Origin of the sequence: Sphingobacterium sp. UBA5639 (assembly GCF_002421245.1) — a bacterium.
In the GTDB taxonomy this organism is placed as follows: Bacteria; Bacteroidota; Bacteroidia; order Sphingobacteriales; family Sphingobacteriaceae; genus Sphingobacterium; species Sphingobacterium multivorum.
Genome location: NZ_DIJR01000024.1, coordinates 1 through 57,671, shown reverse-complemented (window position 1 = coordinate 57,671; position 57,671 = coordinate 1). Strand labels below are relative to the sequence as shown.

55 protein-coding genes (1 of these 55 running past the window's edge) are annotated in these 57,671 nt (G+C 36.5%); 18 read left to right on the top strand and 37 right to left on the bottom strand.

Annotated elements, in window-relative coordinates; translation table 11 throughout:
- From hemF to B4Z90_RS14045, 3 genes are all read right to left on the bottom strand, one after another.
- Positions 1 to 101: the beginning of an oxygen-dependent coproporphyrinogen oxidase gene (gene hemF / locus B4Z90_RS14055; protein ID WP_070560847.1), read on the bottom strand. 796 nt of this gene lie to the left of the window's left edge; only the first 101 of its 897 coding nucleotides appear in the window; it begins with the start codon at positions 99 to 101; its stop codon lies off the left edge, out of view.
- A gap of 19 nt (positions 102 to 120) precedes the next feature.
- Entirely contained in the window at positions 121 to 1,125 is a 1,005-nt protein-coding gene (locus tag B4Z90_RS14050; protein ID WP_070560849.1) for an NAD(P)H-dependent glycerol-3-phosphate dehydrogenase, read from the bottom strand.
- An 88-nt stretch (positions 1,126 to 1,213) separates the two neighbouring features.
- On the bottom strand, positions 1,214 to 1,549 hold the full coding sequence (locus tag B4Z90_RS14045; RefSeq protein WP_070560851.1) for a Rieske (2Fe-2S) protein: 336 nt from the start codon (positions 1,547 to 1,549) through the stop codon (positions 1,214 to 1,216).
- A 68-nt stretch (positions 1,550 to 1,617) separates the two neighbouring features.
- Here B4Z90_RS14045 and ychF point away from each other — a divergent pair, with 68 nt between their 5' ends.
- Positions 1,618 to 2,718 carry a redox-regulated ATPase YchF gene (ychF, locus tag B4Z90_RS14040; RefSeq protein WP_070560853.1) on the top strand — a complete coding sequence of 367 codons (1,101 nt, stop codon included), beginning with the start codon at positions 1,618 to 1,620 and terminating at the stop codon, positions 2,716 to 2,718.
- Between the two features lie 77 nt (positions 2,719 to 2,795).
- Here the strand turns inward: ychF and B4Z90_RS14035 are convergent, their stop codons facing one another.
- Complete coding sequence (locus B4Z90_RS14035) at positions 2,796 to 3,092, bottom strand: YgaP family membrane protein (RefSeq protein WP_046676248.1); 297 nt, start codon at positions 3,090 to 3,092, stop codon at positions 2,796 to 2,798.
- 135 nt (positions 3,093 to 3,227) lie between these two features.
- On the opposite strand from B4Z90_RS14035, the gene B4Z90_RS14030 reads away from it, so the two are divergent.
- Positions 3,228 to 4,073 carry an ATP cone domain-containing protein gene (locus B4Z90_RS14030; RefSeq protein ID WP_286802562.1) on the top strand — a complete coding sequence of 282 codons (846 nt, stop codon included), beginning with the start codon at positions 3,228 to 3,230 and terminating at the stop codon, positions 4,071 to 4,073.
- A gap of 74 nt (positions 4,074 to 4,147) precedes the next feature.
- Here B4Z90_RS14030 and ispE read toward each other — a convergent pair whose 3' ends face one another.
- The 5 genes from ispE to B4Z90_RS14005 all read right to left on the bottom strand — a co-directional run bounded on the left by ispE (position 4,148) and on the right by B4Z90_RS14005 (position 9,283).
- Positions 4,148 to 4,963, bottom strand: a complete 816-nt coding sequence (gene ispE / locus B4Z90_RS14025) for a 4-(cytidine 5'-diphospho)-2-C-methyl-D-erythritol kinase (protein WP_286802561.1) — start codon at positions 4,961 to 4,963, stop codon at positions 4,148 to 4,150.
- Positions 4,964 to 4,993: 30 nt separating this feature from the next.
- A complete protein-coding gene (locus B4Z90_RS14020) occupies positions 4,994 to 5,521 on the bottom strand; it encodes an adenine phosphoribosyltransferase (protein ID WP_046676245.1) in 528 nt (175 codons plus the stop codon).
- Positions 5,508 to 6,470 carry a helix-hairpin-helix domain-containing protein gene (locus tag B4Z90_RS14015; RefSeq protein ID WP_070560859.1) on the bottom strand — a complete coding sequence of 321 codons (963 nt, stop codon included), beginning with the start codon at positions 6,468 to 6,470 and terminating at the stop codon, positions 5,508 to 5,510. The genes B4Z90_RS14020 and B4Z90_RS14015 overlap by 14 nt, the downstream gene beginning before the upstream one ends.
- Positions 6,471 to 6,576: 106 nt before the next feature.
- The gene (locus tag B4Z90_RS14010) at positions 6,577 to 7,881 is read right to left on the bottom strand and encodes an efflux RND transporter periplasmic adaptor subunit (protein ID WP_070560902.1); all 1,305 of its coding nucleotides are present in this window, start codon (positions 7,879 to 7,881) and stop codon (positions 6,577 to 6,579) included.
- Between the two features lie 22 nt (positions 7,882 to 7,903).
- Positions 7,904 to 9,283 (bottom strand): TolC family protein, encoded by a 1,380-nt coding sequence (locus B4Z90_RS14005; RefSeq protein WP_159332923.1) that lies wholly within the window; start codon positions 9,281 to 9,283, stop codon positions 7,904 to 7,906.
- A gap of 114 nt (positions 9,284 to 9,397) precedes the next feature.
- Here B4Z90_RS14005 and B4Z90_RS14000 point away from each other — a divergent pair, with 114 nt between their 5' ends.
- The gene (locus B4Z90_RS14000; protein ID WP_376746068.1) at positions 9,398 to 9,949 is read left to right on the top strand and encodes a polysaccharide deacetylase family protein; all 552 of its coding nucleotides are present in this window, start codon (positions 9,398 to 9,400) and stop codon (positions 9,947 to 9,949) included.
- Here the strand turns inward: B4Z90_RS14000 and B4Z90_RS13995 are convergent.
- From B4Z90_RS13995 to B4Z90_RS13980, 4 genes are all read right to left on the bottom strand, one after another.
- A complete protein-coding gene (locus B4Z90_RS13995) occupies positions 9,946 to 10,743 on the bottom strand; it encodes a DUF4249 family protein (RefSeq protein WP_112374687.1) in 798 nt (265 codons plus the stop codon). The two genes, B4Z90_RS14000 and B4Z90_RS13995, sit on opposite strands and share 4 nt — an antisense overlap.
- Positions 10,744 to 10,749: 6 nt before the next feature.
- The gene (locus tag B4Z90_RS13990; protein WP_070560867.1) at positions 10,750 to 13,074 is read right to left on the bottom strand and encodes a TonB-dependent receptor; all 2,325 of its coding nucleotides are present in this window, start codon (positions 13,072 to 13,074) and stop codon (positions 10,750 to 10,752) included.
- 136 nt (positions 13,075 to 13,210) lie between these two features.
- A complete protein-coding gene (locus B4Z90_RS13985) occupies positions 13,211 to 14,137 on the bottom strand; it encodes an alpha/beta hydrolase (protein ID WP_312194605.1) in 927 nt (308 codons plus the stop codon).
- Positions 14,124 to 15,023, bottom strand: a complete 900-nt coding sequence (locus B4Z90_RS13980) for a hypothetical protein (protein WP_115048521.1) — start codon at positions 15,021 to 15,023, stop codon at positions 14,124 to 14,126. Before B4Z90_RS13980 ends, B4Z90_RS13985 begins: the two co-directional genes overlap by 14 nt.
- A 39-nt stretch (positions 15,024 to 15,062) precedes the next feature.
- Here B4Z90_RS13980 and B4Z90_RS13975 point away from each other — a divergent pair, with 39 nt between their 5' ends.
- The gene (locus B4Z90_RS13975) at positions 15,063 to 15,956 is read left to right on the top strand and encodes a DUF4377 domain-containing protein (RefSeq protein WP_070560871.1); all 894 of its coding nucleotides are present in this window, start codon (positions 15,063 to 15,065) and stop codon (positions 15,954 to 15,956) included.
- 254 nt (positions 15,957 to 16,210) lie between these two features.
- Positions 16,211 to 17,164: a glycoside hydrolase family 43 protein gene (locus B4Z90_RS13970; protein WP_139144861.1), complete on the top strand. Its 954-nt coding sequence runs from the start codon at positions 16,211 to 16,213 to the stop codon at positions 17,162 to 17,164.
- An 82-nt stretch (positions 17,165 to 17,246) separates the two neighbouring features.
- On the opposite strand, the gene B4Z90_RS13965 is transcribed toward B4Z90_RS13970, so the two are convergent.
- A complete protein-coding gene (locus B4Z90_RS13965; RefSeq protein ID WP_046676239.1) occupies positions 17,247 to 19,466 on the bottom strand; it encodes an NADP-dependent isocitrate dehydrogenase in 2,220 nt (739 codons plus the stop codon).
- A gap of 273 nt (positions 19,467 to 19,739) precedes the next feature.
- Between B4Z90_RS13965 and B4Z90_RS13960 the strand changes: the two genes are divergently transcribed.
- The 4 genes from B4Z90_RS13960 to B4Z90_RS13945 all read left to right on the top strand — a co-directional run bounded on the left by B4Z90_RS13960 (position 19,740) and on the right by B4Z90_RS13945 (position 23,771).
- Positions 19,740 to 20,579 carry an aldo/keto reductase gene (locus B4Z90_RS13960; protein WP_286802560.1) on the top strand — a complete coding sequence of 280 codons (840 nt, stop codon included), beginning with the start codon at positions 19,740 to 19,742 and terminating at the stop codon, positions 20,577 to 20,579.
- 175 nt (positions 20,580 to 20,754) lie between these two features.
- Positions 20,755 to 21,603, top strand: a complete 849-nt coding sequence (locus tag B4Z90_RS13955; protein ID WP_204991171.1) for a helix-turn-helix domain-containing protein — start codon at positions 20,755 to 20,757, stop codon at positions 21,601 to 21,603.
- An 84-nt stretch (positions 21,604 to 21,687) separates the two neighbouring features.
- Positions 21,688 to 23,028 (top strand): TolC family protein, encoded by a 1,341-nt coding sequence (locus B4Z90_RS13950; RefSeq protein ID WP_286802559.1) that lies wholly within the window; start codon positions 21,688 to 21,690, stop codon positions 23,026 to 23,028.
- A gap of 107 nt (positions 23,029 to 23,135) precedes the next feature.
- Positions 23,136 to 23,771, top strand: a complete 636-nt coding sequence (locus B4Z90_RS13945) for an HdeD family acid-resistance protein (protein WP_286802557.1) — start codon at positions 23,136 to 23,138, stop codon at positions 23,769 to 23,771.
- Positions 23,772 to 23,822: 51 nt separating this feature from the next.
- On the opposite strand, the gene B4Z90_RS13940 is transcribed toward B4Z90_RS13945, so the two are convergent.
- Positions 23,823 to 24,464, bottom strand: coding sequence for a peptidylprolyl isomerase (locus B4Z90_RS13940; RefSeq protein ID WP_286802555.1), 642 nt, complete (start codon positions 24,462 to 24,464; stop codon positions 23,823 to 23,825).
- Between the two features lie 219 nt (positions 24,465 to 24,683).
- Between B4Z90_RS13940 and mgrA the strand changes: the two genes are divergently transcribed.
- Positions 24,684 to 25,715, top strand: coding sequence for an L-glyceraldehyde 3-phosphate reductase (mgrA, locus tag B4Z90_RS13935; protein ID WP_286802554.1), 1,032 nt, complete (start codon positions 24,684 to 24,686; stop codon positions 25,713 to 25,715).
- A gap of 101 nt (positions 25,716 to 25,816) precedes the next feature.
- Here the strand turns inward: mgrA and B4Z90_RS13930 are convergent, their stop codons facing one another.
- The 17 genes from B4Z90_RS13930 to mobC form a co-directional block, all read right to left on the bottom strand.
- Positions 25,817 to 26,344 carry a DUF1697 domain-containing protein gene (locus tag B4Z90_RS13930; RefSeq protein ID WP_115048504.1) on the bottom strand — a complete coding sequence of 176 codons (528 nt, stop codon included), beginning with the start codon at positions 26,342 to 26,344 and terminating at the stop codon, positions 25,817 to 25,819.
- 9 nt (positions 26,345 to 26,353) lie between these two features.
- A complete protein-coding gene (locus tag B4Z90_RS13925; protein ID WP_115048502.1) occupies positions 26,354 to 26,656 on the bottom strand; it encodes an MGMT family protein in 303 nt (100 codons plus the stop codon).
- A gap of 134 nt (positions 26,657 to 26,790) precedes the next feature.
- Positions 26,791 to 27,336, bottom strand: coding sequence for a hypothetical protein (locus B4Z90_RS13920; protein ID WP_115048500.1), 546 nt, complete (start codon positions 27,334 to 27,336; stop codon positions 26,791 to 26,793).
- Between the two features lie 772 nt (positions 27,337 to 28,108).
- Positions 28,109 to 28,444, bottom strand: coding sequence for a hypothetical protein (locus B4Z90_RS13915; protein WP_115048498.1), 336 nt, complete (start codon positions 28,442 to 28,444; stop codon positions 28,109 to 28,111).
- 491 nt (positions 28,445 to 28,935) lie between these two features.
- Positions 28,936 to 29,952, bottom strand: coding sequence for a 5'-methylthioadenosine/S-adenosylhomocysteine nucleosidase (locus tag B4Z90_RS13910; RefSeq protein WP_286802553.1), 1,017 nt, complete (start codon positions 29,950 to 29,952; stop codon positions 28,936 to 28,938).
- Positions 29,949 to 32,492: an effector-associated domain EAD1-containing protein gene (locus tag B4Z90_RS13905; protein ID WP_286802552.1), complete on the bottom strand. Its 2,544-nt coding sequence runs from the start codon at positions 32,490 to 32,492 to the stop codon at positions 29,949 to 29,951. Before B4Z90_RS13905 ends, B4Z90_RS13910 begins: the two co-directional genes overlap by 4 nt.
- On the bottom strand, positions 32,485 to 33,333 hold the full coding sequence (locus tag B4Z90_RS13900; RefSeq protein ID WP_286802551.1) for a hypothetical protein: 849 nt from the start codon (positions 33,331 to 33,333) through the stop codon (positions 32,485 to 32,487). Before B4Z90_RS13900 ends, B4Z90_RS13905 begins: the two co-directional genes overlap by 8 nt.
- Positions 33,333 to 34,298: a TRAFAC clade GTPase domain-containing protein gene (locus B4Z90_RS13895; protein WP_286802550.1), complete on the bottom strand. Its 966-nt coding sequence runs from the start codon at positions 34,296 to 34,298 to the stop codon at positions 33,333 to 33,335. The genes B4Z90_RS13900 and B4Z90_RS13895 overlap by 1 nt, the downstream gene beginning before the upstream one ends.
- A gap of 4 nt (positions 34,299 to 34,302) precedes the next feature.
- The gene (locus B4Z90_RS13890; protein ID WP_286802549.1) at positions 34,303 to 35,574 is read right to left on the bottom strand and encodes a GTPase-associated system all-helical protein GASH; all 1,272 of its coding nucleotides are present in this window, start codon (positions 35,572 to 35,574) and stop codon (positions 34,303 to 34,305) included.
- A gap of 496 nt (positions 35,575 to 36,070) precedes the next feature.
- Positions 36,071 to 36,964: a hypothetical protein gene (locus tag B4Z90_RS13885; RefSeq protein ID WP_286802548.1), complete on the bottom strand. Its 894-nt coding sequence runs from the start codon at positions 36,962 to 36,964 to the stop codon at positions 36,071 to 36,073.
- A 114-nt stretch (positions 36,965 to 37,078) separates the two neighbouring features.
- On the bottom strand, positions 37,079 to 37,342 hold the full coding sequence (locus tag B4Z90_RS13880) for a hypothetical protein (RefSeq protein WP_286802547.1): 264 nt from the start codon (positions 37,340 to 37,342) through the stop codon (positions 37,079 to 37,081).
- Entirely contained in the window at positions 37,342 to 37,614 is a 273-nt protein-coding gene (locus B4Z90_RS13875) for a helix-turn-helix domain-containing protein (RefSeq protein WP_286802545.1), read from the bottom strand. The genes B4Z90_RS13880 and B4Z90_RS13875 overlap by 1 nt, the downstream gene beginning before the upstream one ends.
- Positions 37,615 to 37,711: 97 nt before the next feature.
- Positions 37,712 to 39,790 carry a type IA DNA topoisomerase gene (locus B4Z90_RS13870; RefSeq protein ID WP_286802543.1) on the bottom strand — a complete coding sequence of 693 codons (2,079 nt, stop codon included), beginning with the start codon at positions 39,788 to 39,790 and terminating at the stop codon, positions 37,712 to 37,714.
- Between the two features lie 19 nt (positions 39,791 to 39,809).
- Entirely contained in the window at positions 39,810 to 41,231 is a 1,422-nt protein-coding gene (locus B4Z90_RS13865) for a DUF3945 domain-containing protein (protein WP_286802541.1), read from the bottom strand.
- A 74-nt stretch (positions 41,232 to 41,305) separates the two neighbouring features.
- Positions 41,306 to 41,623: a helix-turn-helix domain-containing protein gene (locus B4Z90_RS13860; protein WP_286802539.1), complete on the bottom strand. Its 318-nt coding sequence runs from the start codon at positions 41,621 to 41,623 to the stop codon at positions 41,306 to 41,308.
- Between the two features lie 193 nt (positions 41,624 to 41,816).
- Positions 41,817 to 42,668 (bottom strand): RteC domain-containing protein, encoded by an 852-nt coding sequence (locus tag B4Z90_RS13855; protein ID WP_286802538.1) that lies wholly within the window; start codon positions 42,666 to 42,668, stop codon positions 41,817 to 41,819.
- Positions 42,669 to 43,063: 395 nt separating this feature from the next.
- Positions 43,064 to 45,058, bottom strand: coding sequence for a conjugal transfer protein MobC (gene mobC, locus B4Z90_RS13850; protein ID WP_286802536.1), 1,995 nt, complete (start codon positions 45,056 to 45,058; stop codon positions 43,064 to 43,066).
- 265 nt (positions 45,059 to 45,323) lie between these two features.
- Here mobC and B4Z90_RS13845 point away from each other — a divergent pair, with 265 nt between their 5' ends.
- Positions 45,324 to 46,217, top strand: coding sequence for a hypothetical protein (locus tag B4Z90_RS13845; protein ID WP_286802534.1), 894 nt, complete (start codon positions 45,324 to 45,326; stop codon positions 46,215 to 46,217).
- 27 nt (positions 46,218 to 46,244) lie between these two features.
- On the opposite strand, the gene mobB is transcribed toward B4Z90_RS13845, so the two are convergent.
- Both mobB and mobA read right to left on the bottom strand, forming a co-directional pair.
- Positions 46,245 to 47,534: a conjugal transfer protein MobB gene (mobB, locus tag B4Z90_RS13840; RefSeq protein ID WP_286802532.1), complete on the bottom strand. Its 1,290-nt coding sequence runs from the start codon at positions 47,532 to 47,534 to the stop codon at positions 46,245 to 46,247.
- 6 nt (positions 47,535 to 47,540) lie between these two features.
- Positions 47,541 to 47,972, bottom strand: a complete 432-nt coding sequence (mobA, locus tag B4Z90_RS13835; RefSeq protein ID WP_286802530.1) for a conjugal transfer protein MobA — start codon at positions 47,970 to 47,972, stop codon at positions 47,541 to 47,543.
- 640 nt (positions 47,973 to 48,612) lie between these two features.
- Between mobA and B4Z90_RS13830 the strand changes: the two genes are divergently transcribed.
- The 3 genes from B4Z90_RS13830 to B4Z90_RS13820 are packed head-to-tail and all read left to right on the top strand — an operon-like array spanning position 48,613 to position 50,416.
- Positions 48,613 to 49,380, top strand: coding sequence for a ParA family protein (locus tag B4Z90_RS13830; protein WP_286802529.1), 768 nt, complete (start codon positions 48,613 to 48,615; stop codon positions 49,378 to 49,380).
- Positions 49,381 to 49,385: 5 nt separating this feature from the next.
- Entirely contained in the window at positions 49,386 to 49,796 is a 411-nt protein-coding gene (locus B4Z90_RS13825; protein ID WP_286802528.1) for a DUF3408 domain-containing protein, read from the top strand.
- A 2-nt stretch (positions 49,797 to 49,798) separates the two neighbouring features.
- A complete protein-coding gene (locus B4Z90_RS13820) occupies positions 49,799 to 50,416 on the top strand; it encodes a conjugal transfer protein TraD (RefSeq protein ID WP_286802527.1) in 618 nt (205 codons plus the stop codon).
- Positions 50,417 to 50,434: 18 nt separating this feature from the next.
- Here B4Z90_RS13820 and B4Z90_RS13815 read toward each other — a convergent pair whose 3' ends face one another.
- Genes B4Z90_RS13815 through B4Z90_RS13805 form a run of 3 tightly spaced genes read right to left on the bottom strand, consistent with a single transcriptional unit; the run spans position 50,435 to position 53,718 of the window.
- Complete coding sequence (locus tag B4Z90_RS13815; protein ID WP_286802526.1) at positions 50,435 to 51,220, bottom strand: hypothetical protein; 786 nt, start codon at positions 51,218 to 51,220, stop codon at positions 50,435 to 50,437.
- Positions 51,210 to 52,361, bottom strand: a complete 1,152-nt coding sequence (locus B4Z90_RS13810; protein ID WP_286802525.1) for an AAA family ATPase — start codon at positions 52,359 to 52,361, stop codon at positions 51,210 to 51,212. Before B4Z90_RS13810 ends, B4Z90_RS13815 begins: the two co-directional genes overlap by 11 nt.
- On the bottom strand, positions 52,348 to 53,718 hold the full coding sequence (locus B4Z90_RS13805; protein ID WP_286802524.1) for a DUF262 domain-containing protein: 1,371 nt from the start codon (positions 53,716 to 53,718) through the stop codon (positions 52,348 to 52,350). Before B4Z90_RS13805 ends, B4Z90_RS13810 begins: the two co-directional genes overlap by 14 nt.
- Before the next feature lie 355 nt (positions 53,719 to 54,073).
- On the opposite strand from B4Z90_RS13805, the gene B4Z90_RS13800 reads away from it, so the two are divergent.
- From B4Z90_RS13800 to B4Z90_RS13785, 4 genes are all read left to right on the top strand, one after another.
- The gene (locus B4Z90_RS13800) at positions 54,074 to 54,889 is read left to right on the top strand and encodes a hypothetical protein (RefSeq protein ID WP_286802522.1); all 816 of its coding nucleotides are present in this window, start codon (positions 54,074 to 54,076) and stop codon (positions 54,887 to 54,889) included.
- A 196-nt stretch (positions 54,890 to 55,085) separates the two neighbouring features.
- Positions 55,086 to 55,394, top strand: a complete 309-nt coding sequence (locus B4Z90_RS13795) for a DUF4134 domain-containing protein (protein WP_286802521.1) — start codon at positions 55,086 to 55,088, stop codon at positions 55,392 to 55,394.
- A gap of 16 nt (positions 55,395 to 55,410) precedes the next feature.
- On the top strand, positions 55,411 to 55,749 hold the full coding sequence (locus tag B4Z90_RS13790) for a DUF4133 domain-containing protein (RefSeq protein WP_286802520.1): 339 nt from the start codon (positions 55,411 to 55,413) through the stop codon (positions 55,747 to 55,749).
- Positions 55,739 to 57,671, top strand: a 1,933-nt coding sequence (locus B4Z90_RS13785; protein WP_286802519.1) for a TraG family conjugative transposon ATPase, incomplete at its 3' end; no start/stop codon positions are given. The genes B4Z90_RS13790 and B4Z90_RS13785, both read left to right, overlap by 11 nt.

The window sequence follows — 57,671 nt, the reverse complement described above, 5'->3', positions numbered from 1 at the left end:
TCTTCTTCAAAGCGTGCCGATCCGTCTAATTTCTCCAGCGCCTGACATATTTCGTCCTGAATTTCTTTATAAGCTAAAGCAATCGCTTCTTTTGTTATCATCTACTCTATTGCTACTTTATTATGTTAATTTTTCGCTCAATGCTTGAATAATTTTAGATGCAGGGAGGTGTTCATACAAAATTTGATGCACGGCATCGCATATTGGCAATTCCACCGCATATTTTTTCGCATACTCTTGAATACATGCCGATGCGTAATACCCTTCAGCCACCATATTCATTTCCAACTGCGCAGATTGTACACTGTAGCCCTTTCCGATCATATTACCAAAGGTTCTATTTCGGCTAAATTGGGAATAGGCTGTTACCAAAAGATCCCCTAAATAAGCCGAAGTATTCACATCCCTTGACGTATCACCATCTACTTTACCTACAAAACGACGCATTTCGCGAATTGCATTGGAGACCAGCACAGCCTGAAAATTATCACCGTAACCTAAGCCGTGACAGATACCTCCAGCTAACGCATAGATGTTTTTCAATACTGCACCAAATTCTATTCCGAGTACATCTTCCGAAAGAATCGTCTTGATAACCCTTGACGACAGAAAGGAAGCAACCAATGCTGCACTATCCAGGTTCTTACAGCCGAAAGTTAAATACGACAATTTGCCTAAGGCAACTTCCTCCGCATGGCAGGGACCACCAACCACACAGATCTGTTCAATATCGACCTCATAGCGTTGCTCCAAAAACTCACCGATAATCAAATTATCTTTGGGAATAATCCCCTTGATGGCTGAAACAACAATTTTATTTCTAAAATCTTCCTTCGTCACATTGGCCAGTGCATCCTTCAAATAGGCCGCAGGCGTATTTAAAATGACAATATCTGAATTAGTAATTACATTTTTAGCATCGGTATCAATCGTCGTAATACTAAGATCAACCGAAACACTGCTCAGGTAAGTCGGGTTATGTTTGAATTTTTGAATATATTCTGCATCCTCTTCCTTTCTTACCCACCAAAAAATATGCTTGTCTTGGTCATTTTCACATAGCATCTTGATCATAGCAGTAGCCCAACTTCCGCTACCAATTATACCAATCTTTTTCCCCTGCATGTCTTTAATTTGTTTTCGACAGCAAATATACTTATTTACTAACGAGATATACGATTCACGCGGTGAGATATGATACTTTCGTTACTTTTTAAGCAAATAAACGCTCCCAGAAGCCTAATTCCAAGCCAACATAATAATCGTTGTTTTCGAATTTTATGGGGTAAACGCGAATAAAATCATGCTGTTCGGGATTACCTCTTCCCGACACCAGATCGAATTCATGGCGATGAAAAGGACAGATTACTTTGCCACGTTCACACCAGCCATTTTTCAATGGTGCCCCAGCATGTGGACATTTAGGCGAGAAAGCATAGAGTTGGTCTTCGTACCAGGTAATACAAATAATTTTTCCACCAAATTTATGTTCGCTGATGCCCTGATTTTTAAGAAAATCGGCATGTTCAATTTTGTACCAATGAACCATTCGACAAGATAGCTAAAAATTACAGTGAATTTTCTATCTTTGTGCAATTTCAAAAATTTGCACTATATATGGCTTTACAATGCGGTATCGTAGGTTTACCAAACGTCGGTAAATCAACATTATTTAACTGTTTGTCGAACGCGAAAGCGCAAGCGGCTAACTTTCCATTTTGTACAATTGAACCAAATGTTGGGGTAATTACCGTACCGGATGCCCGTCTCAATAAATTAGCTGAATTAGTCAACCCGCAACGAATTGTTCCAAACACCATCGAGATTGTCGACATCGCCGGTCTTGTGAAAGGAGCTTCAAAAGGTGAAGGCTTAGGCAATCAATTCTTAGGAAATATTCGTACAACAAATGCTATTATTCACGTTTTAAGATGTTTTGACGATGGGAACGTGATCCACGTAGATGGTTCGGTAGACCCAATCAGAGATAAAGAAATCATTGACACCGAATTGCAGCTTAAAGATTTGGACACTGTAGTAAAACGTATCCAGAAGGTAGAAAAAATGGCTAAAACAGGCGGCGATAAAGATGCAAAAAGAACGTTTGACATCCTATCAATCGTCAAAGATCATCTTGAAGCTGGAAAATCCGCCCGTACAGCAGCAATAGAAGCGGAAGATTTTGAGTTTATCCAGGATTTAGCCTTGTTAACGGCTAAACCTGTACTTTATGTATGTAATGTAGATGAAGGTTCTGTTAATACAGGTAACGCTTACGTAGAACGTGTTAAGGAAGCTGTAAAGGATGAAAAAGCCGAGGTATTGATTATCTCAGCACAGATCGAATCTGAAATCGCACAACTGGAAAGCTACGAAGAACGAAAGATGTTTTTAGACGACTTGGGTCTTGAAGAATCTGGCGTACATAAGCTCATCCGCGCTGCATATTCGCTTTTAAATTTGGCGACTTATTTTACCGCTGGTGTACAGGAAGTTCGCGCCTGGACGATTGAGAACGGATTTACAGCCCCTCAGGCTGCAGGTGTAATCCACACAGATTTCGAAAAAGGGTTTATCCGCGCTGAAGTAATCAAGTATGACGATTTTGTCTCACTTGGCTCCGAAAATGCAGTAAAAGAAGCTGGAAAATTATCAGTGGAAGGAAAAACATATATTGTCCAAGATGGCGATATCATGCACTTCCGTTTTAATGTATAATCATTCCCACCTGTTCAAACAGATAAATACAAAAAAGAGACCAGTACATTTCATGTACTGGCCTCTTTTTTTTTGTGTTATTTAACAAAATAGCGGTGTTCAATCACCTCTACTTTTTTGATATCCTTATCTTCCAGCACTTTCTTAACATCACAATGACCAGTTACGCCGCGATAGATCAGCGCTCCGCCAAGGGTCAATCCTGATAATCCAGTCAGTGGTGATTTAAAAAGTTTTTTAACACCCAAGCCCAATATGAATCCGCCGGCAATCACCGACAGAACACGCTCAGAGGTGCCAATATTTTCTTCGATACAATCGTCTTCGATCTTTGTTTTTATCTTATCAAATGCAAAGTTTAGTAGGTTACTCATAATTATCTCCATTTTATTTATCGTACATGTTATAAACAAATGGTGTCCTAAAAAAGTTTAGGAATAGAATAATAGTTTTTTATGTTGTTTCTCCGACGACATCTCTTATATTCGTATTTAACAAATTAGAGATACATGCAAATCAAAAAATATTCTGGTGAATTGGTACCCTTTAATGGTGAATCGCTACGTCATTCGCTTTCTCGTTCCGGTGCCAATGCTGACCAGGTCAATCAGGTCTACGATAAGGTACTCAACGAAATATATGATGGGATTTCAACAAGAGAACTCTATCAGCTGGCCTTTGATACGTTAAAAACTGTGCGAAATTCTTACGCCGCTCGCTACAGCCTTAAGAAAGCCCTGCGTGAACTTGGCCCCGAAGGTTTCTACTTCGAAAAATACATTGCCCACCTTCTGCGATCCATCGGATATGAAAGCACCACCGGACAGACCGTACAGGGACATGCCGTTTCCCATGAATTGGATGTTGTAGCCTATAAGGACGGTAAACTGATCACCGCCGAATGCAAATTTCGAAACGATATTGACGCAAAAATATCCGTAACGACGCCCATGTATTATCTTTCAAGATTCAAAGATATCAGCAATATCAATTATCAGTTTTTTGGAAAACAGCTGCAGTTTCAAGAAGGCTGGCTGATTACCAATGCATACTTCACCTCCGACTCGATTGATTTTGCCAAATACTATCATATCAACTTGCTTTCTTGGGATTATCCAAAAGAAAATAGCATTAAAAAAAGAGTAGACAAAGCTGTTTTCTATCCGGTCACTTGTCTCACAACTCTTTCCGACCTTGAGGAACAGCAACTGCTCAAAAATCAACTTATTTTGGTAAAAGATATCGTGAGTAATCCCGAGAAATTGGATCTCCTAAACTTAACAAAAGAACGGAAAGAAAAGGTCTTAAACGAGGCTCGCGAACTCATCGACTATCAGGTGGAAGAAGAATATTAATTATAAAAAAAGGTGTTATGTATACCTGTTTGGACAGCTATACATAACACCTTTTTCAGTAGTCGATATTACTTCTAAAGCTTGGTCGGATGATAGATCTTGCCATATTTCGCAAGTTCGCTTAAATCTGTCTTTTCCCAAAATATACCATAAATGGCTGCTCCGGACCCTGACATAGAAGCGTAAATTGCTCCTTTTTGATATAAAGTTTCTTTGATTTCTTTCAACAAGGGGTAACTTTCGAAAATACCATCCTCAAAATCATTTCGAATATGAAACTTCCACTCTTGGATGGGCAAACGAATCGCTTCTTCCAAATTAACTTCGGGTGCCTTAGGTTGCACAGCAGCAAAAGCCTCAGCCGTAGAAATATGAATATTAGGCATAATTACCACAAGATGGTAGCCATCCAGATTTAGATTTAAGTCTTTAAAATCTGTCCCAATACCTGTTGCAAAAACAGGATTATTTGCGATAAAAAAAGGACAATCGGCACCTAGCTTTGCGGCGTATCCCGCCAGCTGCTCTTCAGTAAGATTCAATTGAAAGAGCGTATTGAGTCCTTTCAAAACAAAAGACGCGTCTGCAGAACCGCCGCCTAATCCTGCTCCAATCGGAATTTGTTTGACCAAATCAATGGAAACGGATGGAATGCCATAATCTTTTTTCAACAATTCAAAAGCTCTTATACAAAGGTTATCATGGAGATTCCCTGGGATACGTTCCCCTTGAATGTTTAGTGTTGTCTCCGCAGCAGTCGTTTCCAATAATTCGATAATATCGTAAATCGGAAGTGGATAGAAAACGCTATTCAGTTCATGATAACCATCCGTACGCTTGGCAATGACTTGCAGCCCAATATTTAGTTTAGCGTTTGCAAAAAGTATCATGTGAATTGCTCTAAATCGTATATTTCAAAATTAATAACTTACCAATGAAAAGATATTATCACTGAACCTAGATAACCGTCCTTTCGCTTTAAGGAAATCCAAAGAGATAATAAAACTGTAGGCGACAATCTCCCCACCAAGTCGTTCAATAAGTTTACTGGCGGCAACGACGGTACCCCCTGTCGCTAAAAGGTCGTCGTGAACCAATATACGGCTTCCTTTTTCAAAAGCATCTTCATGGATTTCAATGGTTGCCTGGCCGTATTCCAGTGCATAGGATTCAGATACGGTTTTAAAAGGCAATTTACCTTGTTTTCGGATTGGAATAAAAGGCAAGCCCAGCCTATTGGCAAGTAAAAATCCAAATAGAAAACCCCGACTCTCAATTCCAGCAATAGCATCTATCTCTATGCCTTGCAATTGATCAATAATCGCATCAACCATTTCGCTACACAATGCCGCATCTTTCAACAAAGGGGTAATATCTTTAAAGACAATACCAGGTTTAGGAAAATCCACAATATCCCGGATTTCCAGTTTCAATTTATCTTGAATCATTCTCAAATATTAAATAAGGCGCAATCTTCGCAATCGCAAGATCTGAAAGTGTTCCTATTTTTGTCAAGTCCTCAATATTGACATAACTTCCATGCTGATCCCTATAATTGACGATTAGTTTCGCATCTTTAGGGCTAAGATACGGATGTTTGGCCAATGAATTTGCATCAAGCTTATTAATATTGATTTTTTTGATTCCATCTAAATTGGCTACAACAATATAGTCTTTAATCTGGTCATAGGTCTCCGCTGTAACTCCATAAACCTCCTTTAATTGTTCTATGCGGTAGAACCCACCAAGAACCTCTTTATATTTCAAAATGCGTTTGGATAGAACCGAACCTATCCCTTTAAGACTGATTAATGCTGTGGTATCACAGGTATTAATATCGATAAGCTCGGCTTTATTTCTTTCAAACTTATCGTAAAGCAAAGGCGCTTTATTTTGTTGTTTTGTTCGCGCTGAATCAGGCATTGTTTTGATTTGAATGTAGGGCTCTAATCTGTTGTAAAGTCGGCCATTGATCGAGTAAATTTTCTTCAGATCAGTTTTTACCCTAAACCTTCCACCTTTTTTTTCATAGTTTTTCAGGACCGCAATCTGTTTATCAGAAAGCCCCAACTTATGCCAATCAGCGTGTGGTAAATTGTTTGGATCAAAATAGAATAGTTTGGTCTCTTCCAAAACCGAATGTTCAGATATTGCCCCCGCACTTTTGTCTTTAGTCGAATAGGTTGCCTCGACCTCCTGTTTGTTTACCGGACCAGAGACCTCAAGAGAGTCATGAAAGGATTGTTCAAATAATTTGGCCTGATTGGGAATTGGATCGCGCGTATTGCTTTTAATCAAAGCATAGATCGTCACAAACAACACAATGATTACCAAAATAATGAAAAACCCATTTTGTTCTGTTTTATTAAATTTAAAATAAGCCAATAGCCTCTTCATAAGCCGCTAAAAATTGGGATATCTAAATTTAATAAATTATAAGGAAAATAAAAAGGGAATTATTAAAAACAATTCCCTTTTTATTAATTATTATCTACAAAGAGATTTATAACTTTGACTTGTCCACTTTTTCAACTTGGCTACCATCCTTTAAAGTTTTTGAAATAGCATCAAATGGCCGAGAGACCACTTCATCCCCTTTTTTCAGCCCTGAGGTAACGATGATATTTTTATCATCCTGAATACCGGTCTTTACCAACACCTGCTTAACAGTTTTATCTTTTAGGACAAATACATACTCCTCCACTTTCTTATTTGTATTGGTAGAATCTTTATCATCAGAACGCACAGTTACCGATTGAATCGGAACAACCAGCCCTTTATCATGTTTTGTAAATATCTGAACGGTTGCTGAAAGCCCCGGCTTAAATGGCGATGCAACGTTCTCTTTCATCAAGTCCTGATACGATTCTGCACTGATGCGCACTTTTACATTAAAATTTGTTACCTGATCTGTCGATGATGTCGTCGTCGTTGTTGTTGCTATATTTTTAGACGAGCTAGCAATTTCCGTCACAACACCTTTAAACTTCCTATCCTTAAAAGCATCGACTTCGATCTCAGCTTGATTCCCTACCCTTACATTATTAATATCATTTTCATTTACATCGACATTAACCTCCATCGAGCTCATATTGGCTATACGCATAATTTCTGTACCTGCCATCTGCGCCGTTCCAACAACACGCTCTCCCTTTTCGATAGACAAGAGCGAGATGATACCGTCTGAGGGCGCATAGATTGTCGTCCGATTCAAATTATCCTGTGCTTCTTTTACTGACGCTTGTGATTGGTCAATGCCATATTTTGTCGAACGTACCGTTTCCCTTTGTGCTTGGATAGAAGCCTGTGCAGCAAAATATTCGGCAGAACTTTTATCCATTTCTGAAGCAGAAATAACACGTTTTTCGAAAAGCTCCTGATTCCGTTTATAGGTAGCGGCAACATTTTTGAAGTTTTCTTCTTGTTGTTTTAATTGCTGTTGTGCAGCTGCGAGATTGGCCCGCTGTGAATTCATTGCCGCAACCGAACGATCATAACCAGACTGCAAAATATCAGGTTTGATGCGACAGAGCACCTGTCCTTTTTTAACAAAATCACCTTCTTTAATGTTAAGCTCAACAACCTCTCCAGATACCTCCGAACTCAACTTAACCTCCACCTCAGGCTGAATCTTCCCACTCGCAGAAACTAATTCATCGACATCGGCCTCCTTTACGACATCCACAGCGACTTTAGTAATCTCTCCCTTTCCAAACCAGCCAGCTTTAAAACCTATGAAGCCAAGGACCACCAAGAGCACTACGATGATCAGTATAATTTTTCCAATGCTACGTTTTTTCTTTGCCATTTCTTTTGTTAGTTCAAATAGATTAATTGTTATCAAATTGAATTGGATTTCCAAGGTAATAATCGATGATCTTCGATCTGAATATTACGTTATATTTTGCTTGAATAAGGTCAAATTCGGCCTTATTTCGTTCTGTTTGAGCTGTAAACAATTCCAGTGAATTCGCCATACCAATATCATAACGCTCCTTTGTTGCCTTGAATGCTGTTTCAGCACTTTCAAATGCTACAGTAGCCGAGCTATAGCGTTGTTTGGCCGCATTCACATCCAATACAGCCTGATTAACGGCCTTGTTTAAGTTATTTTTTGCCAACTGCTCGGATGCCTCCGCCTGTTTCAAACCAATCTTTGCCTTGGCCACATTCACTTTATTCTGATTTCTCGAAAAAATAGGAATAGCAAGAGATAAACCTGTGAAAAATGACTTATTATCCGATACTTGCTGGCCAAAGGGCACTCTAAAAAGAGTTGCAGGATCTAAGGGATCGGTTTGTCTTGTCGTTGCAGAGGAGTAATTCGTTCCATAACTCACATTCAGATTGAGTGTAGGATAATAGCCTCCCTTCGCGATATCGATTTGTTTCAATGCCACCTCTTTATCCAATGCAGATTTGTGAATATCGGGCTGTAAGGTGAGCGCTTTTTGGTAAACATCCACGGCATTCTTATCCACTGCATGAACCAATATGGCTTCCAGACTCGGGCGTTCCAAAGAAATAACGGTTTCAGGAGGCATTTCCATCAACTGCTTCAAGGTCAACAAAGACATTTCGTATGAATTTTTTAGATTAACTTTGTTCAGTTCATTTGTGGCAACCTGATTTTTTGACTTAGCAAGATCGGCAATTGTTTTATTACCAACTGCAAATTGGATGGAGTCCAAAGAAAATTGTTGCTTTGATAAAGCAATCTGATCTTCACTGGCAACCATCATCTCATGATTGGTTATTGCTTCCAAATAATTCACCAACACATTGAGCACGAGATCATTCTTGATCTTATCTACCTGAGTCGCTGTAGACTCCAGTTGCAATTTATTCGCTTTGATCTGATTGACCTGCTGAAAACCCTGAAATAAGTTGACACTAGATCCCACGGAGCCACTGGTTCCTTTTGTCCAAGTGTTATTAACGATTCGTCCAGAAGTTAAATCGAAACCAAAACCATAACGGAAACTTTGATCCACAGTAGCACTCAGGTTTGGCAACAAATTACTTTTTGCCTGAAACAGGTCCTGCTCAGCAAGATCTTTGTTCAGGGCCGCTTGCTTTATCTGTACGTTCCGTTCCAATGTCATACGAATGGCCTCGGCCACCCCCACAACCTGTTGGGCTTGAACTAAAACATTAGTTCCAAGAAATAACCCAGTAAATACTACTGCAGAATAATAAAATCTTTTCATGTCCATATGTAGAACCATACATTTTTTTTTAGATTTGAACTTCATTTATCGGTTATGTATTTTGTCAAATCTCCATTTTTCCTTAGATGGCTATATCCCAAATCAATATGGAACATGCCACGTCATGAAAAAAAAGTCTATCTTACTTTTGACGATGGTCCAATTCCTGAAATTACACCTTTTATACTCGATATCCTAAAAAAATATCAGGTGAAGGCAACATTTTTTTGTGTTGGTGAAAATATTAAAAAAAATCCACATTTGTTTCAACGAATTTTAGCGGAAGGACATCAGGTGGGCAACCATACTTACAATCACCTCAAAGGCTGGGAGACAAATGATGAGCAGTATTTGGCAAATGTTGCAAAATGCCAGGAACTGACCCAAACCGATCTTTTTCGCCCGCCTTATGCCCGAGCAACAAAATCCCAACTCCGTCAACTCTATAAAAAATACCGTGTGATCATGTGGGATATTATGTCGGGTGATTTTGATCCGAATTTAAGTCCCCAGAAATGCCTCGAAAACGTTTTGCCCAACATTAAAAATGGCTCTGTTATTATTTTTCATGATAATATCAAAGCCATTCCCCGTGTCGAATATGTTCTCCCTAAAACAATAGAATTTCTATTAAAAAATAACTATCAGCTTTCGAGAATAGATTAAGGTTTACTTCTAGCAAACGTCACCTCAGATTCATAATATTTACCTACACTGACACTGAAATACCCCAATGCATTGTTGCTTAAATTTGAAATCGGATTAGATGGCGAAGCCGAACCAGGATTAATCATTTGAAAACTATTCCAGTAATTGTAGGCGCCTACATCGATACATTGACGTAGGATACGCACACGATCACCAACTTTCAAATCTCTATCGCGGTCGACAATATCATGCTGCACCTCTAAGCCATTGTTATACTTATCGTTAAAGACATCAATAAAACGTAGTTTACCTCCATTCACCGACATCTTATACTTATAATAATTCCCTTTTTCCGGGGGGTCAACAAATACGAGAGTTGGATAATAAATGGTATCAGTAAAAATAATGCGCTGTGAAAGCCCTATAGAATCCACATCCACATAGCTGGGAACCTTTGATACCCCTTGGATCTCCCTTCCATCAGCGGTCTTTACCTGCAACTGGTAAGTGACCTTCTCCTGTAACCGTAATGTCTTATTGGTATACAGCCCGTCAGCCCCCGCTTGAAACGTATAAGTGCGATTATTTTGCATATTCTTAACGATCACTTCTGCATCTGTTATCGGAGAAAACAGCGAGTCTTTAATACTTACAACCTGCTGTATACTAATCTCATGCTGTTGATCCGAAACCATCAAATCTGCGGTGATAACCAATTGACCTGTATTTTCGGGCAGTTCCAAATCTATTTTGTCTTCGCAGCTCCCTAAAGTAAATAATGCAACAGCTATAACTCCTAATATCTTCTTCATACTTTGCTAAAATTTAAAATTCCACGTAATCGATGGTATCGCTCCAAATAATGCTATCCGATAAATCTCGGTGACATTGGATTGTCCTTCTTTTTCTCTAAAGTCGATCAAATAGGCATTTTTTCGGTTATAGGCATTGTAGAGACCAAACGACAAGCTCGAGTAGCTATTCTTTGTTCGCTTAATATCATAAGTTGCTGCCAAATCCAGGCGGTGATAAGCTGGCATCCGCTGCCCATTTCTTTTATCGTAATAGAAGATCGTACGATCGTCAACAAAATATTTCCCCGCGGGCATCGTTACGGCGTCACCTGTATAGTAGACAAAATTGGCGCTCAAATTCCACTTCGGATTTAACTGATACTGCGCCACAATGGCTATATTATGGGTTTTATCCTGCCGCGCACTAAACCACGCACCATCATTGATCTGTTCAAATTGGCGCTCACTTTTGGATAAAGTATAACTCAGCCAGCCGCTAAATCGCCCCAGTCTCTTTTTCAGAAACCATTCAATGCCGTACGCTCTACCTTTTCCAAACAGCAATTCCCCTTCCAGCAATTCATTTGCCTGTAGATCGGCGCCATTCCTATAGTCAATCTGGTTCTTTAAATCTCGATAATAACCTTCAACAGAGAATTCATATCTGTTGGATGCAAAATTCCGAAAGTAACCCAGCGAATACTGATTGGATAACTGCGGCTTAATTGTATTATTGCTCAGTACATATTGATCGGTAGGAAGGCTGCTGGTCGTATTACTCAGTTGATGCAAATACTGAACATTGGTATTAAACGAAGCCTTTACCGTTGTCAAATCATTGATCGCGTAGTTTAAGGAAATGCGAGGCTCCAGATAGACGTACTTTTTACCCAACTTGCCATTTCCTACATAGGTAGAATCCACGGCCTCGCCAGCAGGATCGAAAGTATAAAATGTTCCCGGTCCCAATGCTGCGTAAGCGGATGCTCTCAGTCCAAAGTTTAATTTTAAACGGTCGGTAACTGACCAGTCATCGGTTAGATATGCAGCAACATCAACACCCTTACGATGTTGAATTTGCAATGAATTCACCTTCGAATCTTCCCCCGCTTCGATACTTGCCGGTCGGATTTCCTGCAGGGCTGCCTGCAATCCAAATTTTAGATTGTGACGGTCCGAAAGATTGTACTGAAAATCTTGCTTAAAATTGTAATTAAAGATATCTGAGCGGATCTTAAAGTTATTATCATCCTCAATCTTAACCTGATAATTGAATTTACTAAAAATTAACGTTGTATTGCTAAACAACCTATTGCTCCAGACATGGTTCCAACGCATGGTTCCAGTCGCATTTCCCCAATTGAAATCAAACAAATCATGATAAGCCATTGCATCCTTACCGAAATATCCAGACAAGTAAAGTGTATTCTTATCATTGATGCGATAATTAAACTTTGCATTGAGGTCATAAAAAAAGAGCGCACTCTTCTTAATATTCTCATCACTTGAAAGTTTTAAGAAAAGATCCGCATAAGTACGTCTGCCGGAGATCATAAATGAGCTCTTGCCTTTTTGAATAGGTCCTTCCAATTTAAGACGCGAGGCGATAAGTCCCAAGCCACCTTCTACGTTGAAGTGCTGATTGTTTCCATCCAAGGTGGTTATTTCCATAACCGACGAAATTTTACCCCCATATTGAGCCGGAACCCCACCCTTGTAGAAATTAACGTCTTTGATCGCATCGGAATTAAAGGTCGAGAAAAAACCGAACAGATGGGAACTGTTATAGACAGGAGCCTCATCCAGCAAAATCAGGTTTTGGTCGCCACCACCACCACGCACATAAAAATTGCTGCTTCCTTCCCCACCACTGGTTACTCCTGGAAATAGCTGTATGGTCTTGAGAATATCTTTTTCTCCAAATAGTACAGGGACTTTTTCGATTTCTTTAGGGCTAAACTGCGTAAGCCCAGGCGTTAGATCCTTTATTGATTTGCGCCTATTTCCGGTCACGGTAACCTCGGCGAGCTGATTTTCCTCAGGTACCAACTGAATAATATAAGTGGAGTCCTTATCCAGATAAACAGAGAATCCTTTTGTTCGATAGCCTACCGACGATACTTCTATCCCTTTGCTGCCATCACGGACAGACAAGCTAAAAAAACCATATTTATTTGACGCAGTGGATTTTTCCTCCGCATCGTTTCGTATCACGGCACCAATAATATTCTCACCGCTGATACTGTCCCTAACAAACCCCGAAATAGATTTAGACTGTTGACTATACGCTTGCTGCGCGCAGAACAAAATGGAAGAAAGACAAAAAACAACCTTTATAGGTTTAAACATAATCAAGTGAAGTCAAAATTTTGCTGAAAATAATAAAAAAGCCTTACAATTTGTAAGGCTTAATAATAAGTTTATAATTTGTTAGTTAAGGTCTCTGTTTAACAAAAATAGCATTTTATTCATTTATGCCAAATATTTATCCATTTTTCTTTTCACTTTTCTTCGCTTGATCAAAATATCCCTTAAAAAAAGCCATTTGATAAACAATTGACCGAGACCAGTACTCCCAATTGTGTCCACCTTCACTTGTAACAAAGGTATGATTTATATTATGGTACATCAATTTATCATGCAGCGCAACATTCACCGTGTAGAAAAAATCTTCCTTACCGCAATCGATGATTAAGCGAAGTTTATTATTGATTAATTTGGGAACCATATTCATAACAACACGATTATCCCATTCTTGCGATACATCAGCATAATTCCCTATGCGATCTTTAATTTCCCAATTTAGGGGGAAAGGTCTAAAATCTACCCCACCGGCCGTACTTCCTGCAGCGCCATAGCTATCCTGATGTTTTATGGCCAGCGAGAGCGCGCCATGCCCGCCCATACTTAAACCCGTAATAGCCCTTCCGCTCCGATCTTTGATCGTTGAATAATGCTGATCTACATAATCGATCAGCTCTTTGGACACAAAGGTTTCATATTGGTAGTTTTTATCGTTCGCGATGTCCCAATACCAGCTTCCAAAACCGCCATCGGGACAAACCACCATATAACCATACTGATCTGCCAATGCGCTTACACTTGAATTTTTAACCCAATTGCTATAATTACCGGAATAACCATGCAATAGGTAAAGGACGGGATAATTGATTTTGCTCGAGTAATTTTGCGGAAGAATTACGACTGTCTTAATTGCTTTACCCATGGACGGGCTCTGAATGGAAAGAGTATCCACTTTTGCAGCGTAGGAGTTCGTGAGTGTGCATAAAAATAAAGTGAATGCAATTAACAGCTGTCTAATACCGGCCAGACAAAATAGGCCGCTTTTGATAGGATCGGTTTGATGAAAATTATGCATCGAATAACTGAAAATAGGTCTAGTGTTTATCATAAATGTATTGATTTCTTTCAAAGAAATAAAGATAGGATTTTAAACCAAATGGACGCTCGCTAATTGTATAAAATCCAGTTCCATTGCTATCGAAAGCTATTGCTTCCCCCTGCGGCTCTACCTGATAAGGCAGAATAGCTGGCTTTCGTTGCAATACCTGCTTCCAGGATTCACTTCGGTTTCTCTGCCAATAGAAAATATGGGTAATATTCTTTACAAGCAGTTGTGTACCTGTCTGATCTATAGCAGAAGCCGTAGCAAAAGTAAATGGCAGCTCTGCTATCCTATTTAAGGTGAAATATTGCTGTTTAACATTTGTAAATACTTCGGCGCCATAAACAGTCGATCGAAATTCACGTTTAGATATAACATACAACATGTTGTCAATTGGATCAATCATAATCGATTCGGCATCTAACCGTTGCTGGCCAGGAAATTTAAGAAAGATAGCCCGAATGGACTTCTTCGGAATAAGCCCAGGATCATCGGCCTGAGGCTCAGGAAATACATACAGGCATGTCCAGGTTCTTTTCCCGGCGTTGTTTCCGATGTCCGCGAGGACGAGAAAATAGGTATCTCCAATTTTCACCCGATCGATATCCTCACAGTCGACGACAGAGACTCCTTCAAGTGAAAATTTTTTCAGTAGTTTGGCCTGACGATCAATTAAATAAATAGTTGCACCGTCACCACTATCATTGTGTACCCAAAAATTACCCTCCTGATATGCCGGTGTAATACCCGACACTTCCTTCAATTGTGGATCAGTCAGTTCCCCAAGAGCAATTTGCGTTTTAAAATAATCCTTCCTATTTTGGCTGTACACCTGCAAACTTAACAGCGAAAATGTAAACAGCAGGCACAGATTCAATCGTGCAATATTCATGTTTAAAGATACGTTTTTATTGATATTTACATTCCAATTATGAAGAAGCTTTCCACATACAGTTCATTACTCCTTCTTTTAACACTCTTATTTCCTTGTCACAGCCTACTCGCGCAGAATTCTTCATTTCGTGTAAAAGTAAAATCAGGTCTTCGACAAACACCCCCCTATCTTGTCAAGTACTACAACAGCAAAGATTGGGAGAAATTCAATACCGAGATACGCCAATTTGATTATGATCCCAAATTTGAATATGACATCAAGATCCTCAAACGTCAAAACGGTTCACGTCCAACATACAGCTTAGCCAAAACGATCACAAAATCATTATCGGAAGAGACGGCCGTAGACACATGGGAAGTTGGAGAAAACTACGTAAATGCTCAGAACCTTGGTAAATTGAAGTGTCTGCAGATAAAATCTGATAAAAAAAATAAATGGGAATACCTCGCTGCAACCATTCAAGGTTTCGATTACCAAGAGGGCTACCGTTACCGCATTCGGGTAAAACAAACGAAACAAAAAGATACAGACACCATCAGATACAGCTTAATTGAAGTTGTCTCAAAAGAACGTACAAATGAACTGCCCAGTGTGGCCGCATTTCTGGCTCGTTTTAAATGGAATTTACTTCAGTTAAATGGAAAGGATGTCACCGACAGCAAAGCAAGCATCGGGTTCGATGCCCGAAATGGCACGATTACCGGAACAACGGGATGCAACAATTTTTGGGGAAATTTCACTATTAAAGGGGACAAAATCAGCTTTATACACCTAGCAAGCACCATGCGTGCCTGCAATGGCCAAAATATCGAAAATGACTTTTTCCAAATTTTTGAACAAAAACAAATTCAATTTGACATAGCCGAACAAACCTTAAATTTATACAACGACAGAAAACTAGTCATGATTTTTGGGTTAGAGCGGGAATAAAAAAACACCCAAAGTCTGGGAGACTTTGGGTATCTTAGCCATATTATTAACCTATTTTATGAAAAGTATTTATGCCATTTGGAAATGACATAAACAAATATGTGAAATAAATCGGAAACAATCGAAAGCACAATAATATTTTAACAAAATTTTAACATTTCAAAAAATAATGAGATAAATGAGCATAAAAATGATTCATTTTGACTCATTCCGATCCATATTTATCCTGTATCTTACAGGTTTAAACCGATACAATGATTAAAACATTTTTAACATCAACAGCCTTACTTTTAACCGCGACACTTTTTGCCCAGAAGAACCCTGTCATCAAGGGAAACTATGCCGATCCTGAAGGTATTATCTATGGCAATAAATACTGGATATTCCCGACCTATTCGGCACCTTATGAAGAGCAGATATTCTTCGACGCGTTTTCATCTTCCGACTTGGCCACCTGGACAAAACATAGCCGTATCTTGGAGAACAGCAACGTTAAATGGGCGAAAAAAGCCATGTGGGCACCTGCAGTATTGGAAAATAAGGGTAAGTATTATCTGTTTTTCGGAGCCAATGATGTGCATCAGGGAGAGATCGGAGGCATTGGGGTCGCTGTGGCCGACAAGCCAGAAGGCCCTTATACCGACCTATTGGGCAAACCCTTAATCAACGATATTATCAATGGCGCTCAGCCGATAGATCAGTTTGTTTTCAAAGATAAAGACGGTACTTTCTACATGTATTACGGCGGTTGGAAGCACTGCAATATGGTCAAACTGAAACCTGATTTCACAGGCTTGCTCCCTTTTGATGACGGGACCTTTTACAAGGAAATCACCCCTAAGGATTACGTCGAAGGACCATTTATGTTTATAAAAGATGGAAAATATTATTTCATGTGGTCGGAAGGTGGCTGGACAGGCCCCGACTACAAAGTCGCTTATGCCATCGCCGACTCGCCCTTTGGCCCTTTTGAGCGCATCGGGACAATATTGGAACGGGATCCGGAAGTCGCTGTTGGCGCCGGACATCATTCAGTCATCAAAGTACCCAACAAAGACAAGTATTTTATCGTCTACCACCGTAGACCGCTTGGCAAAGATGGGGCCAATGAGCGCGTCACCTGTATCGAGGAAATGAAATTTGACAAAAATGGACATATCATACCTGTTAAGATGACCTTTACAGGTGTCAAGTATCCATTAAAATAGCAAAAATACTCGTTTTTGCAAACAACAAAAGAAGCCCAGATCAATCGAACTGGGCTTCTATTTTTATGAAAACAATTACCGCTTAAATGCTAGAAATTGCATTATTTAATGTTTCAGATGGACGCATTGCCTTAGCAGCCAATTCATCATTCGGGAAATAGTAACCGCCGATGTTTTGTGCATGCCCCTGTGCAGCGATCAGTTCTTCATTGATTTTCGCTTCATTATCTGTCAACACCGTTGCAACAGTTGCAAATTTCTCTGCCAATTCAGCATCTTTTGTCTGTGCCGCCAAAGCCTGAGTCCAGTATAGTGTCAAATAGAAATGTGATCCGCGATTATCAATCTGACCAACTCGACGTGCCGGAGATTTATCGTTCGCTAAGAATTTTTCTGTTGCTTCATCCAAGGTCTCCGCCAATACAAGCGCTTTTGGATTATTCTGTGTTTGAGACAAGTGTTCCAAAGAAGCACCAAGCGCCAAAAATTCACCCAATGAATCCCAACGCAAGTAACCCTCTTGAAGGAATTGTTCTACGTGTTTCGGAGCCGAACCACCAGCACCTGTTTCAAATAAACCACCACCATTCATCAATGGAACAATAGACAACATTTTAGCTGATGTACCCACTTCTAAGATCGGGAATAAATCCGTCAAATAATCACGCAACACGTTACCAGTTACTGAAATGGTATCCTCGCCCTTACGAATACGTTCCAAAGAGAATTTCGTCGCATCAATCGGAGATAAAATACGAATATCCAAACCAGTTGTATCAAAGTTTGGCAGGTATTTTTCTACTTTTTTGATGATTTCTCTATCATGTGCACGGTTTTCATCTAACCAGAATATAGCTGGAGTTTCAGATAAACGAGCACGATTCACAGCCAATTTCACCCAGTCTTGAATTGGTGCATCTTTCGTTTGACACATACGGAAGATATCACCTGTCTCCACTTTTTGCTCCATGAAAACATTTCCTGCAGCATCAACCACGCGAATAACGCCGTTTCCTGCAGCTTGAAAAGTTTTATCATGAGATCCGTATTCCTCAGCTTTTTGCGCCATCAAACCTACGTTTGGCACAGAACCCATTGTTTTAGGATCTAAGGCACCATGCTCCTTACAGTCTTCAATTGTAGCTTCGTAAACGCCAGCGTAACAACGATCAGGAACCATCGCAATAGTATCTTCTTCTTGACCGTCTTTATTCCACATTTTACCACCAATACGGATCATTGCTGGCATAGAAGCGTCAATAATAACATCAGAAGGCACGTGGAAATTTGTAATGCCTTTATCCGAATTTACCATCGCTAAAGCAGGGCCGTTTGCGATAGCAGCGTCGATAGCAGCTTTCACTTCAGCCTCTTTTGCATGGCCCGCGATTTTAGCATAAACCTCACCTAAGCCGTTATTTTTATTGATACCCAGCTCTTTGAATAAATCGCCATATTGCGCAAAAACATCTGCAAAATAAGTTTCAACAACAGCACCAAAGATAATCGGATCAGAAACTTTCATCATTGTTGCCTTTAAATGTGCAGACAACAATACCCCTGCCGCTTTCGCTTCAGCGATAGCATCTGCTACAAAAGCTTTCAATGCTGTTAAACTCAACGTTGAAGAATCAATAACTTCACCCGCTTTCAATGGCGAAAGTCCTTTTAATTCTGTTACTGCACCTTGCTCATCAACAAACTCAATTTTAAATTGGCCTTCATTTTCTACGGTTACAGACTGCTCTGAGCCATAGAAATCACCTGAAGTCATTGATGCAACCTTTGTTTTAGAATCTTTCGCCCAAGCACCCATTTTATGTGGGTTTGCTTTTGCATAGTTCTTAACCGCTTTAGGCGCACGGCGATCTGAGTTTCCTTCACGCAATACAGGATTTACCGCAGAACCCAATACTTTGGCATATTTCGCTTTAGCTGACTTTTCCTCTTCTGTTGTCGCTTCATCAGGATAGTTTGGAACAGCGTAGCCTGCTTGCTGTAATTCAGCGATAGCACCTTTTAACTGCGGAATCGAGGCGGAGATATTCGGTAATTTAATGATGTTTGCTTCAGGAGTTGTTGCCAACTGACCCAACTCAGCCAATGCATCAGCAATTTTTTGATCTTCTTTTAAAAATTCTGGAAAGCTAGCAAGAATACGGCCTGCTAAAGAGATATCTCTCAATTCAACATCGATATCAGCTGTAGCTGTAATCGCTTGAACGATAGGCAAAAACGAATAAGTCGCTAATAAAGGAGCTTCATCTGTTTTTGTCCAAACAATTTTTGATTTGTTTGACATAGTAATCTATTAGAAATATGTTTAATTTTTAATGCTATGTGAAATCATTGAAAAATCTGAATTTCTCAAAAATTCGCCTAAAGATAAGAATAAATGCCATAATTAACGAGGAATTGCACCCCTTTTGACAATAAAATTGTGAAAATAAATATATTTTGGCAATACAGAATAAGTCGCCCCTCCTCTACCCAAAAGTATTTCCTCTTGACATTTCAGTGACCAGATACTACAGGCGAAATCCTATTTTAGCTCAACATAAAAACACGACTCACAATGAAAACATTCAAATTGAACAATGGAATTGAAATTCCGGCAATTGGATTTGGAACCTGGCAAATTCCTGAGGGCGACGAAGCTTATCAGGCAGTTAAAGAAGCACTTGCCGCTGGGTATACACATATTGATACTGCGGCCATATATGGCAACGAAAAGAGTGTTGGAAAAGCGATAAAAGACAGTGGTATCGATCGTAATTCGCTGTTTATTACAACAAAACTCTGGAATACCGAGCGTGGATACGATAAGACTATTGCTGCATTCGAAAAATCGCTCAGCGATCTACAATTGGATTACCTTGATCTTTACCTGATTCATTGGCCTGCCAACGAAACGCAATTTGCAAACTGGTCTGACATCAACGCCGATACCTGGCGGGCTTTTGAGCAGCTGTACAAAGAGGGGAAAGTTAGAGCGATCGGCCTGAGTAATTTCCCCAAAGACTACCTCGCCAAATTATTGGAGTCAGCGACAATCATCCCTGCAGTGAACCAAATTGAATTTCATCCGGGTTACCTTCAGCAAGATACTGTGGCACTCTGCCAATCCAATGACATCCTTGTTCAGGCTTGGTCACCCCTGGGTTCGGGCAGAATATTACAGGATGAAACACTCGTTGCTTTGGCTAAGGAAAAGAATACTAGTGTTGGACAACTCTGTATCAAATTTGCTTTATCTCAGGGTATCTTGCCGCTGCCAAAATCAACCAATCCCGATAATATTAAAAGAAATTTAGTGATCGACGATTTTGAGCTGACAGCAAGCGATATCAAAACTATCCTCGATTTACCTGAAATGGGGTTTTCCGGATCGGACCCTAAAAAAGTCGCTTTTTAAAGGTGATAATATAGGATTGATGGAGTCGCTCTTGGGCTGCTCCTCCAATCTTATATTGTTGAGCTTCCAGTACCAAAGAAACTGATTGTCCCTTTTTCCTAAACAGGATATAACAATTTTTTGCTATTATAGCGGTAAAGTTGCCTACACTATTCCTTACTTTTTTATTATAAAAATGAATGAAATAGAACTTATAGATCAATCGGAACTTCCTGCGAAGGGAGAAGACTACTACTATCACCCCTTATGGACGACTTGTATACTGCTGTATAGAGGCTCTATCCAGGTCAATAGCAATGGTACGCTTACCGATCTCCAAGCTGGCAGTATCCTCTTTATCGGATACAATAAGTACTACAGCTTTACAACAATTAGTACCGATGCTATATTTAAAATCCTTCATTATGACCGGAATTTTTCCAACCGAATACGCTTGTCGATCAGTCGATATGATGCGTATCGGTTAATCAATGCCAATCGTTCCACACCTTTTACTCCCGCCCCCAACGATTTTGAAGCTATCTGGACATTGTTATGCACTTTGCATAGCAATCGTAAAAAACCGATCGACCCGAAGAAGGATTTTCTCCAAAAAGCCAACATCAATATTTTTATGGCTATTATCTACCTTTTGGCCGATGTGATCTATACTGCTGGTGAAAGCTCCGGAAAGGCACGCAACAAGAGAAAGGAAGAAATTACCGTACATTTTTTACAGCTTATAGCTGATCACTACAAAGCGCAGCGCGATCTCGCATTCTACGCCGACCGCCTCCACATTTCCATCAAATACCTGTCGATCAGCGTCAAGGAGATTACACAAGAATCGCCCTCGGAAATTATCAGTAACTGGCTAGTCACAGAAGCTAGAGCGCAGCTCACCATTTCTACCAAAACAATCAACCAGATCTCACAAGAGTTTAATTTTTCAGATCAATATGCTTTTAGCAAGTTTTTCAAAAAACATGTCGGCATAACACCTAAGCTATTTCGTGAACAACAGGTAAATCTTGTTACCAATTGAACATCATAAAGCAGTAATCAAACATTTCTTGTCACCCCAGGGCATGCTAACTTTGTATCACATATATAAACAAAGTTAAATACCATGAATACAAAGTCAAGAGCCCGAAAAATAGGTTTTTACTTGACGTTATGCTTCTTTACATTATTTTGCAATCAAACATACGGTCAAGACAGCATAAACAGCCGAAAAATATCAATTGAAAAACTGTTCGAACTTGCTATCCATAACCACCCAAATCTTATTGTTTCGGCGTCGGCCGTAAGTATCGCCCAACAAAAAACGGAAGTTGCAAAATTAAGAAGGCTTCCCGAAATCAGTGCTTCAGCATCGGCTTTTTACCTCGGCAACGCTGCGTTGATCGACAAAGACCTTTCGGGGTCGGAAAAAGTCCCCTTACCCCATTTCGGTAACAACTATGCATTGGAAGCGAAAGAACTTATCTGGAAGGGCGGTGTCGTAAAAAATAGCATCAAAGCATCCTCGCTGGGCGAAGAACTGGCTGAATTGGACCATAAAAATGAAGAACAGAACATTAAAATTTTGGTTTTAGGCTATTACCTTGATCTATTTAAACTGAAAAATCAAGAAGCTGTCTACAATCAAAATATTGAGCTTGCGCACAAGAGACTGGACCTGACGGAAAAATTATATAAACAGGGCATGATCACCAAAAATGATGTTATCCGCAACCAATTGCAAATATCCGAGTTGGAGTTAGCCAAAGAGGTGATTCAGAACAATCGGAAAATCCTGAATGAAGAGCTTATAGTCGCATTAGGGCTACCGGAGAGCACAGTAATTGAGCCGGATGACAAACTATTAAACAGCAGTTTTCAGCTGACAGACCTCGCGAGCTTAAAACAAGACGCGTATGTATTCAGCCCGGGCCTTCAGCTCGCGGCCAAGGAAGCCGAACTTTTGCAGACAGAAAAAGCTATTACAAAATCAGAGCGATCCCCTGCCCTCAGCCTATTCGCGGGAAACAGTCTTGTGAAACCTATCACCAATGTGATGCCGGTGATCGACAAGTATATGAATACCTGGAATACCGGTATCTCCCTGAATTATACGATTTCTTCACTCTACACGACAGGAAAAAAGCTTAAACTAAATGATCTACAAATTGAAAAGAACGAAAAATACACAAGTGCTCTGAAACAAAAAACCAGCGTCGCTGTTAATACTGCATACATTAAATACAATGAGGCCTACTCACAACGCAAGACGCTGGAATACAATAAAGCCCTTGCAGATGAGAACTATCGTATTATTGAGAAAAAGTATTTGAACCAATTGGCGTTGATCGTCGATATCATGGATGCTTCAAACTCAAAACTTGAAGCGGAATTGAAATACACAAATGCTGAAATCAATATTGTGTATGCATATTACAAACTTTTAAAAGAGACTGGAAAGATCTAGTACATTTTCCTTTTGCCTAATTTAATCAGTTTTATATATGTAAGGCCTCATTAAGTAATTAATGGGGCTTTTTTATCGACAATACTGCATCATCTTAACTCATTATTATGGCAAATTCATTTTTTAAAACGATCAGATCATCCATCAAGCACTGGTATATTCCGTTGATTATCGGCATTCTATTAATTCTTTTGGGGTTCTATACCATTTACACACCTGTTGCCGCATTTCTCACATTAGCGATTCTTTTTTCATGGTCATTTATTATTTCCGGTATTTTGGAAATTATCTTTGCCGTGCAGAACAAAGATGAAGTGGACGGTTGGGGTTGGTACCTCACCGGAGGAATTCTTTATACCCTATTCGGCATATTACTGATTGCCAACCCGTTGCTTTCAGCCAGCACGTTGGCGTTTATTGTAGGCTTTTATGCGCTCTTTAAATCCTTTCAATTGCTATCCTTTTCTTTTGACCTCAAAAATTACGGCAGTAAATCTTGGGGCTGGAATTTATTATTTGCCATTTTAGGCATTATTTTCAGCTTTATCTTACTTTGGAATCCGCTATTTGCAGGTTTTTCGCTGGTCATATGGACCGGAATGGCCATAAGTACGGTGGGCTTTGCAGCCTGTGTCTTTGCATTTCAGCTGAAAAGTCTCAAAGACATCCCGAGCAAGCTGCCAGACGAGTGGAAAGAGCGTTATCAGAAGCTTAAAGAAGAATTTGATCAACACAGCAAATAGAAAAAGGGCTTAGTTGCCCTTTTTTTATGAATATTGCTCCGACTGTTAAGTTTATTTACTTATTTCGACAATCTTAAAAGGCACATTATGAAGTGGAAAATCTTGTTTATCCGTCTTTACCCGACTGATTTTCATGATCACCTCTAATCCCTCATAAATCTCGCCAAAAACGGTAAAATCGTGATCAAGTCTTGGCTGTCCGCCACGAGCCAAGTACTCCTGACGTTGTGCTGGAGTATATTTTATACCTTTCTTCAATTCCAGACTATCCAGTTCTGCTGCCGTGATTTTCTTTCCGACCACGAAATAGATCTGATTTAAAAAAGATGCTTTTGCGGGGTTTCCATCCCGTCCTGCACCCAAGGCACCTATTTTATGATACGCCCGGTCATCGAACTCTGCCGCCAATCGCGGTTTTCTATGAAGAGGATCTGCCGCCTCACGTTTTTCAATATCGATATCATGCTCTCCGCCCTGCACAACAAAATTTTCGATAATCCGATTAAACAATGCTCCTTGATAGACCGTATCCCGAATAGATCGCAACATCAAATCGCGATGATTGGGGGTATAATCATAAAGTACAACTTTAAAATCGCCAAAATCAGTCTTGAAAAGTAAATGTTTTGATTGGGCATAACAATTCCCCAATACAATAAAAACAAAGCTTAGGATGGTTAGAATTTTCCTCATCGTATGAATTAATCGTTTTCTTAGATTTCATATAAAAATACATTAAATTTCGATTTTTGAAAGACATTGAGCGGCAGTTTTCCAAATGCTCTCGAAGAATATCTGTACAGGATACTTTCAAAACTTTTCCTGCACTAAAAAATTACAGCCATCGTATGGAATTAAAACTTGCAAATAAGCGTAAATTTATCTTAGTTTGGATTAAAACTATTCAAGACTATGCAGTATACAGCAAATCCAGACCGATATCAAGATATGATCTATAATCGTTGTGGTCAATCCGGTCTTCTATTGCCTGCCATCTCATTGGGAATGTGGCATAATTTCGGTGACGACACAGCCCATCAAACGAAAGTTGATATTTGCACAACAGCGTTTGACCTGGGAATTACCCATTTCGATCTCGCAAACAATTATGGTCCGCCTGCTGGAAGTGCCGAAAGGGCCTTCGGACAAATATTAAAAGAACAATTTTACGGTTTACGCGATGAGATGATTATTTCATCAAAAGCGGGATATCACATGTGGGACGGGCCTTACGGAGAATGGGGAAGCCGTAAATATGTGATATCAAGCTGTGAGCAATCACTTAAACGCCTGGGTATCGATTACGTCGATATTTTCTATTCACATCGTTTCGACCCCAATACCCCCTTGGAGGAGACCATGCTGGCGCTAGATCAGCTTGTCCGTAACGGAAAAGCGCTTTATGTCGGTATTTCATCCTATAATTCGCAACGCACAAAAGAAGCCTATGCAATCCTGAAATCATTGGGCACACCTTTTATTATTCATCAGCCTAGCTATTCTATGCTAAACAGATGGGTAGAAACCGATGGCTTGCTCGATACCTTGGATGAGATAGGCATTGGTTCTATCGTCTTTTCCCCTTTGGCACAGGGCATGCTCACCGATAAATATTTACAGCATATCCCCGAGAATAGCCGTGCGGCGCAATCCAAATCACTTCAGACAAAATTTCTGAATGAAGAAAATCAAAAGAACATCCAGGCCTTACATGCAATTGCACAGCGTAGAGGGCAATCACTGGCACAAATGGCTATAGCATGGGTTTTACGCAAGAAGCAAGTTACATCGGCGCTAATTGGCGCCTCAAGACCACAACAGGTCATTGATTGCGTGGGTGCGCTGAAGAATCTGACGTTTAGACCGGAAGAAATTCACGAAATTGATCTTTATGCAAAAGACGGCCATATTAACATCTGGGCTAAATCGGCTGAGATTGATTAAGATCAATGCCATAAAAGTTTTCATCCAAGTAACTACTTCGCGCATGGCTGAATTCCATAAACTAAAAATGAGCCTGGATAATACCGGGCTCATTCCGTTAATTAACCCATTTTTTTCAATATCTTTTCAAAGGTGTTGATATTCCGGCTTGTCATCTTATCTTTCAGATTCTTTTTCCCCAACACCTTTCCGAAGCTGGAATCCAAGGTATTGCCCTTGGGTACGCACCAATAAAAGACCGTATCGACAATTTCTCCCTTCTCTCCCGGCACATGTGTCGAATTGCTGAATTCATCCATCAATATTGTTTCGACACCTGTTGTCCCTACAAAAGCATAGACATGGAAGTCTGTATGTATTTCAAAAGGAATATTTGCCTGCAGCAATTCCACTTCTTCCTGTGATCGGATGAACAAAAAAGCTTCATAAGAAAAATATTCCGACATGGACTCCTCTAGTAACTGCTTAAGCGAGGCGGGAGCTTTGTCCGACGAAAAAACAATATTTCCGGAAGCCAGTACCGAAGTAACGTCCGTTACACCGGCGTCCTTAAAAACCTGACAGACATCTGACATCTTCATATTGGTTCCCTTCACATTGACGCCGCGTAGAAAAGCACAGTATTTCATAGTATTACATTAATCGATTATTTCGTCCATCGGATCCCAAAACAGCTTTCTAAAGTCCTTGATCCGTAAATTATTGACAACAAGCCCCTCGGCTTCAAGCCGTTCTTGAAATTCAGGCACTGCAAGCGTGCCGCCACTGGATACAACACGGTGGGCGGGTACATCGCTGGGACATCCTCCCATCGCTTTCCCGACGTGCCTTGAGTGGTTAGGAAAACCTAAAGCTTTTGCTATGGCTCCATAAGTCGTTACTCGACCTTTGGGAATCAGCTTTGCAACCTCATATACTTGTTGTTTGAATTGCTCATCCATGTTAATTTATATTTTATTTGCGCTGTTTAGCATGTCAAAAAATCTTCTTTCCTATTTCCGCGGCGAAAAATGAAGAGCAACCTAAGTTACGAAAAGCTCTTGTAAGCAATACAGTCTTTAATTGATTCACTTGTCTAATTTTCGTTTCCATATGATTTTGGGGGAAACGATTCCTCCAATTGTCTATATACGCGATTCCAGCTAGGGCTATCGTAAGCATTCAGTTTTACATATTGCCCTTTTTTTGTTGCAATGCTTATTTTTATATCTATTCCGTCGTATGGCTGACGCGACTCCTCCTCTTTAGCGGCAATAAATTTCTCCAAATCAATTTTATCCAATAGGAAGTTCCATTTGTCTTCCGTATTGCCATATGATTTTAGGGTACTCTGGGCTGTATCAATTGCAGAAAACAGACAATAAACACTATCTCTTGTTATCTTAATCGTATAACCTTTTGAAGGTGTTGCTGTAAATCCGCCAACCGTAGAAAATGACACTGCTGTAATCTCAGTTTTAGTATTTTCTACCTTCACCCGATGTGAGTTATGGGTACAGCTTTCTCCTAAGAATAGCTGTCCAACCAAAAGTGAGAACTTTAGGATCAATTTTCCGCCCATATCTTGTTCCTTTAGACGCTGGTAAATAATCAAACGAAAAAAAGCGTTGTCTGTTGTCAACAGACAACGTCTTTTGCTGCTTTCCTAATTTACAAAAGTTATTCAGATTTCGTGACCCCAATCTCTGTATTCGTTACATATCAAACCGATCAGTTGCCTTGGATCAGCTCGAAAACTGTTCCTCGTAACACCATACTCACTCGTGACTGGAAATTTTATTCCCTAACAAAAAGTTGTTCATTCTGTTTCCTATCAAAACACATTGATACAGGGCAAAAAAACAAGTGTTTTTCTATAACTATAGGTTAATATTCACTTTCCTTTTAGTGCCTTTTCGAAGGAAAAAAACGGAATCTTCACAGCCCCAGTAGGGATAAAGCACATGCTAAGCACAGATAAAGCACTGTTCATGTATAAAGCAAAATGCGCTTTAAAAGTACTACAAGCATGCGTGAAGGCTTCACAAAGCGACCAAAAATGAGGGCAAGTAGAGCTAGATTTAGTTAATTAATAACTATTTAAATTCATTCGATGAATATACGTAAATGCTCGTTGTTTTATCATTTAATCACTTGAAAATAAAATAGAAATAGGTGTTAATATAAATAATAGGAGTCCACGATTTTGTTTATTATGGTTGTTTTTCATGAATAGATTAAATAAAAAAAGAACTAGTAAGGTGCTTGCTATTCTTTCTGATTTTTCAGAAAAAATTTGAGCGGAGCTAACATGCTATAACTCTGCCCGCTTTTCATATTTTACAATTATGTATATTAAAAAGAACATTTCCTACCCATTACAGCATTAAGAAAGGAAAACCATTATTCAACAGTTATGTTCTATGACTATTAATCTTTGTTCTAAATGAATCTAAAAAGAAATTCAGTTCCTTAGCATCCTCTTTGGTGCCAATAGCCCTTTCTTCCTTTTGATTCCATCTAGTAACATCCCAATGTCTTTTTTTTGAGCATTCTTTTAAAATTCCATCTACCGTAATTCGAACATAGACAATGCGCATAGTTCGGCTTTTTCTCTTGAGCTCTTTAGAAAGAAGTTTAGCCCATAACTTTGTTCTAACATAATCAATCACTTTAAGGGTTATAAATTTCGAACCTAAGCTTAAACTAATCAAGACGTTAAAATATTTTACAAACTGAATATCAACCACTTATAGATCATTTTGTGGCACCTTCAAAAAAATCCCAAAAGTGCCACATATGTGCCACAAACTTTTGGAGTATTTTTGAAGATTTTGCGAATCGTCCTAAACAAAAAAATCCTGCAAATCAATGACTTGCAGGACTTCTACATTTTTTAGTGCTTTTTAAAAACTTTAAAGTTGCACCTGGCGGAGAGTGAGGGATTCGAACCATCGAATATAAAAAAATGAAAATCAGTTAATTAAAAAAATTCATTTTAGAAATGCCACGAATTTGCCACAAAACTCCAATATCTAATATTCCTACAACAATCAAATAGACTGTAACTAAAAAATACCTTAGTTCGATATTCAAATATAGCTAATTTGATAATCATATGGAATAAAGAGTTTATTATAATAATTCATGTCATTTAAAAATCAGTTCTACCTAAGACTCGTATTCCTTTTTTCAGTAAATCAATTCATAAGAGTAATTATCTTTTATATTCTTAAAAGTCTTATATATTAAACTTTGGATAATCATTTTTCACTTCATCTAAAAGTGTCTGAATAGTAATATCTTTACCTCCTCCCCCTAAAGAAAGTTTTTCAATTGCATTAAACCATTGAGACCTACGATTTGCAGAATTTATTAAAATAGAAGTATCCCCTCCTGCTCTTTTCCATATATCATCTTGCTCTGGACCTTGAGGATATAAAGTTATTAATTGAGTAGTTAATTCTTTTTTAAATTCTGGAGATTTCATCTCAACACCTTTTTCACTTGATTCGATAATATTTTCCGAATTAGATTTAATCTGATTTATCATTTCAAAGCAAAAAGCTGCGGCATTTGCTGCGGCTCTTGGTTGTAATCCTCCTTCATCAGCGGCAGACTTATTCTCTATTAAATCTGATATACCTCTAACTTCAATAGCAGGAACATCGTAAGGTCTAGCAGCTAATAAAAAACCATTGCCCTCCATGGCTACTGCAACCGCGTCACTACAATATTGTTTTAAATATGAATATGCTACTGAAGTTATAGAAGAAACAACTTTCTCTCCCGCAGCTATTGGTTGAACAAAAGCTTTCGGAATATTAGAATTTTCAACTTTGATCAAATTTTTCCAAGTATCTTCTCTTTGAACATGTTTCGCGATTTGTTCAAGTTGATAAGAAGGAAGAATTGTATCCAATCTAGGTTTAAAAGCTTTATCATCTTTACCATTTTCAAAGCCAATAACTTTAGAACTAGCGACTACGTCTCCTAACTTTACATCTTTTAATCCACCAGCCACTCCGACAAAAAAAACAAAGTCTGGTTTAAAAAACTCAATTGCTCTTCCTGTTTCATCAGCCGCTCTAACATTTCCAGGCCCTGTTTCAATTATTACTACTTCATTTACACCATATCTTCCTTTGTTATATATAGAATTTGTTAAAGGATGGTATACTATTTCAACCTCGTGTAAAAATGCTTTAATAGCGTTAAATTCTAGGCTTAAAGCCGTATGTATTAATATCTTACTCATTTCAAATTAATAACTTTTATTAAATGTTTTAATTGTGTGTTTTTCGAATAGTCTTCCTCCATTGTTTTAAGTAAAGAATTTAGACTAATATTTTTTCCTCCACCTCCATTTCTCAATAATTGGATTCCCCTTCTCCAATTATCCTCCCTTGATTTGTTTTGATAAAGTTTGCTAACATCACCTCCTGACCTTTGCCAGAGTTCTCTGTCTTCAGGACCTTGTGGATAAAGTTCAATACAAAGTTCTGTCAATGCCATATATATATCTTCAGTAGTTATTCTCTCTCCAAATAAGTGACCATAAAATAGGCGATCTAAAAATCCCAAATTCAATAGACTTTTACACTTTTCAAGTCCAATACGGTAGGAATTATCATCCTTTGCCTTTTCAAAAATCTGCTTAGCACTTAGAGTAAATCCATTAGATTTTATCAAATTCCCTAAATGTTCCGACTGCATATCTTTTAAAGAGCCTGAAAAATATCTTATATAATCTGCTAAAAACCTATCCTTTAGTCCTGCAATATTCTCATAAACTTCCAATATTGAATTTATATTTCTTTTATTTTTATCTAAAAAAGAGGTTAGAAATCGATCAGTTTTAATATGCTGTATCAATTCCATTTCCAAAACGACTCCAGATAATCCCAAAGTTGAAATATCTTTTAAAATTGAGTTAGATGTTGCATCAAGAAATAGGTTCCTTATTTGGAAATCAATATTCGTCCATATCTGAGCTCGATTTTCAAATGTCGAAATATCAGCATATTGACTTTCAGCAATCTTTTTCACTATAAACCCCGGAACATATTCCCCAAGTGAAATTTTGTTAAATAATGATTTTATTTTTTCAGAAAGATTAATTATACCAAACGTAATATCATTTGTTTCTTCTAAAGATTTTTCCCATATATTAAGCCAAGTGTTACTTTGAATATCGAGATCTTTTAATAATATAGCGTTTTTTAAAGCTCTTTTAACATATTCTTTCAGAAAAAACTCTTCGTTAAATTCTAAAGTTATTGCAAGACAATCGCTATCCGATACATCCCCTATGATAATCTTGGCACCTTCAAATTCATTATTTTTATTTTCTTTTTCGATAAAATACTGTTTTATAATAGCTTCTTTTGGAGAAAGAAAAGCTAAAATCAAATAGGCATGTAAAATGGTCCATTGTTTATTAATTGCATAAATTGCCAACTTTTCTGCCATTTCAGTTGGGATTTTAGAAGGTAAAAATTTTATGAATAAATTCTCATATTCTGGAATTGATGGTATCAAATTCCAAACAATATTAGCTGAAACTTCAGAACTCAAAATTAGTTTCCATAAATTATTAAAGCTTCTAGCCGTCTTAGACTTTATTACGTACAATAAACCATCAATTACACTTTCATGCCACCAATTTTTTAAAACTTCACTATCTCCAATAATTAATATATCATTTATTAGATCAAAATCAAATTTTTCATAGACGTCAAATTCATTTATAATAAATGCTTGTATTGCCTTACCAATCTTATCTTCTCCTAAAATATAACTTTTCAAAGGAAGATTTCTTAATGACTTTAAGTTAGTCTCTTCTCTTTTCCCAATTTTCCTTGCTAATTCTGAAATTAGATTTTCTTTTATTTCAATTCCTTCTTGATTATTCGATGATATTTTAGCTACTTGTCTTATCAATTGTTTCAAGGCATCTTTGTCAAGTTCTAAAAAAACTGAATATCCTTCATATGCTTTTGCAGATAAATTTAAGATTTCCCAATTATTTACGTTTACATTTAATTGAGTCAAAAATTCCTCGAAGTCAACTGACTGATGTGGGTTTAGTAAGTATTGTTCAATCGTTGAATTTAACCCTATCAATTTCGAATCACTATCCGACACAAAATCAATATTCCGTAAAGCGTCAATTAAATCTTTTTGAAAATGAATGAATGTCTTAGTGCTGTCGATGTTGGAAACCATAAAACCAGCCGTAAAAGAAAATTTCCGTCTAAAAGTTTTTGATAGACCTCCCCAAAGTGAAGTAATTAGAATAATAAAACTCTTTGAATCTCCACAAAAAATAACAGGCAATATTCCATTACTTAATCTCCTTATACTTTTAAAGATAAATTCAGGAAATAATTTAGGGCATTCCGAGAAATTGAATATTGTTTTTTCTATGTATAATTCCTCTAAATATGTTTTATTTTCAGGAATTTCTTTACAGAATAGAGCAAAGAGACATTCAAGGTTATTTATGTATCCAAGATCTTCTAAATCAATAATTAACGCATGAGTAAATACTATTCCAGCTCGAGTCGCACTTTCATCTGGAAAAGTAAGAGTGAATACATACTTATTGTCGTATTGCATTCCAGAATAATACGGCTTTAATTCAGTACCAGCCGATAAGAAACCAGGACGATCTGTAAAAGCAGTTAAATGAGCTTTCATGGAAATGTCTTCAAGCGTTGAACATAAACATCCATGTCCTTGTTCAAGTTCGCCGTAAAACGCTTGATCAATCTTTATAATCTTGCTATTAATCAATGAAATACGATATGGTTAATGTTAAATCTATTTCTTTTCTTCCTTCTGGTGTTATTATATAACCAAAATTCTCAGGTCCCTTTTTAATAAATTCGGGATCTGATTTCTTATTGGAAAGATCTTTGCCTACTGAAGATAACCCTATTATTTTAAATGTATCAGATTTCCAGGTTTCTCTTATAAAACTTAATAGCCCGGGAAGTTTCTCTTCAAAAACTTTTTCAGGAAGCTTTTCTTGATCTAACGATGAAAGTTTATCCCAACAAGATAATGCAACGACCAGTTTCGGAGAAGATATCATTTGTTTAATTCCTACTTTTTTAATGTAGAGAAAAATTTGCAGCAATTCGATATAAAAAGCTGTATTTGACAAAAGCATTTTATCCTTTTTCTCAGTTCTCTTCTTTAATATTTCTTGTTCTGGCAATCCTCTGTTAACAACATCTTCCAAAATTTGTAATTCATCAGCGCGAATAAAAAGCATCCATGAGTTACTCCTTTCAATTTGCTCTGCCCACGTTTTATTAACTCTACGACTATTAATTATCGTTTTAATCTGTTCACCACCATAATCAGGAAAACTAAATTCAGACCTTTGGCCAGAAGTACTTTCTATTTCTAATTTCAATCTATTATGAGAACTAACATTAGTATGACCTGAGGATTTTCCGTCGTTTAGATTGTCAAGGACCTCCTGAAATATCGATATGTCATCTGGAAGAGAAGTAATCTTATAATGCTCAGTCCTAGCATTTAGTCTGCCAAATAACTGACCTCCAAAATGAGTCTTACCAGCATTAGGTCCTCCAATTATTAAAATTGTATTATTTTGTTTATGCATCACTTTTCACGTTTTGAAAGAAATAGATCATTTTCTTCAAATCTCTCTGGAATTGGAATTTGATTAGTTTCATTTGACAAAATTTGGATTAGCCAATTTATACTATTTAAAATATTAATCTGCAAATCAGTGTTTTCATCATTCCTTACACTCGTTTTAAATTCTATATAATTCTGAATCTCTGAATTATTAATATGCCTTGAAATTTGCGACTCAATATCTTCATCAATTTTAATATCAGACTTTGACCATATTAAGCAAATAGGTCGCTCGTTTAAACCATCCTTAAGCCTATCTGCGACTTGCTTTATTTGTTGCCTTGCTTTACCTAATTGTGAGCCTGAAAGCATTTCACAATCTGCAAATAAAAGAAAAGCATCTGCATTTTCATGGATCCATTGAGCTCCTGCCGAATTAACATCATTTTTATTAACCACCCAATTCCTATACCATTCTCCCGGGGCATCTGTAAACACTAATTCTTTCTTTTCACCTCTTTCATTTCGTAAAGAAATATGTAATAGACCCGGTATTCTGCCAGCATTACTACTCGTATGAGGAGGGAATTGTACATCATTATGAGTATTCCAACTTAAATACCATGCTATATCTTCCCAGCCAATCAATGTTAATGATCCAGCAAATTTGTAATGTCCAATACTATAACCATGCCTTAAAAGACAATATAAAGTTGCCAAAAATGTAGATTTTCCTGCGCTCGCTACACCAGCAACACCAATGAGAATTATTTGTGAAGTAGACGATATAAAATCTAGGTCTTGCAAGCCAAGCGTGTTTCCTGTCCAAGGTATACGCACATAAAAGTCATCTTCATAATTATCAAATTTCGCAACAGTTTCCTCTTTACTTTTGTAATATTGGCATTCTGTTAATACAAAACATCCTTCACTATTACATCCTGTTTCTTCAGGATGACAATTTTCCTGTGAGCAGTTTCCAGCCATGATGCTAATTTTTTATTGTTAAATAATCAGCCATCAAATCATGTAAAATCATTACCGAAATATCCAATAAAGAAACTTGATTATTATCTTCCATACCAGTTAATTGATATAAAGACGATGCCTCAACCTTGTTATTAATAAGTAAAATAATAAAATCTGTAATCGACATTCTTTTCTCCTCAAATTCGATGTCTTCAAGATGATTTTTAAGTACTTCTTTGTTCTCTGGTTTTGAAATTTCTGTTAAATGGTCCGAAATTTTCATTTTTTTATTCGCTTTGCTATTCAAAAGCAATAATGTATCACGAAGCAGATAATCAACACTGACAGGAACTATTGAAGGTAATTGATTGTATAAATCATTTGCAATAATAATAGCCTGTTGAATTTCATTTACTGAACGATAGCTATTTTTCAAAGATGGGGAATATAAGGTTTCTTTCCACCATAATAATTTACTTCTTCTTTCAACTGACTGAATTGAAGAAAAAGATTTATTTAATGCTTGATTGAGTGAATTTTTAAATTCATTAAAAAAGTTATTAATAGGATCAGATATTGAGGAAGGCGAGATAGAATCTTCTAGCTTCTTCAAACTTCCTTCGATAGCATTTGCTATACTTTCGCTTCCTTTATCAGCAAAATGGGTTCCCCATGTTGAGGCTCCACCATGATTTGACCCATGTCCTGTCGAGGGATTGTTTTTAATAGCTATTAATAGGCCGTTTTCTAACTCTTCTCTATCAACCTCAATATCACCAACAGTAAGTCCTTTTATTTCCAATTTTGGAGTAGCAATTTTAGGTATTTCTTTGCTTAGTGCCCACTCCTCTACAGCATTTTTTTCTGCTATATCACCTAATTCATTAATCATTAGTTCTATAACAGGTTTTTCTTTCTTAAATTTAAGAAATGGATACAAATTTATAGCCGTCAGATAAATAATTCGAGCAATTTTAACATTCTCTAAACCAATATTATATAAAGCATTTATAATCACTGAACGGATAATTTGAACAGGAGTTTCTGTAAATTTTGCCCTTAAAGCTTTCCAATGTTCAGAAATAATATCTTCAACTTCAATAATTACGGGTTCGCTAGAATTAATATTAGGATCTAAAGCAACAAGAGTATAAGAAGGAAGAAAATCTAGATTTTCTTTTAACAATGCCTCTAAATCTATAATCGATTTTTCTATATTATCCAATCTCTCATCACTATCTCCAATATTTAAAAGTCCTGCCTTTAGCAGAGGAAGTAAAAGTTTATTCTCCATAATTTTTTATAATAATACTTGTTAAATCTAATGTATTAGATCTTAATATGACTTTGATCTTTAAAACTTACGGTAAAGCTATAGAGACCTGAATTTCACCTTGGTTCTTTTGGTAGTATTTCAAATCTTAAAGTACTCAACAGTTTCTTGTTTAGAAAACTTTCTTGCAATATCATTCGTTCCCCTCCCTTAGAAACCTTCACCTTGATTTATCCCCGAAATTTGAAAAAACATAATTACTATCAAATTAATAACATTAAATTTCTAAAGTTTACCATTTTTAATGTTTTTATTATAATCTCAAATCTTATACCTGAAGCCTAAACAACTAACAGATTAGACAAATAATCTTAAAAAACATTACAAACTTTAGTTTCAAACCAATCATTTGTTAAAAACATGACACCACAAATAGACATTTCATAATTTTATGCCAATTTGTCTGTTTGGATAAAAGGCGTGTAAAAAAATGTTTTTATTTACTTTTTTATAATAATTACTTATTAAAAGATATGAGCAGTAATTTAATATTGTATTCTGTTTTTAAATTATGTGCGAACTCAAGAATAGGGTTATCAAACGACCTTAAATTTGTACTTTGTAAATTAAATTTTTTGAAAAAATCTTCAATAAAATTAATGTATGTTTCCCTGTTAAAACTAAAATCAGAACTATAATAAATTAATTTGAATATTGATTCAATTTGGGAAGAAAGTCGAAAATCCCCGTACAATTTTTCCCCACTGTGCCAAGCTATATTTGTTCCAGCTTTTGAAAAGGAATAATAATGTTCAGAAGTAGAAACTGTTTCATGTGGGGGAATTGAAACGTGTCCTCTCAAAAAAGGAATCATTCCAAATCGATGCCTAAAAGAATCAGTATTGATAATTTCCTCTCTATATAAAAACGGATGAACTCCAAAGATTTTTTCAAGCATTGAAGCCTCTAATGATTTGTCGTATTCTTCTATTTTTAAAGTTAAAGGCGCCACGTAAAAACCAAATTGCCTTGGAGGCTGATTTAATGATTTAAGAATATTATGTTGAAAATCAAAGGCATTTTTTGCTTTATCCCTTAGTCTGAAATAAAGGATGGGATCATTATTAATGTTATTTGTTCTTCTAAAACTCCTTATTTTTTGGAGAGGCCTACTTGGACTTTTAAGATTGAAACCTGAATTCAATGGTTTTAATCCTTCAGAGACCTTAAATTGAAGATATAATGGAATAAATCTGTTAAATAACTTATCTGCTCCAGTTGCTTGTTCATCTACTGAGATTAATTTAAATCTTTTTGACCAAAAGGGGGTTATATATCCTAAATATGATGACACGTCTGCTTCAATCTGATCCTCAGATAACTCACTGTCAACTCTATAATTAATGTTCATGGTTAGTAATTTTGGCTGAATTTTAATATTCGATCCAAAATTTACTTAAATTTTTTAACATTAGAAAATTATTGAATGTAATAATATTATTTAATTTATAATACAGGAATAATGCTATAAAACATTTATAAGACTTCTAAATCCCGGATGATAAGATGGTGTATATTTTATATATCCAAAATCCTGCAACTCTTTAAAATATTTATGAAATGTGGGTAAGGTATTAATATGGGAATGATACATTAGCTTTGATCTACTCACTCTTATTTCTTGTTCCTCAGCTAATTGGACAATAGCCAAAAATAGAGCAAGATGCCAGACATTTATTCTGGCATCTTCAATCAAAATTTTCAGATATTTCATCCAAATTGGCTTCATTATTTTTCTTTATTGAAAAGCAGCATTAAATCGCTTTTATTGTAATAATACGATCCCATAATCTTAGTATACCGTATCTTTCCAGTAATCCTCAAATTCTGTAAAGTAGCAGGCGAAATGTTCATTATTTTACGGATAGCTTTACTCCTCAGCCAATCAATGGATTCCTTCTCTTCAGGAATTGGCACTGGAATTCTAGCAGCAATAATTCGTTCTATATCGTCGATGAGATTTAATCTTAATTGTCTTAAGTCCTCTCTAGTGATTTCCATTGTATTGTGATTTTGTGATGTTAAAAATGTTATTATTTTTAATTTGAAATGTTGGTTGACGCTTTATCGAAGCATATGGCGCTTTGAGTTTAGACGATCATTTCTTCTTGAATTTCTTCTCAAATTCAAAAGCAGTTTTCCCATCCGGATTAAGAACTATAAAAGCATCAAATCTTTTATCAGCTTTACTTTTAAAACCCTTGATCAAACTCGTCTTTCCATTAATAACTAGCATTTCAATATCCTTCAAAGACAGCTGTTTACCGCACACATATCTAAATTGTATCCAGTTACAGTTTTCACTTAGGCACTTCACCATTTTATCTTTAATTTCTAAATAATGGCTTTGGCATTTGGGACAGGTAATCTTCGGGACTGATTCAATGTCTATTGTTAGTTCCAATAGTTCCATAGTAATAGTGCTTGTAAAATCCTTTATACTATTTAAAAAGGATTCCAAGTCGGCCTCATTGTTTTCAACTTTTTGAAGAGCCATCTCCCATTCTGCTGTCATTTGGACATCTGAAATTTTCATATCCTTGACTAAATTGTAGACTTTAAAACCTTTATCTGTAGGTATTAATGCCTTCTTATCCATTTTGATATAATTTCGAGAGAAGAGCGTTTCAATGATTGAGGCCCTAGTAGCCGGCGTACCTATTCCGATTCCCTGTAAAGCTTTCTTTTCCTCTAAGTTTTTAATTTGTTTGCCAGCATTTTCCATTGCAGATAGTAATCCAGCTTCAGTAAATAAATTAGGTGCTTGTGTTGTTTTCTCTAAAATTTCTGATTTTATGATCTTAAATTCATCCCCTTTTTGAAGCACGGGTAATTCTTGAGCCTCCTCATTTTCATCATAAACCAATCCCTTTATTTCTCGCCAGCCAGGTTCTATAACAACGGTTCCTTTTAATGAAAATTCATAATGTAAGGCATGTAAATTAATTTCTGTGATTTCCTTGATACAAGAAGAGGAAAGTGATTCAAGCAACCTTACTGCGATCATTTCATATATAGCATTTTCCTTAGCTGACAATGCGGTGGGAATGCGATCAGTTGGCAATAAGCCATGATGATCGCTAACTTTTAAATCATTAATTATTCGCTTATTAAATCGTCCCCATTTCAATTTCGAGGTCATCGGTTTGAACTGGTCAACACTATCTAGTGTCCTGACAATTACCGTTACTTCTGACCAAAGATCCTCGGGGATATATTTACTGCCCGTTCTTGGATAAGTAATGAATTTTTTCTCATAGAGACTTTGCGCGATATTTTGGGTTTCATCAGCTGAAAATCCCAATTTTTTATTTGCTTCTTTTTGCAATCCTGTTAAGTCAAACAATAATGGAGCTTGTTCATTTTTCCGTTTTGTTTCAACGGATTCTATCGATACTTTTCCCGATTTTTCAATATTTCTTAGGACACCTTCCGCTATTTTTTTATCATCCCATTTCTGGATGGATAAACTTTTAAAAGATATGAACTCTTTTTTATGCTCTAATTCTATTTGCCAATATTTACTTACTTTGAAATTGATATGATCTTCATATCGTTTACAGATTAGAGCCAGTGTAGGAGTCTGTACTCTTCCAAGGGAATAAACTTCATTCCCACCGGCTATTGTAAGCGCTTGTGAAGCATTAATTCCTACTAGCCAGTCAGCTCTACTTCTGCCTTTAGCAGCATTGTACAGACCGTCAAATTGTGCTCCATCTTTTAAATTTTCGAAACCATTTCGGATAGCCTTATCTGTCAACGAACTAATCCATAAACGTTCAAATGGCTTGTTGCAATTCAGATATTGATAGATGTAGCGAAAGATAAGTTCTCCTTCCCTTCCCGCATCTGTAGCAACGATGATCTTTTCACTTTTATCAAAGAGGTCAGAAATAGTTTTAATCTGTTTTAAAGCTGAACCATCAACTTTATAGCCTTTTTCAACTTTTACTTTTCTTATCGTCAACAAAAAAGGATCCGGTATTATGGGAAGATTTTCTCTTTTATATCCGGAAATTCCATATTCCTCTGGCATTCTGAGCCCTACAAGATGCCCTAATGCCCAGGTAACAAAATAGCCGTTTCCTGAATAAAAGCCATTGTCTTTCGTCTTGGCATTCAGTATAACGGCTATCTCTTTTGCTACACTCGGCTTTTCTGCAAGTACTGTTATCATAGCTTCGTGTATTTAATGATTAAATGCTTCTCGATCTTTTCTTCACCTGATTATTACCATCGGGATTTTTCTGACCTGATTTCAATGGTTCTTTGATTTTTTTTGTGGATTCATTGGTCTTTCCTTCGGAATTCACAGCAACTTGGGTTTTATGATTCTCTGTTGGTTTTGCATTTTTAAGAATGCTTTCAGGATTTCTAAAAGAAAAGTCTACTTTACCATTTTCTTTATTGAAAGTGATATAGCCCTGGTAAGGTTGATCCTTCTTATCAATTAAACCGTCAATGTAAACTGTATGCCCTTCTTTAAAATCCTTGAACTGTTCATCTGTCAATTCTTTACCACGAAATACTTTAGGAACCTCAATTGGGACCTCATCATTTTTCTGTTCGTTCTTGTTACCAACATTTCTATCGAACAAAAACTCAACGTACTTCTTATCGGCGTTAAATTGAACTGTGGAACTAAAAGGTTCTCCTTTGGAGGATACCATATTTTCAAGAAAAAGAGGTTTTCCTTCGAGTAGGATTTGTTTTTGATGATCGTTCAGCTTCACTCCTTTGATTTCATCGGGAACTTTCATCCATTCTGCACGAAGGGCAACAAGTTCATTTGTCAATCGATCAACACTGATAATGGAAGGTATAATATCTCCGGTTTTTGGGTTCTTCAGATCCACTATCCTTCCCATATTACCCGAAGACAAGAGATTGTCTTTATCCTCCTTAGTAAATTCATGTCCCCAAAAAGGATAATTTAAACTCGGCTCCTTTCGCATTCCATGAATAGCAAAAATCACTTTACCGTCCTGTCCATTTTGTAAAGATAAACGGGCGTCTGTTCTTAAAATGGTAGTTCCAAGATTTAGGCTTATTGGGACCAATACATTGGTTTTGTAACCTTTCAATAAAGTATCCATTAAATCCATCTTTTCTAGGCGTTCACGATTATAGCCTAAATGTGAAAGGGTTTCCCAATCTATTTGATCAGGCTGATAACGATAACCGTTGTTTTCTGTTGTACTCGATTCTGTTTTCATATTTTCTTGTTTTAGTTGTTGTTCTTTTTCTTCTTTTGGCTCAATCTTTACAGCATGTTGCTCTATTAATTTTTCACCATCTTTGGTTGGTGTGTTGATTTGCTGCTGAATTTTATCTGCAATTTCTTCCGCCGACTTTGCGGGAACTTTGAAGAAATTAAAGCGAGATGGATTCTTTAGCTGTCTAAAGAAGTTCGAAAAGAAATTGGAGAAAACATCTCCATGCTTATCCACTCGCATAAATTGGCCTTCATTTTTCTGGTTAGGGTCAACTGTTTGCAGTTCGCCATCTTTTGAAATTCCTTTTACTGCCTGAATCCGCTTTAATTCTTTATCAAGAACAAGAAGAATTTCAGAGATCTGTTCATTAACAGGCTGTGTAGTTGTGTTCTGTTCACTCATATCAAAGTATTTTAATTTGAGTTTGAAAGTAAAAACGGGACAATCAATTTTGTTGAAAATGAAAACCAGAGGAATTACTTGTCTTTTAATGGCGTCTTGGTTCGCTTGATCGGTGCATTAAAACATTCCCGAATGAACTCATGGACATCGGATAGCTTATAATAGAGTTTACCGCTAATTGTATAATAAGGAAGTTTTTTTTCAGATCGATACCGTTGAAGGGAACGGTTGCTAATTTTCAAGATCTCCAATACGTCTTGATTATCTAAAAGTTCTTCGCCGTCAATTGATGTTTTGTCCTTTTTGGCTTCTTTAATTGATTCGCTTAAAATATCGAAACGATTCATAATACGTTCCATCCAAGCTATAAATTCCATTCTTTCTATATTCATGACTTTGATTTTTGTACTGATCCAAAGTTCATGGATGAAATCTGCCTGATCTGCCAAGTTTAGGTAAGCAGTGCCAAGCAAAACCAAAAAAAATTATATTCAATATTTCCTTTTCTAAATCAATAAAAACAGAAAACCCGCACAATTATCATTGTACGGGTTATGGGCAAATATGGATAAATCTTGGCATGGACTAATCCAAACCTTTGTTCATATACTGTTCAAGGTTTTCTTTTAAATAATCCAAAAATGAAGTTTTACTTCCAGCTCGGACTTTCATCCGGTGAAATGCGTGGTGCATATCTCCTAGTTCAATATTGAGTATGGATTCAAGCGCCGTACAGATTTTACCTACACCTAATCTTCCATTGGAAAGTGATCTAGCTGCATGGAGAGCGTAGATTAATTCAATTAAGGCATTCTTTGAGTCGGTCCAGAAAAGGTCGGCATAATTTTGAATTCCGGCTGATGATGACTTTTGCAGGATATCCGGGTTAAGCCTTAATTGAAGGTATTCATGCAATAGATCATTTGCGATAATATGAGCTGCTTTATGGTCATAATAGGTCGAAAAGTCCAGATCAATTTCAAATACAAAGCTTTTTATTTCACCTGTAAAATTAACATTTCCAAGGGTATAAAATTTCTCGTCAAGGTCCGTACGTCCAGATCGGTAATACTTATAAAAGTCTGATTTACATAAATCGTCTTTGTATTCCTTTTTTAGTCTATTCATCGCGCAATTAAAGTAGGAAAGATAAATTTCGCCACTTTTTACCGGGCAGCTTGTTTCGATTCCGTAAATCGCATTATAATAAATCAGTTTTCCGAGAATATGGGGTTTAACATTCTTGAAAAAGTGAATTTCTTCTTTGCTATCTGCAAAGCTTTCTTCTAAAACAGCATTTTTCAGTTCGGAAAGGCGTTCCCTTAAAAAGGCAATCATGCTCGTTGATTCATCTATTACCTTATCAATATCAAATGTTAGCTTACTTTCCTGGATTTGGATATATTTTAGTGTGCTGTCACAAACAGATTTTCTCATAGTAAAAATTATAAATTAATAATGTTCTTAACTATCAGGTCCAGTGATTTCAATAATATCAAAATATAGGGATTTTTCTCTTTATGAGGAATTAAGTTTTAATTGGTGCGTTTTCATGTCTCTAATTAATATTGCATTAAAAAAATCGATTGAGAAAACGATAGATCTAATACTAAGTTTAAATTGTTTATATGACAATTATATCAAATTAGGAAACCGATAAAAATCCACAATCATTATTTGGCGTATTTGACTAAATATTTGCGCGTATTTTCTAAATATTTTTCTGAAAACTTCCAAAAAAAACATTTTAACAATTGATATACAGATGTTTACAATACTATTATATCGTCTTTAATAACAAACATTAATCTCTAAAAAATCGAAATAATATACTAATTAAGCAAATGCTGTAGGTTTGGATCATCTTTAATACGCTCAATTTCGTTTTCTATAATTTGAGCAATATCAGATTTTATTCGCTTGTAATTTGCATCAATTTCCTCCTTCATATTATCTTTTCCTTCTTTATCAGTAAAAGATACGATCTGTGGAATTCTTTTGTAGAAATTTGCTTCAGCAGCCACTTTCTCATTATTCACAACAATTTCTGCATGAAAAATCTTTTGATGAATTCGCTCATCAAAGTTATCTGAAACTGCTCCGACAAATACTCCTTGGGTCAACGTGGAAATCTTAGATGCCGGGATTAGGCTATCCAGTTGGGTTGAAATTGATGTAGATTTATCATTTCTATTGATCGTCATACTCTGTCTTTTCTGAAGCACTTTCCCAAAGCGTTCTGACAGACTTTTCGCTGTTTCCCCTACCACTTGACCACTGAAAATATTTCCGACCGTATTTTGAATTACCTTACTTTCCTTATCTCCATAATCCCTTGTCAGCTGAGAAAAATCTTGAAAGCCCAGACATACTGCCACCTTATTACTGCGGGCAGTAGCAATGAGATTATCCAATCCTCTAAAATAAATGGTGGGTAACTCATCAATAATAACCGAACTTTTTAATTGTCCCTTTTTATTGATAAGCTTTACTATTCTGGAATTATACAATCCTAAAGCAGCTGAATAAATATTTTGACGATCGGGATTATTACCAACACAAAGAATTTTTGGTTCCTCAGGGTTATTGATGTCCAACGTAAAATCATCACCTGTCATCACCCAATACAATTGAGGTGAGATCATTCGTGATAACGGAATCTTTGCTGAAGCGATCTGTCCTTGCAATTGTTCCTGAGCTCCACCCTGCCATGCATCCATAAAGGGTGAAAGGTAATTTTCAAGTTCAGGATAAGAAGTCAAAATCGTAAATACATCGGAGTATTTTTTATTAAGTAGTTCTATGGCATGCGGAAATGTACAGTACTTTCCATTATCATATATTTTCAGGAACCAAATAATAGCAGCTAAAAGTATAATAGGACTTTCCACAAAGAAATCTCCTTGTTTTTGTATCCACGATCTATTCAGGTTTAGCATTATTGTATAAGCCGCTTCATAGGCGTCAGAGATGTCCGTCATAAAGTCCGGATTTAGCGGATTACAACGATGACTTTTTCGTGGATCATCAAAATTAATAACAAAGAATTGGGGCTTTACTTTATACTTATCTGTATGCTTTAATAGATGATTGTATGCAATGGTTGAAAGATCATCAAATTTGAAATCATAAATGTACATGGAGAAACCTTTCTCAATGTGCTGCTTAATGTAGTTATTGACAATGGCATAAGATTTACCGGAGCCTGGTGTACCTAATACAATCGTAGCACGAAACGGGTTTACAACATTTATCCAGCCTTCATGCCATTTACCCTGATAGTAGAACTTAGTAGGAAGATTAACGGAGTATTCATTCTGCATCAACTTAGTTTCCTGTTGAAAGCTCTCATTTTCGTTATTAAAAACATCATCCATCAGATTACTTCTGAGCAATCTAGTCATCCAAGCACCTGAAACCATCAGGAATATAAATCCCAGAGAAGTGCTTAAAATATAAAGAAAGCCCCCTATTTCATAGGTAAGATTAGGAAAAATGGAGCTTAAGAAATACAGAATCAAACCTGTAATTAGAGTAAAGTTTATTTTGGACCAGTTTATCTTTTCGTTCTTTACGCCCTTTGTTCCTATACAGCTTAAGGCAAGTAAGATGAGAGCAAATACCTTCGTATAGATTGGAGAAGAAAACAGTCCCGTGGTCTTTTGGAAGTTAGATAGAATTTCATTTATAACTTCCATAATCCAGCCTCTTTCCAAAAAGAAAGAATAACAGAACCAATAAAAATTCATCAGCACTTGTAAAATACTAACTGCGCGCATAAAAGCCATTATTTTGGCTAAGCCTCTTAAATCATCCTCTCCCTGCATAAGATATGTTTTAGGAAAAGTATAATCCAGATTGGTTAGTATTAGAAAAAGACCTAGAGAGGCATAATTTTGCTTGTATTGACATTCTATCCAGTTAGTTAAAATGTCTTTTTCACAGGAGAGATAAATTATTTATATTTCCAATCAGAATTTTTCACAATTACTAATAATGGAAACTCATATCTATATCTCTGTTAACAGGAAGACCGACATCGAAATCATTAAATCGATATTGATTAACAACAAGATCGAATTTCCAATTTACATGATGGAATATGAAAAACATTTTGGAATAAAATTTACGAGCGACTACGAGGAGTGGGAACTCAACAATCATATTTGTAATGCCTTTACCGATTATGAATTAACAACTGACCCTGACCGAGGAAGAAAGGAAATACGTTTGGAAATTTCCAGATTTCAAAATGAACTTGTTTCAGAGTGGGGTGATCGCATCGAAAATCCACTTAACGAGACTAAGTACCTAATGAAAAAATCTGAAAAAGTTGAAGTTAAGTTTAATCCGGTAGTAAAGGTATTATTCGGCTCTGATGAAAAAACATATCATGTTAACATCATCCCAGGTATTAATAATGGAACACAAGAAAAGGGTTTTCTTTTACTCAACGAGTTTAAAGAAGAAGCTGATCCTGAAGAAACAGACTTCTTCCCCGAGAGATTACACAAAACCAAGATAGATGCCTTTCAATATGGCATTGATAAAATGGAGGGAATTGTAGATAATGACTTTGAGGAATACAAGGCTTTGAAAAAAGCAGAAAAACGGCAAAGTGAAAAAATTCCAAGAAAAATAATCCGTGATTTCATAAAAAACTGTAATGACAAAGAATTCGATTCCATTTTAAAAAATTTATCGGAGGATCTCTTTTTTGAGATTAAGGTCAACTGGCGGCAAAAACTTACCACACAAGGCATTGAAAATTTCAGCAACTACATTGAAAGTTCCTATCAGGAACTATGTGGAAGAGCTTTCAAAATCAAATCCAATTGGACATTTAACGATCCCCAAATACATATTTATTTAGAAACTTTTACTCCTACTGCTGAAAGTGAAGAAACTCCGAAAAATAGATATAGATTACAGCTTAGTTTCAGATTAGAAAATGGAAAAATTAATCAGATCATTTTAGAAAGATAATTTAAGCTTTAAAGGCAAAAAAAAAGATTAAATTATCTTTCTTCTCTTTTTCATTTTGTTTGCAAACTGTAATTCTTCAAAATCTTCTCCTTGCGCTTCTGGAAGTAAGCCACCAAATGTATCTATGATAGTATCTTCATAATTATCTGTTTCTGGAGCAGTAAGTAAAAAGTCAAAAAGATGATGAATATTTTCAGCATACAACTTACTGCTTTCACTGTTACCGGGTTTAGAAATTGGACTCTCAAAACTTTTGTTGATATAGGGCTTATAGTCATTTTTCCAAAGGTTATTAAATATATTGGCTGAATATTCCTTTCCTAATCGGGAACCATTCCAAACAGTCCTGGAATTATGGTCAATGAAAGTAATCCCATAAATCCGTTCGGAACTATTCCTTCGAAGTACCATATTAATTCCTTGCTCTACTAAATTTCGCCGAAAATCCTCTTCATTAATAGTGGTTTTTATGGCATTAGCTACAGCGGCTTTCAGGGTTAATTCTACGGGCGAATCTGTAAGTAATGCTTTACAATTACCAAAATACAGTTCCAAAGAATTAAGACTGGCACTTTTGCCAAATAATGAAGCTTTAAATGGACTTCCAGCTTTTTCTCCTTTATCATTTAACGGGAAATATAATAGTCCTTTCTGCATCTTACCATTAAGCTCTCCTTCCACTTTTTCTGTTGTAATATTAAATAACGATAAAAGCGCATTGTATTCACCTAAAGTCTGAAATTTGTAATATTTAGGTAAATGGCGAATTACAGATACTATTTGACTTTTAACCTTCCCAACCTTATAATCCACAGGCTTAAAAATTCTGTCATTATGTTGATACTCTTTTTCAGTAGCAGGAATTAGCCCATATTTACTTTCAAGATCCCTACAAACCTGCATAGATCTTCTTTTCTCAAATTTGTCAGAAATCTTTCGCCCGTTTTCGTCCACACAGACAGACACAATATGGATATGAGTCCGGTCAATGTCGGTATGTTTAAAAACAATAAATGGCTGATCTCCATAGCCCATTTCCTTCATATATTTCAATGCCATTTCCTTAAATTTTTCATCACTCACAGCATCTTTAGGATCGGGGTTCAGTGAGATATGAAGTGTATGCTTTTCTGTATTTCGGTTAGCTATTAAATAGGGTTCAAAGGATTTAGAAAGTTCCCCAGCAGAATAGCTTCCACTCCTATTTTCAATAATTTTATTAAACATTAAAATCTGTCCATCCTCTTTTTCAACCTTAAGATTATTATAGGCTAATGCACCATATAAATTGCTACTACGACCAATTTTTGCAATCATAAGCAGTTATTTATTAAGATTATTTGTTTCAAATTCTTCAGTCAACTGAATAATTTTCCTGCATAATTGCGCCAGTTCTGCTGTCTGCTTTTCTAATTTGAATAAAAATGAAGCAGCTTTTTTTTCGGAAAATTGCGTATGTAAGAGTTTAACTAGCTGGTTATAGTTGACCCCAACAGATCTAAACTGGCTATGAAAAGAGGTCAGACGCATATAAAAATCCATTGTTCCTTTATCAATTCTGATTGTTTTAACAGTCTTTTCAAAGATGCAGGATGTAATAAAATGGGCTTTTACATAAAACCCTGATCTATCAAATAATGCTAGAAATCTTGCATGTTCCTCCTCAGTAAAGGAGATTGTATACCGAAATTTTGCAGGATCAAGCTTAGGCTTTCGCCCTGGCTTTCTGTGCTGTTTTTTATTATTACCATCCATAACAAATCCATTTAAATTCAAAAAAACGGCGACTTCGGAGACGGTTTCTGCTCCCGGCCGGGGCAAGTGGTTTTGAGCATCCGAAAATCATTTAGAGATGCTCAAAACACAACTTGCCGTGTTCTGGTGAACACCATAATCTGCTCTATAGGCAGATTGACGTTAAAGAGGAGAACAGCTTTATGCCGTTAATCTTTTTCGCCATATCCACGAAAACCATATCTCCAAATCTTATAAAATATTCCATAGCATAAAGTAAAACCCAATTTCTCAATCTAGATATAGATCTCACCAAGACAAAGACTACCTAAAACGGCTAAGAACTACCACTTAATAAACTTGAAATATATCTATGCATTCCTTTGTGCATACAGGATAGGATAATTGCGTAGGTAGATATTTACGTAACAACGTAGAAACGTAGAAACGTAGATAAAAATACGGGAATGTTCATAGTGAGCTAGATGCACAGATAGAGAATATATTACTTAAGTACATCTTCATCTAAATACGCAGTAGTGTATGTAGATCCTTAAAGAAGACAACAAGTATTTACTCACATAAAGATTGATCCAGGTAATCATAACAATATTGAAATGCAGAAACATATACAACAATACATAAATAAAAAATTAACAACATGAGTACACATCACAACACAAAATTTATCGCCTTCTCTTCGCAAAAAGGAGGCGTTGGAAAAAGCACATTTACGACTTTGATCGCTAGTTTGATGCATTACCGCTTAGGATTTAATGTAGTAGTATTTGATGCTGACTTCCCGCAGCATAGCCTGATGAAAATGAAAAATAGAGACCTTGATATGGTTATGGAAAATGAGTTATTAAAGAAGCTAGCATACCGGCAGTTTACCACAATAAATAAAAAAGCCTATCCTATTTTACAGTACAAAGCTGAAGAAGTTTTGGAAGCTGCCTATGAATTCTTAGAAAGTTCAACTATTCCAATTGATGCAATCTTTTTTGACCTGCCTGGAACAGTAAATTCTTCAGGGATCCTTCAGGCTCTGGCTGGCATGAACCACATCTTCACGCCGATGACAGCAGATCGCGTAGTCATGGAAAGTACACTCATTTTCAGTCAGCTTCTGCAAGATGTCATCATGAAAAAAGGGAAAACCTCCATTGAATCAGTCAACCTATTCTGGAATCAGGTGGATGGTCGAGAAAACACACCGCTTTATGAAATTTATGAAGACCTTATTAAGCAGTTGGGTCTTTCATTAATGAAAAGCAAAATCAAGAACAGCACGCGCTTCCGTAAAGAATGTGAAATCAATAGCAAACAGGTTTTCAGATCAACCTTAATCCCACCTGATGAAAGGCTAATGAAAACCTGCCAATTAGATATGTTCATGCAGGAATTTTTAAAAATAATTCAATTGTAGATCGTATGGAAAAGAACAAAAGAAACAACAACCCTGAAATCAATGAAGAAATGATGATGAACCTGATGGTTGAAGGCGTAAAAAAAGAAGGTCTTAAACTTCCAGTACAACAAGCTACTGAAACAGAGATGGAGATCGAAAAACCGATTTTAAAGGAGCGGATTCGCACGAAAAAGCCCATTGAATCAGGCTATGAAAGCCTATTTTTCAAAAGGCCCGAAACCAATGCACGGGATGGAAAAACAGTGTATATCCGTCCTGAATTCCATGAAAAACTGTTTCGTATCGTCCAGGTGATTGGCGAAGATAAAATCACGATTTATGGTTACCTGGATAATTTACTAGAACACCACTTCAAGGAATTTGAGGAGCAGATCACTAAAAGTTATAACGAAAAATATAAACCCATTTTTTAACTATGGAAGCAATCATCATCATTTGCCTGCTCATTATCATAGCCTTACTGCTACATGATAAAATATACCCTAAAAAGCAGGCAGATCTAAAAGCAAATTTGACAAAAAACATCACTGATTTACCAGATATTATAGGCAAACCGAAGACTTCTAACAGACTTGCACTTCCAAATATTACCAGCAAATTCCAACATCAAGAAACTGAAAAAGAAGCTGATAATTTTGATATAGAAATCAGAGAGGAGGAAATCGATGCATCTATTCCGAAAGTAGAATCAGCGGAAAAATTGCCAGATCTGGAAGAAGAGGAAGAAGAGCTAAGACTATTTGGACTTACAGAAAGCGATAACGGTTTTGCTACGGGGGTTACCTTCGATGAGCTTGGAACTGTGGAGCAGATCCTCCGGTTAGAGAAATTGGAGGCTGCTCAAAAGGAAACAGCAGTGGCAATAGTTCAGAAAATACAGGGAACCGATTTATTCAGCTTACTGGAAAGTTCAATAGAAAATGTTTCCCAAAAGATTGCGGCCCTATTGGATAATAACATTCCAGGAGATTATTCACAGGATTCCTTTAGGAAAAATGATGTAGATGATTTCAACATTAGGGAGTTTATATAAACTCCCTTCTTATTTATATTAACTATAGTATTCATCAGGTAATAAAAATCCCCATTCACAAAAAGTATTACACATATCTGTAGGAATAGTAACCTTACTTTGGGGTTTGGGACCATGTTTCCATGTTCCATCTATATTTAATGCATATTCATTTTTACCAATTTTAAAATGTACATGAATTTGTTGATTATGAATAATTTCACCACTGGGACTTGTTTTAGGAGGATCTAAACGAATAATTCCGCTGTTAACTTGTTTTTTGTCAATTGCTCCTTTGATTTGGCCACTGTCTTTTTTCAAAATTGGAAAATAATGCTCTTTAAAATATTTATAATGCAATTTTTGTTTAGGGTAATCGAATGTTGATACAAATTTTGAATGAAAACTTTTATAGGTTGGTTCATCATAAACTAATGGATCATTGAAATGTTCCTGTTTAAATCCAATTAGAGATTTATTTTCGTCAAGAAACTCCGCATTAAATTCTTTCCATGTATTTGAGGAGTTAGGCGTATAATTACCAAGCATGTGCGACAAATTTGTTAACACCTGAAAATCTTCAACAGACATCCAATCAAAGTGGACTTTTAACTGTTCATATGAATGATAACCATTAACCCAAATAAATTGAAATATAATATTTATATTTTCCGGATTATACATTGCCTCAGGACAATAAACATGATCTCCTTTATCGCGAGCCTTTATTAATGCGCTATTATAATTCTGTAATTCTAAGCTTCTATTCTTGTCCTTATCTGACCAATTGAAAGATTCTACATAATTTAACAATCTACCCTTCATTTCTATAGGATTGTTTTAATTTAAACAATTCAGCCATATCTTGGCCTACCTGATCAAAAAAATCTTTTGGAAAACTCTCTAAATCACCATTTTCACTAATTAATATTTGCTTAGTTTCTTCGTCGTTATTTGTAATATTTTCAAAAAAATAAATTCCTACGTTTTCAGGTTTTAATGGATTATTATATAATGACGATTTTCTTATTCCATTTACAATATGCTCACTATGGGTTTCGACAATTAATCTAACACCTGAGGCAGCAACCATACCTAGAAAAAATCCCATATTTGACTGACCTTTCGGGTGAAGATGCGCTTCTGGGTTTTCTACAATAAAAACACTCCCTTCTTCAGCTATTAGACCATTAACTATTATTGGAAGAGAGTAGCTAATCCCAAACCCTATATTAGGAGCAAGAACATTTATTTTCGAAGCGCTGCTTCTCATTGTTATTTGATACCTATTGAAATCCTGTTGAATTATCACAACACCATTTGTACCTGGACAAATAAAACTTAACCATTCATCTAATTGCTGCTGTAAATTTTGGCTTTTAATATTGGGATGCAATCTTGGACCAAAAATTTTATGTGAAACTCCATATTTAGAAATTAACTCTGCCGTATTTTCTCCTCTATAATAGCAATGAGGAAATTCCGTATAAATTGAATCAACACCTAATCTTGGTCCTAATCTTTCAGTATGTAAATAATAAAATTTTTGATTACGCAAGAAAGAGTCGTTATCTTCTTTTAATTCAGATTTCAAACTTACATTACATCTATCATTTGGCTCATTCTCTTTGGGAAAGTCAATGCAAAAAACTTCGTGCCCTAATTCTATTTGAATCTTATTATTTGCATTTTCACTCTCGTTAAAAATATCGTAAATAGAACCTAAATTTAATAGATAAGGGCCATTTAAAGGTATTGAGCTATTTTTCCAAATTTTGTTTACATAATCATTACTGTTAGAATCATTACAATTTTTTTCTATTGCTGCCCTTATTAATAACAATGCTTGGATAAAACTACTTTTCCCAGTTCCATTACTCCCGGTAAGAATTGTAATATCTTTTAGTTTAAAAGATCTATCAGCGAAGCATTTAAATCCTGATATTTTATAATCAATAGTCTGCATTTCCTAAATATTTATTTAAAAAATATTCAAATGCATCAAAACAAATTGACAAATTCCACCTACCATTTGTTCCATAAGTTATTGCTTTGAAAATATTATCATCGTGGGAGATAAATTCAGCTAACGGATATACTAAGTAATTCCTTTCAAACATTCTATTAATTCTGGAATTATCATATCTACTTAATAAAAAAGTAAAACTCAACATTAATAGTTTATTTATTGGAGGTCTTCTACTGTCTAAAGTTTCTAACGTTATTTTTCTAAAGCAATGGTTTCCAAATAAAAAAAATGCATTACTTAACCCTCTATCATAAATTGGAATATATTTTTTCAATTCATATATACTACTGAAATTCAATTCATCAATAAAATCATCTAAAGTACTTTCCATATCCCCGTTATAGTTTCCAACAATATTACCAAAATATTCATACTGCCTGCTAAAATATAAGAACCTTAAGGCTGCTTCCCTGGCATCCATTCTAGTATCTTTTACACTATTGTCCGTAGATTGTTTAAAGCTTTGAAGGCTAATCATTTCTTTCAGAACTACCTGAACATCAGGACGAGATAAACAATTTCTTATTTCTTGATTATTCAAAGGCTTTCCACCGGTATTTAGCCTTCTAAACAAATCAAATTTTAGTTTACTTGGTGATCTATAATCGATTACAAAGCACATTACCTGAGTTTGGGTAAATCTTCTCAACCTCAACGGAGATAAAAACCCTTCTAGACCATTAAAATATAAACCATTACATTCAACCAAATATTCAAGATTTGTTAGCTTCAAATCTCCTTTCAAGAAAGCTCGAATTGTTGAAAGTCTTTGCAAACCATCAACAACGGTTAACCTACCATCTTCATATTGACTTAAATAAATTGATGGTAATGGCAAACCTAATAAAATCGATTCTATAAGTCTACTCTGTCTAGTTCTATCCCAAATAAAATTTCTCTGAAAATCAGGGGAAAGTTCGATATCTTCAGAATCAATAAGATCCATAATTTGTCTCAACGAAAACGGTTTGTTCTCTACGAAAATATCATCAGGCCCATATCCAGGCTGTGCTATATCTTCAAAGTCCAAAGAATTTTCAAATCCTTGAGCTTTGCTTTCCAACCAGTCAGAAGACAATCCCGTTAATCTTTCATCTACAATTTCTTGAGGTTCTTCAAAAGGATTATTATTGATCAACCTCAATAATCCACCAATATTGTTTAAGGGAAATTTATATTCTTGATCTCCATATATTGAATATAAATAGACTAAAGAACTTTCTTCTTCTATTATTGTAAACGGTATTTCATATTCGGTCCCTAAAATTGTAAATCTTGCCTCTAATTGTCCCATAACTCTATGTCTGAAAATTTTACCCACAGACTTTATAAAAAATAATGTTAATAAATACCTAATACCTTATGAAATATATAAAAAAGGTTAAATATTCTTTATCCTCAATCTAGTCTATGTTATTGCAAATGTAATTTAAATGTTGTAATCAATTAAAGAATTTTGATGAAATAAATCGATAAATAAATTTATTTGTTACCGCAAATTTAAACAGTATACTAATTATTTTGCATTAAAAATATTGTGAAGACAACTTTTACCAAACGCTTCCTATTAAAACAGTATATTATTAACAGTGTAGTTTTCAATCATCTTTACGTAAACAACTATGTATTACAATAAAAGAAAATTATTTATGAAAATTTTAAAAGATGATCCCAACTACAAGTTTGAAGAATATAGTGGACACTTAATAGCAAGCCATGTCAATAATGTTCTGGATAAAAGCCTCGATAACCTTATTATTATCTTCGAGCTTCATGATTTTCCCAACCATGGATATATCGTCGGACTAGATGATAGTAAATCATCAGGTAGACGGGTGTCTTATCCCCATAATCTCCAGGATGCAAAAGACTACATTGACTGGAAAGTTGAAGTCAGTAAAAAACAAATTATTATCCAACCTTCAAATCACAAAAAGGCAAAGCGTAATATTCTGCTTTCCCCTGAATATGATCTTCGCGTAACCAAAGGACAATTGCCAACCATTGATATAGCAGGCTATCTTTTTTATGTGGATATGCGGATGGACAAACTCCGCCCTAAAGATGATTTTCTCTCAAAGGGAATCTCATTTAAGGAAATTGACGATCATTTTTCAGAAGAACTAAATGCTTACATCATTCCTTACGACCCCATAAAACATGAATTTAGTGAATTGGATTATGAAAATCTGTTGAGCATTCCTAAAGATCTCCTAGCAATCCAGTTCCCCTTTCAGAAAAAACTTGACCCTATTGGATGGAACCGCCAAAATGGATGGGATATATTGGATGATGTTAAAGCTAAAGATCTTATACCCCACTTTAAAGCCAAAATAATTCCTTGGGAAAAAACCTATATAAAAGACATCATCAAGGACAATAAAGAATTTCAGAAACAAAAGCAGCAGCAGGAAAATCCTGCTGCAAAACCTGAAATAAAAAAATCAAGAGGAAAAAGAATCTAAAAATATACCTCCCCAAATAAAGTGTCTGACAATAATTGCCTGACACTTTCTTTGTGCTTTCCTGGCTACTTCTACTACCATAAAAAGCAAAGGAATTCCTCTGAATTCCAAATCACCACTCAGCTTCTCTCCCTACACCACATTTGTCTCAAAGCCCGAAAAGATCGGGAACAGATCACTAAAAATCATTCAGATCATGAAAAAACAAAGAGACAAAATTTTAATCCTCGGATTAGTATTGCTATCCGTGGCAAACACGTTTGCCCAACAAGGAAATGGTGCTGCAGGAATTAGCGAAGCCACCCAGATGGTTACCTCCTATTTTGATCCAGCCACTAAACTTATTTACGCTATTGGGGCTGTTGTTGGACTAATTGGTGGGGTAAAGGTTTACAATAAGTTCAGCAATGGAGACCCCGATACCTCAAAGACGGCAGCCAGTTGGTTTGGAGCCTGCATTTTTCTTATTGTCGCTGCTACGATTCTAAGATCATTCTTCCTATAACCTTATACAGAAACATATGGCAACATATCATATCAATAAGGGAATTGGTCGAACAGTTGAGTTCAAAGGATTAAAAGCACAGTACCTATTCATTTTCGCTGGTGGGTTACTTGGAATTTTGATTCTTGTGATGATCCTGTATATGGCTGGTACAGACACTTACGCCTGCCTAATTACTGGTGCGTTATCAGCATCATTGATCGTCTGGAAAACCTTTGCATTAAACAGCAAATACGGAGAACATGGACTAATGAAACTCAGTGCTAGCCGGAAGCATCCCAAATATATCCTTAGCCGCAAGCCTGCGTGTAGATTCTTAAAGTACAATTCCAAATCTATAAGCCATGAGAAATAATGCAAAAGCCACAACACTGGAAAGTAAGTTTCCACTGCTTGCCGTGGAGAATCACTGTATTATTTCCAAGGAAGCAGACATTACCACCTGTTTTAAAGTTCATCTTCCAGAACTTTTCACCGTTGCAAGCGAAGAGTACGAGGCAATCCATTCAGCATGGCATAAAGCCATTAAAACGCTTCCAAATAACACCATTGTGCATAAACAGGACTGGTATCTTAAAGAAGGATATTTGCCAGACATAGCTGAAGAAAACCAAAGTTTCTTAGGAAGATCCTATCAAAAGCACTTTTATGAGCGCCCGTTTTTAAACCATTACTGCTACTTGTTTTTGACCAAAACCACCAAAGAAAGAATGCGTATGCAGAGCAATTTTTCTACGCTTTGCAAAGGAGGTCTGGTCAATAAAGAGCAAAGGGATAAAGAAAAGGTTCATCATTTTTTGGAAGCTGTCAATCAATTTGAAAGGATCATAAATGATTCAGGCTTTATCCGGATTGAACGAATGACAGAGGATGAAATTCTTGGCACAGAAGATCAGCAGGGATTACTTGATCAATATTTTACGTTATCCCGCGATCCTAAATCTTCCTTGCAGGATATGGCGTTGGGCACAGAAGATATTCGGATCGGAAATAAGCGATTGTGCTTACATACCCTATCGGATACCGATGACCTTCCAACATCAGTATCACCAGATACGCGTTATGAAAAGCTTTCCACTGACCGAAGTGATTGCCTGCTATCTTTTGCAGCACCTGTTGGATTACTTTTAAACGGAAACCATATCTATAACCAGTACCTGTTTTTGGACAATAGCGATGAGAACTTAAGAAAGTTTGAAAAGTCCGCACGTAATATGCATTCACTCGCAAGATATAGCAGGGCTAATCAGATCAACAAAGAATGGATCGAACGCTACCTCAACGAAGCCCATAGTTTTGGACTCTCTTCCATAAGAGCACACTTCAATGTCTTTTCTTGGTCTGAAAATCCAAATGAACTAAAGCAACTGAAAAATGATACCGGAAGTGCGCTTGCTTTAATGGAATGTAAACCACGGCATAACACCACTGATGTTGCGACACTCTTTTGGGCGGGCATACCAGGAAACTCGGGCGATTTTCCGGCAGAAGAAAGCTTTTACACGTTCATTGAACCTGCACTGTGTTTTTTTACTGAAGAGACTAATTACCAGAGCTCGCCCTCCCCTTTTGGAATTAAAATGGCTGACCGCTTGACAGGAAAACCGATTCATTTGGACATTTCGGATCTGCCCATGAAACGTGGTATCATCACCAACCGCAATAAGTTTATTTTGGGTCCATCGGGCAGTGGAAAATCATTCTTCACCAATCATATGGTGCGCCAGTATTTTGAGCAGGGAGCGCATGTATTATTGGTGGATACCGGTAATTCGTATCAGGGACTTTGCGAGCTGATCAAGGCAAAAACCAAAGGTAACGATGGGGTTTACTTTACGTATACTGAAGATAATCCAATCGCCTTTAATCCCTTCTTTACCGACGATGGTGTCTTTGATATCGAAAAGAAAGAGAGTATTAAAACCTTGATCCTTACGCTCTGGAAAAGAGATGACGAGCCGCCAAAACGTTCTGAAGAAGTCGCATTGTCCAATGCCGTTAATGGCTATATCGAGCGCATCAAACAGGGAACCGAACATCCATCCTTCAATGGTTTCTATGAATTCGTACTGACCGATTATCAGAAGGTATTGCAGATAAAAAAAGTCCGGGAGAAAGATTTTGATGTGGCCAACTTTCTGAATGTACTGGAGCCTTATTACAAAGGTGGAGAGTACGATTACCTGCTTAATTCAGATAAAGAGCTTGATCTGCTATCCAAACGCTTTATTGTCTTTGAGATTGACGCGATCAAAGGTGCGCACGTAGAGGCTGCAT

Excerpts from the sequence above, each read along its gene's own strand:
- B4Z90_RS13810 (WP_286802525.1), bottom strand. The coding sequence starts at position 52,361 with ATGCAGACTATTGATTATAAAATATCAGGATTTAAATGCTTCGCTGAT.
- B4Z90_RS13795 (WP_286802521.1), top strand. The coding sequence starts at position 55,086 with ATGAAAAAACAAAGAGACAAAATTTTAATCCTCGGATTAGTATTGCTA.
- mobB (WP_286802532.1), bottom strand. The coding sequence starts at position 47,534 with ATGATTGCAAAAATTGGTCGTAGTAGCAATTTATATGGTGCATTAGCC.
- B4Z90_RS13830 (WP_286802529.1), top strand. The coding sequence starts at position 48,613 with ATGAGTACACATCACAACACAAAATTTATCGCCTTCTCTTCGCAAAAA.
- B4Z90_RS14035 (WP_046676248.1), bottom strand. The coding sequence starts at position 3,092 with ATGAGTAACCTACTAAACTTTGCATTTGATAAGATAAAAACAAAGATC.
- B4Z90_RS13975 (WP_070560871.1), top strand. The coding sequence starts at position 15,063 with ATGAAGAAGCTTTCCACATACAGTTCATTACTCCTTCTTTTAACACTC.
- B4Z90_RS13940 (WP_286802555.1), bottom strand. The coding sequence starts at position 24,464 with ATGAGGAAAATTCTAACCATCCTAAGCTTTGTTTTTATTGTATTGGGG.
- B4Z90_RS13945 (WP_286802557.1), top strand. The coding sequence starts at position 23,136 with ATGGCAAATTCATTTTTTAAAACGATCAGATCATCCATCAAGCACTGG.
- B4Z90_RS14005 (WP_159332923.1), bottom strand. The coding sequence starts at position 9,283 with ATGAAAAGATTTTATTATTCTGCAGTAGTATTTACTGGGTTATTTCTT.
- B4Z90_RS13890 (WP_286802549.1), bottom strand. The coding sequence starts at position 35,574 with ATGGAGAATAAACTTTTACTTCCTCTGCTAAAGGCAGGACTTTTAAAT.
- B4Z90_RS13990 (WP_070560867.1), bottom strand. The coding sequence starts at position 13,074 with ATGTTTAAACCTATAAAGGTTGTTTTTTGTCTTTCTTCCATTTTGTTC.
- B4Z90_RS13825 (WP_286802528.1), top strand. The coding sequence starts at position 49,386 with ATGGAAAAGAACAAAAGAAACAACAACCCTGAAATCAATGAAGAAATG.
- mobC (WP_286802536.1), bottom strand. The coding sequence starts at position 45,058 with ATGCAGGGAGAGGATGATTTAAGAGGCTTAGCCAAAATAATGGCTTTT.
- B4Z90_RS14020 (WP_046676245.1), bottom strand. The coding sequence starts at position 5,521 with ATGATTCAAGATAAATTGAAACTGGAAATCCGGGATATTGTGGATTTT.
- B4Z90_RS13885 (WP_286802548.1), bottom strand. The coding sequence starts at position 36,964 with ATGAACATTAATTATAGAGTTGACAGTGAGTTATCTGAGGATCAGATT.
- B4Z90_RS13910 (WP_286802553.1), bottom strand. The coding sequence starts at position 29,952 with ATGAGTAAGATATTAATACATACGGCTTTAAGCCTAGAATTTAACGCT.
- B4Z90_RS13995 (WP_112374687.1), bottom strand. The coding sequence starts at position 10,743 with ATGAAGAAGATATTAGGAGTTATAGCTGTTGCATTATTTACTTTAGGG.
- B4Z90_RS14045 (WP_070560851.1), bottom strand. The coding sequence starts at position 1,549 with ATGGTTCATTGGTACAAAATTGAACATGCCGATTTTCTTAAAAATCAG.
- B4Z90_RS13815 (WP_286802526.1), bottom strand. The coding sequence starts at position 51,220 with ATGAAGGGTAGATTGTTAAATTATGTAGAATCTTTCAATTGGTCAGAT.
- B4Z90_RS13960 (WP_286802560.1), top strand. The coding sequence starts at position 19,740 with ATGAAAACATTCAAATTGAACAATGGAATTGAAATTCCGGCAATTGGA.
- B4Z90_RS14015 (WP_070560859.1), bottom strand. The coding sequence starts at position 6,470 with ATGAAGAGGCTATTGGCTTATTTTAAATTTAATAAAACAGAACAAAAT.
- B4Z90_RS13930 (WP_115048504.1), bottom strand. The coding sequence starts at position 26,344 with ATGAAATACTGTGCTTTTCTACGCGGCGTCAATGTGAAGGGAACCAAT.
- B4Z90_RS13980 (WP_115048521.1), bottom strand. The coding sequence starts at position 15,023 with ATGAATATTGCACGATTGAATCTGTGCCTGCTGTTTACATTTTCGCTG.
- B4Z90_RS13955 (WP_204991171.1), top strand. The coding sequence starts at position 20,755 with ATGAATGAAATAGAACTTATAGATCAATCGGAACTTCCTGCGAAGGGA.
- ispE (WP_286802561.1), bottom strand. The coding sequence starts at position 4,963 with ATGATACTTTTTGCAAACGCTAAACTAAATATTGGGCTGCAAGTCATT.
- B4Z90_RS13790 (WP_286802520.1), top strand. The coding sequence starts at position 55,411 with ATGGCAACATATCATATCAATAAGGGAATTGGTCGAACAGTTGAGTTC.
- B4Z90_RS13805 (WP_286802524.1), bottom strand. The coding sequence starts at position 53,718 with ATGGGACAATTAGAGGCAAGATTTACAATTTTAGGGACCGAATATGAA.
- B4Z90_RS13950 (WP_286802559.1), top strand. The coding sequence starts at position 21,688 with ATGAATACAAAGTCAAGAGCCCGAAAAATAGGTTTTTACTTGACGTTA.
- B4Z90_RS13900 (WP_286802551.1), bottom strand. The coding sequence starts at position 33,333 with ATGCATAAACAAAATAATACAATTTTAATAATTGGAGGACCTAATGCT.
- B4Z90_RS13965 (WP_046676239.1), bottom strand. The coding sequence starts at position 19,466 with ATGTCAAACAAATCAAAAATTGTTTGGACAAAAACAGATGAAGCTCCT.
- B4Z90_RS14030 (WP_286802562.1), top strand. The coding sequence starts at position 3,228 with ATGCAAATCAAAAAATATTCTGGTGAATTGGTACCCTTTAATGGTGAA.
- B4Z90_RS13865 (WP_286802541.1), bottom strand. The coding sequence starts at position 41,231 with ATGAGTGAACAGAACACAACTACACAGCCTGTTAATGAACAGATCTCT.
- mgrA (WP_286802554.1), top strand. The coding sequence starts at position 24,684 with ATGCAGTATACAGCAAATCCAGACCGATATCAAGATATGATCTATAAT.
- B4Z90_RS13875 (WP_286802545.1), bottom strand. The coding sequence starts at position 37,614 with ATGGAAATCACTAGAGAGGACTTAAGACAATTAAGATTAAATCTCATC.
- ychF (WP_070560853.1), top strand. The coding sequence starts at position 1,618 with ATGGCTTTACAATGCGGTATCGTAGGTTTACCAAACGTCGGTAAATCA.
- B4Z90_RS13895 (WP_286802550.1), bottom strand. The coding sequence starts at position 34,298 with ATGGCTGGAAACTGCTCACAGGAAAATTGTCATCCTGAAGAAACAGGA.
- B4Z90_RS13970 (WP_139144861.1), top strand. The coding sequence starts at position 16,211 with ATGATTAAAACATTTTTAACATCAACAGCCTTACTTTTAACCGCGACA.
- B4Z90_RS13860 (WP_286802539.1), bottom strand. The coding sequence starts at position 41,623 with ATGAATATAGAAAGAATGGAATTTATAGCTTGGATGGAACGTATTATG.
- B4Z90_RS13820 (WP_286802527.1), top strand. The coding sequence starts at position 49,799 with ATGGAAGCAATCATCATCATTTGCCTGCTCATTATCATAGCCTTACTG.
- B4Z90_RS13925 (WP_115048502.1), bottom strand. The coding sequence starts at position 26,656 with ATGGATGAGCAATTCAAACAACAAGTATATGAGGTTGCAAAGCTGATT.
- B4Z90_RS13845 (WP_286802534.1), top strand. The coding sequence starts at position 45,324 with ATGATGGAATATGAAAAACATTTTGGAATAAAATTTACGAGCGACTAC.
- B4Z90_RS14010 (WP_070560902.1), bottom strand. The coding sequence starts at position 7,881 with ATGGCAAAGAAAAAACGTAGCATTGGAAAAATTATACTGATCATCGTA.
- B4Z90_RS13870 (WP_286802543.1), bottom strand. The coding sequence starts at position 39,790 with ATGATAACAGTACTTGCAGAAAAGCCGAGTGTAGCAAAAGAGATAGCC.
- B4Z90_RS13985 (WP_312194605.1), bottom strand. The coding sequence starts at position 14,137 with ATGATAAACACTAGACCTATTTTCAGTTATTCGATGCATAATTTTCAT.
- B4Z90_RS14050 (WP_070560849.1), bottom strand. The coding sequence starts at position 1,125 with ATGCAGGGGAAAAAGATTGGTATAATTGGTAGCGGAAGTTGGGCTACT.
- B4Z90_RS13855 (WP_286802538.1), bottom strand. The coding sequence starts at position 42,668 with ATGAGAAAATCTGTTTGTGACAGCACACTAAAATATATCCAAATCCAG.
- mobA (WP_286802530.1), bottom strand. The coding sequence starts at position 47,972 with ATGGATGGTAATAATAAAAAACAGCACAGAAAGCCAGGGCGAAAGCCT.
- B4Z90_RS14000 (WP_376746068.1), top strand. The coding sequence starts at position 9,398 with ATGCCACGTCATGAAAAAAAAGTCTATCTTACTTTTGACGATGGTCCA.
- B4Z90_RS13800 (WP_286802522.1), top strand. The coding sequence starts at position 54,074 with ATGAAAATTTTAAAAGATGATCCCAACTACAAGTTTGAAGAATATAGT.
- B4Z90_RS13880 (WP_286802547.1), bottom strand. The coding sequence starts at position 37,342 with ATGAAGCCAATTTGGATGAAATATCTGAAAATTTTGATTGAAGATGCC.